Origin of the sequence: Roseovarius sp. MS2, from assembly GCF_051447875.1 — a bacterium.
GTDB lineage: Bacteria > Pseudomonadota > Alphaproteobacteria > Rhodobacterales > Rhodobacteraceae > Roseovarius > Roseovarius mucosus_A.
In genome coordinates, this window is the sequence record NZ_JBKHVF010000001.1 from 332,194 (window position 1) to 388,507 (window position 56,314).

The following is a 56,314-nucleotide window of genomic DNA, read 5'->3' on the forward strand; positions in this document are numbered from 1 at the left end:
AGGACCCGCCCAGCATCGTCGTGATACCTGACGACAGCGCATGCTCTACCAGTTGGGCACTGTCGAAATGCACGTGCACGTCAATTGCACCCGCCGTCGCGATCATGCCTTCGGCGTCACGCACGGTGGTGCCAGCCCCCACAATCAGGCGCGGATCGACCCCGTCCATCGTCGCCGGATTGCCTGCCTTGCCAATGGCGACGATCTTGCCGTTCTTGATGCCGATATCGCCTTTGACGATCCCGACGACCGCGTCGATCACCACGACATTGCAAATCAGCATATCGAGCGATCCGCCCGCACTTGTCACGCCCACGGCCATGCCAAGCCCGTCGCGCAGGGTCTTGCCGCCCCCATGCAGGCATTCGTCACCGTAGACCGTGAAATCATGCTCGATCTCGGCCCATAGCTCGGTATCGCCAAGGCGGATCATGTCGCCCGTGGTGGGGCCGAACATCGCCGCATAGTCCGCTCGCGTCATCTTTACCATGATCAGGCCCCCTTGAATCCCGCAGCGCGTGCGCGTTCTAGCGCCGCGATCTTGTTGGCCTCGTTGACCTCGCCATTTGTCAGATTGTTCAGCCCGGTCAGCCGCTTCTCACCGCCAAAGGTGCAAAGGCTGACCTCTTTTTCCTGCCCCGGTTCGAACCGCACGGCTGTGCCCGCCGGAATATTCAGCCGAAAGCCGAAGGCGGCGGCGCGGTCCATGTCCAGCGCCTTGTTGGCTTCGAAGAAATGATAGTGACTGCCAACCTGCACCGGGCGATCCCCGGTGTTGCGCACGGTCAGGGTGATCGTTTCACGCCCGGCATTGAGCTCAATCTCACCCTCCGCGACGCGGAATTCGCCGGGTCTGATCTCGGCATCCGCCACGGGGTTTGCACCGGGGCGGATCGGATCATGAACCGTGACCAGCTTGGTGCCATCTGGAAAGACACCCTCGACCTGTATCATGGGAACAAGATCGGCAACGCCGGGCATCACATCGTCCCGCGTCAGGATTGTCGATCCATAACTGATAAGCTCGGCCACGCTGCGCCCGTCGCGCGCGCCCTCTAGGATTTCGTCGCAAATGATGGCAATTGCCTCTGGCGCGTTCAGGGCCAGGCCACGGTCGCGACGCCGCCGCGCCAGTTGCGCAGCGGTGAAGATCGTCAAGCGTTCAAGTTCGGTCGGTGTCAAAAGCATTCCGTATCCTTGATCCTCATCATGGTCTTTCAGGTCGCAAAAAGGCTGGCATGCGCAGTGGGGCGGCGGACGGCGGCAATCTCGGAGAGGGGTGAAAAACTCCCCGGTTTCTCGGGGCATGGCGTGCTCAGGTCTTTGGCCATCGTTGGCGCGATCTGAGCCAGCAGCGACTGCGCCTCAATGGCTCCTAGCGAGCCAAGGCGCACCGCAGCCGAGGTGAACGCCGTGACCACCCCGTTCAGCGCACCAGCCTGGGCCTGCAAGGGCGACAGCCCCAAGCCGGCGGCCACGACACCTTGCACCACCGGCTCATAGCCCCCCGCATGGCCCCGCATGGCCTGAGCGATGGCCGCGTTGAAGCTGGCAACGAATGGTGTGCCGATACGGCTATGAACGGACAACAAAGAGCGTCCAATCCTGCGCGAGGCGTCCGCCAACCGGTCCGAGGTGTTCTGAACGTGGCACCGCGCATCAATGTCCAAAAGCTGCTGCGGATCATGGGCCGCGTCCATCGCGCAGAGCAGGAAGGGGCGATCAAAGCTGAACCACCGAGGGATGATCTGATGCGTGAGTATCCCGTGAACACCTGTGGCATCGCGCACCTTGCCCTCGTTCGTGAGGGTCTCAAGCCCGGACGAAAACGCGAAGGCCCCCGAAGGAAAGGCGCTATCGGTCGTCTGCAACATCCTGAGCAGAGACAAGGCATCCGTCATGGCACAGCGACCTCAGCGGTGCGCAGGGGGCGGATTTCACCCGACTGAATCATCGGCTCCAGCCGGTCGAGATAGACCCGCCGCTCAGTCTCGACAGCGATCAAAAGCACATCGCCCTCAAAACGCACCCGCCAATGCAGGTTGCCCGCGAAATACCCCAATCTGAGCGCTGTGGCCGCATCCCGCGCCACAAACCGCAGCCAGTCCTCGGTCTCGACGCGCACCACGAGTGCCGCAGAGGCCTTCAATTCCAGAATTGCACCATCAAACAGCTGTTGGCTCCGGGGCAGCGCAATCGCAACCTCGCGCCCCGCATCCGTTAGGCCCCGAAATCGGCGACGCGCCAGATCGGACCGGGACAGGCGCAGGTGGTCAACCGCATGGGCGTGGTCCAACCGGTGCAGATCCTCGCGGAAACCGGGTTGATCGGCCGCACCGATGATGTCGGAGAATATGTTCATAGCATGCGCCCACGACTAGAGACGCACCTGCAATGCAAGCGGTGAAGCATAGCCTTACTCCTGGAAGGTCGGCGTGTTGAAACTCCGTCAAAACCGAGCACGCCGATGCGAAAAGTGAATTTGCCGGTGAAAGCCAGAACAGGATTGTAATGCTCACGCGCAGGCGTTCAGCACATCACGTTGAGGCTCAGATCAGACATAAGACGGCGACCCTGCATTTCATGATGCAGCCTTTTGGAGGTCAGATCCCCTAAGGGGCGGTCAGGCTTGGATACGACACTGCATCCACCGTCATCAACGCGCAGGGTCATAGTAAGATTGCGCGTTCAGCCTTCTTCCGTGTTGGCAAGCACCTATGGTTGCCAACGGTTTAACTATACATCGCTTCGCTTCATTGACAATAGCTCACTCGCGCTGATGATCGCTTGGGCCATGTCATCTATGGAAATACGCTTGGACATTGCCTGTTCTCTAAGCACTCGATGCGCATCACACTCGCTAAGATTGTGCATTTCCATCAAAATCAGCTTGGCCTTGGCCAAAGCCTTCTGACCTCTGATCTTTTGTTCCAGCCGCTCGATCTGTTCTTGATAGGCAAGCTGCTGCTGCCAAATCGCACGCGCGAGGGCAAGATTGGTCAGCACGCCAAAGCTCTTGACGGGCTTTGAGGTGGCAGCCGTCGCATTCAAATCCAGCAACAGTTGCAGCATGGCCGGGTTTTCGTAATTCACCAAACCGATGATGGTCGGCCCCGGCTTCCCGGTTCGCTTCAACATCGCTTTGATTTCTTCATGGTGGTCACAAAACAGACCGATGAACGCCACGTCGATCTGCTCGGCCAGCGTGTTGGGTGGCGGCCATGCCAGGGATTTGCGGCAACCGATCCGGCCAAGTTGGTCAAGAATCATCATGCCATCCTCATCGGGGGGATGCACAACGACAACTTCAATCTCACGAAGGTTTTTTAATCGAAAGATGCTCATGATAGGCTGCTCTTGGCAAAAGCGGCATGTGAAAGGGCAACTGGATCTTCCAGCTGGATAAGATAAGGCGAGGGGATCACCGGCGAAGACGCTTCCCGCACGATCCGGAACTTGCCATCCGCATCGACAATGGCGACCCTAGGCCACAACACCGTGTGATTTGTTGCCGCGTCAACGCGCACCAAGCCCTGCGGGGCCTCTAGTGAGAAGGTCGGCAGAACACGCAACAGATCGTCGCGATCGGTTCCCCCGGCCTGCCGTACGGCCTCTGCGAATAGCTTGACCTGAAAATATGCAGCCTCCGCCTCGGCGCAAAGCGATGCCTCTTCTCCGAAACGCTCCCTGAAGCGCGTGACGAAGCGGCGGTTCACGTCACTGTCGATCACGCTGAAATACGGAGCTGCCTTGATATTGCCCTCTGCCGCACTTCGGCCCATCGCGGCCATCTCAGGTTCGCCCGCAGTAACCGAACAAATGGGCATGATCGTCCTGTCAAAGCCCGCGTTGTCATAAGCCCTGTAGAAATCAACGGCATCCGTTCCGACCAACGTGGAAAACACGATGACAGGCTGGCTTTGCTTGATCCGGTTGATGACGCAGTCGATCTCGTCGCCGGTCGAACCCAATGGGATGTAAACTTCATCCACGACATCCGCGCCGCGATTAGAAAGAAGATCACGCATCAGGCGGTTGATTTCGTATGGAAAAATGTAATTCGAGCCAACAAAGAAAAAGCGGCCGCCATAGGTCTGCGTCATGAAATCGGCGAGCCATTTGGCGCTCTGATTGGGGGTTGCACCAGAATAGATGCATCCCTTCGCGTATTCGAATCCCTCGTAATGTGTCGGGTAGAACAAGGTCGACTTGTGATCGTTCACGGTCTGCAGCACGGCCTTGCGACAAGAGGACATGTAGCAACCAAATAGGGCATCTACCCGCTCCTCGGACAGCAATCGGGCACCTTCTGCCCGGAACGCGGCAGGATTGGATCGCGTGTCACAGCCGGAAAACAAAAGCTCTTCGCCCAGAAGCCCACCATCCTGATTTATCTCTTCAACAGCCAATATGGCCGCTTCTCGCTGCTGGCTTTCAACCACGGACGTCACGCCGGTTCTGGAATAGAGAAAACCGATCTTGACCGGCGTTTTGTCGAGATTCATTGTCTTTCCCCGTGCAGGGGTAACACATCAGCCATCACTGACCGCGTGCCCCATCGCGAAAGTCCTTGTCCGAACCTGATGCTCTTACCCGACGAGCTAAGCACAGCGATTTTGCAAATGACGCAAGCATTTGCGCTTTAAACGGGGCCGAACATGCAATGACTTGTCCGCCGCGCCGAAAAATTAAGCAGCCCCAACAGGATTTGCCTGTTTTTCTGATAGATCGCAGCCTGAGGACATAAACGGCGCGGATACCCTGACGTCAGAGCCGCGTGGCGCAGAACTGAGTGTTCCAGAGGCGGCGGTGCTCGGGGCACCCAGCCGGGCTTCGGGGCCACCTCTCACGTTTTCAACCAAATGCGATGTCTTGAGATCACAGCTACACCTGCGGGCATTGGCGGCGTCAGAACGGCCCAGACCAAAGCCCGCGTGGGAATCACCTGAGGCGCAAGATCAAACGCTCAAGGCGCTCGCCACTACGAGTTCCAAGGGTTGATGTCGAGACCATTCCGTTGGTCTCGAGGGACATTCCCCAAAGATCCCAACATCTAGGCGGCGTACCTGTATAAATTCGTAGATTTTTTGATGGTACCGCCTCCCTGGCTTGAACAGGGGACCTCTGGATCCACAATCCAGCGCTCTAACCAACTGAGCTAAGGCGGCACTGGGGGGCGATTTAGCTTTACCGTCTTCGGAATGCAAGTCTAATGAAAGGCGATGTCCCAGGTTTGTTCCAGTAAATCACAGCCATAGGCCCGCACCGGGCGCGCTTGGGCAATCCGCCACCCATTGCGCGCGTAAAGGGCACAGGCGGCGCGGTGGCTCTCATGGGTGGCCAGCGTCATGCCCGCATAGCCCTTGGCCCGCGCAAAATCCATGCAATGCCCCAGCATCCGCTGACCAAGCCCCCGACCCCGCGCCTCTGGCTCCAAGAGAAAGAGCCGCAGCTTGGCCACATCGGCACTCTGCGCCACGCAGAAGATCGAGCCAAGCCGCCGCCCCCCCGCCTCGGCAATCCAGCCTGCTTCCCGTTCAGGATCGTGCCGCGCCAGATAATCCGTGATGATCTTGGCCACCAGCGGCGCGAATGTGCCGTCAAACCCCGCCTCACGCGCATAAAGCGTCCCATGACGCTCTATCAGCCAAGGGGCATCCTCTGATTGGAACAGGCGCAGCGTGATCGTATCCATACCCCCAGCAAAGCGCCAAGACGCTTGTCAATCAAGGGGGAAAGGGATAGCACGCCCGTTGTTGCAAGGAGAGCGCCATGGGTATCAATTCAGAGAGCGACATCGAGGCCAACCTCCAGATCGGGCCGACCGATCAAGGCATGGTCCGCCTCTATATCGAGGCGCAGGGCATTGACCTTCCGATGGATTTCACGCCCGAAGAGGCCGAGGAAATCGCCCAGGAAATCATCGCCTCCGCTCAGGCCGCGCGCGCCAAGGGCTCATAAGCGCGGATCAAGCAGCGATTGCAGCCGCCGTGCCGCGTGCCGCGCGAATTTCCGCGTAAGCGCGGCGCGACGCGCGCCCGCAAGCCGGGTTTCGGGCCCCATGCGTATGATCTCGGCGCTATAGGCATCAGCCAGAATCAGGCCGGTGCCCTCTGGCAGCAAATCCACCGGAAATTCGGCATCCACCGCCCAGAAATAGCGGTCACACCATTGCAGATAGCCCTGCCATTTGGCATCCGCCATGAAATCGGCACGGCTTGATTTGCACTCGATCACCCAGATCTCACCCTTGGGGCCCAGCGCCATCACATCGACGCGCCGCCCCCGCTCGGGCACAAATTCTACCATCGAATCAAAATCATGGCTGCGCAGGTGGCGGCACACGCCCCGCGCCAGAACCTGCCCCGGTTGCAGCATCTGATCGGTTCCAAAATCCATGACGGGATTATGAACAAACCACGAACGCGCGCAACCCCTTGTCGAAGGGCAAACAAAGGCTTACCTCTGGGGCGTGACGGGTGCTGTTCTTCTCGATAACGGTTGCATTCCAGTGGCCTTAAGCAATTCCGAGGGAATTGGCTCTGTCTGGACCCTGGTCCAGTTACCCGATGCCCACCTGTACATACAGGTCCTCGGGAATCATACCACCGAACGGTTGCTACGGGCCCGTCACACCCCTGATGCAGATCGGAATTGCGCGGCGCTCAGCGCCGCGGTGCCGGGCGACACCGGTCATCCACGCGCACCGGAATCGCCATATATTCCCGCGCCATGACACCCTGACGATGGCCACCGCGCGGCTCGTCGTCATCGTCATCCTTCATCCGCATGATTGCGATGGCGAATTGCACGCCAGCAAAGACGATCCCATTGGCGAACCACAGGACGACAACCGCCAAAAGCCCTTTGTCGGAATGTGTCACCAGATGCCACAGGTTCGCGATATTGAACCACAGCAACATGGCGACAAAGGCTCCCGCGATGCCAAAACCGATGGCGACCTGCGTGATATAAAGGCGGACAAGCTTGGGCATTTGACGACTCCTTTGCTTACAGGCTGAGTCTACGCCTTTGGCACGGGATTACAAGTCAGCGCCCCGCGACCCTTTCACCCTATGGCTTCATTTGGCCGAAAAACTTTTGTGGCGCGCCGGTATTGTGCCAATTCTGCGAGAGCAAAAGCAACGGGCCGGCCTCAATGCGCGCAGCCCGAGGATCAAAACGCCTCGGGCCGTGCCTCGCGCGCCATATGATCCAGAACGGCATTGACGAATTTCGATTCCTTGCCGTCCGGATAGAACGCCTTGGCGACATCGACATATTCCATGATCACCACCTTGGGCGGTGTGTCGGATTGCACCAATTCCGCCCCTGCCGCGCGAAAGAGCGCGCGCAGCGTCGGATCAATCCGGGCGATCGGCCACTTCGCCACTAGGGCGCGGTCGGTCATCTGGTCAATCTTGGCCTGCCAGCTGACCGCATCGTCAAGCAGCTTGCGAAAGAGGTCAACATCGCCCTCGGCCATGTCCACGCCTTCATCCACCTCGGCACCAAAGCGGAAATCGAGAAATTCCTCGCTCACCGTGTCCGAGCTCTGGCCGGAGTGTTCCATCTGAAACAGCGCCTGCACCGCATAAAGCCGGGCGGCGGATTTCATCTGGCGCTTGCGGTTGCCAGAGAGAGCGGGATCGGTGGTCATGCGACGGGTTTGCCTTTTGCTGCGCCTGCGATCTGGATGTCATCGGTCGCGGGCTTGAATCCCACGCCCTTGCGCGGGCCGCCCCATTTACGGGCCAAAGCCACCAGATGCAAGGCCGCCGCTGCCGCCCCCGCGCCCTTGTTCATGGCCTTTGGATCGGCGCGCACCTCAGCTTGGGCACGGTTTTCCACCGTGAGGATCCCATTGCCGATGCACAGGCCCTGCAAGCCCAACAGCGTGATACCGCGCGAGCTGTCGTTGCACACCGTGTCGTAATGCGTGGTCTCGCCCCGGATCACACAGCCCAATGCAACATAGCCGTCAAAATTGGCCATACGCTCGGCAATGCCGATGGTGGTGGGGATTTCCAGCGCGCCGGGCACTTCGGCAATCTCAAAGGTGCCGCCTGTCGCCTCGATTTCCGCCGTGGCCCCGGCAATCAGATTGTCGGCGATGTCGCGATAAAACGGTGCCACAACGATCAGGATCTTGACCGGCTTGTCGAATTCCGCGCGCGGCAGGGTGTATTCGTGTTCCGCCATCTTTTTCACTCCTCCGTCAGGGGCCGGGTGCCGGTGATCGAAATCCCATAGGCATCAAGACCCAGATAGCGGGTTTTCGGGCTATCCGTCAGCAGGATCAATTCCCGAATACCCATTGTCGACATGATCTGCGCGCCAAGGCCCGTGTGTTTGATCGTGCGCGGCGCATCCTCATCCTCCATCTCGCCAGCCAGCTTGGGACGGGGTTGACGGAACAGGAACACCGCACCGCGCCCCTCGCGGGCGATGATCTCCATCGCGCGCGGCAGCTTGCCTGTGGGTCCGTGGGCGCGTTTGCTCAGGCCGATGCCCAGCACATCCTCAAGCGCATTAAGCGCATGGGTACGCGCCAGCACGGGCCGCCCATCTGTGATATCGCCCTTGCTCAGGACCACATGCTCGGTTTGGGTGATCTGGTCGGCAAAAATCCGCATGTCCCACGCGCCCCCATGGCTCGAGGTTACAGATTCCCGGCGCATTTCGATGATCAGATTGTCATGCTTGTGGCGATAGGCGATCAGGTCGGAAATGGTGCCGATTTTCAGATCATGCTTGGCGGCAAACTCGATCAGGTCGGGCAGCCGCGCCATAGAGCCGTCTTCCTTCATAATCTCGCAGATCACCCCCGACGGGTTCAGCCCCGCGAGCCGCGCGATATCCACCGCCGCCTCGGTATGGCCCGCGCGCACCAGCACGCCGCCGCGCCGCGCCCGCAAAGGAAAGACATGCCCCGGCGTCGCAATTGCCGCCATGGTGTTTTGCTCGTTGATCGCCGTGGCGATGGTCAGCGCCCGGTCGGCTGCGGAAATGCCGGTGCTTACCCCTTCGCGCGCCTCGATAGAGACGGTAAAGGCTGTCTCGTGGCGCGAAGAATTATTGACCGCCATCAGCGGCAATCCCAGCCGGTCAATCCGCTCGGCCGTCATCGGCAGACAGATCAGGCCACGCCCATGCATCGCCATGAAATTCACCGCCTCAGGCGTGGCAAATTCGGCGGCGATCACCAGATCGCCCTCGTTCTCGCGGTCCTCATGGTCCACGAGAATAAACATGCGGCCCGCGCGCGCCTCTGCGATGATCTCTTCGGTGGGCGCGATGGCATGGCGCAAATCGGCCTCGACGGGGCCGGGTTTCTCGAATGGAACGGTGTCGGACATGGGCGCGCCCTCCGGGGTGTTGCAACCCGGCCCGGATACCGCAGCCGCGCGGCAATGGCCAGAGGGGATCAACCCGTGACCTGCCCACCAAGCAACGCCAACACCCGCGCCAGATCGGCGCGGGGCGGATCAAAGGCCGGATGTTCCAGCACCAGCGCCTTGCCCGTCGGCACAGCCAGATCAAAGGGCGCGACAAGGCTGCCGTCGTCCAAGGCGCTCTGCACAAGGCTTTGATGCCCCATCAACACCCCCGCCCCATGCCGCGCCTCCTCTAACGCGATGGCATAAAGCGAATAGCGCGGCCCGGTGGTGGGCAGGCTGATGCCCGGCAGCCTCGCCCGCGCCCAAAGCGCCCAATCCTCGGACCAGAGCGCATCATGCAACAGCGTTTGCCCCATAAGATCGGCAGGGCTGCGCAAACCTGCGGCCATCTCGGGCGCGCAGACCGGCAGGATCATATCCTGCGCCAGCACCTGTTCGCCCCGCGCCCCCGTCGGGGGCCGGATGAAAAGGCTAAGATCAAAGAGATCCCGCGCCAGATTGGGCGGGTTCTCGATCGCCGAGACGGAAATATGCAACGACGGCAGCGCCGCACGCACCACAGGCAGGCGCGGCGAGAGCCAGAGTTGCGCCACCGATGGCAGCGCCGCGATATGTAACGCGCCATGGCGCGCGGCACTCCGCAGGCCAAACACCGCCGCCCCCATCGCATCAAAGGCCGTGGCAAACCCCGGCAGCGCCTCTGCCCCCAGCGCCGTCAGCCGCACCCCCTGCGAGCGACGCTCGAAAAGGTTCGCGCCAATCCAGGCCTCCAGCGCGCGGATATGCTGCGAAATCGCACCGGGGGTGACGCAAAGCTCTTCAGCGGCATTGGCAAAGCCGCCCAGACGCGCGGCCGCCTCAAAGGCGCGCAACGCATTGAGCGGCGGCCCCTTGGGGCGCGGAGGAGATACAGACATTTTCTCGCCTTAGTTTTTCTACGCTGATATTTACATATTCTCATTTGCGCCGTCCAGACCGCCACGCCATCCTGCCGGAAACCGATCCAGAGGAGACCGCCATGACCCTTGCCCGCCGCCCTTGGGTGCCCCCGCTATGCGAAGACCTGATCCAGACGCTTGCCACCCGCACCGCCACCCAAGACGCAGGCACCATCGCCGCGCGCCTCGAGGCGTTGGCGCAGGACAATCGCCGCATCCACAATGCTGAATGCTTCAACCTCAACCCCGCCACCAATGTGATGAACCCGCGCGCCGAGGCGCTTTTGGCCTCTGGCATCGGGTCGCGCCCGTCGCTGGGCTATCCCGGGGACAAATACGAAATGGGCCTCGAGGCGATCGAGGAAATCGAGGTTATCGCGGCGGAACTCGCCGCCGAGGTGTTTGATGCCCGCTATGCCGAAATCCGCGTGCCGTCGGGGGCCATCGCCAATCTCTACGGTTTCATGGCCACCTGCAAACCCGGCGACACGATCATTGCGCCGCCCGCCAGCGTCGGCGGTCATGTCACCCATCACGGGGCGGGCTGTGCCGGGCTCTACGGGCTGCGTATCCTTGAGGCCCCAGTTCACGCCGATGGCTATACGGTCGATGTCGACGGGCTGCGCGCCTTGGCCAAGGCCGAACACCCCCGGCTCATCACACTCGGCGCGAGCCTCAACCTACAGGAGCACCCCGTGCGCGAGGTGCGCGCGATAGCCGATGACGTCGGCGCGCATCTGCTTTTTGACGCGGCGCATCAATGCGGCATCATCGCAGGTGGCGCATGGAAAAACCCGCTCGATGAGGGCGCGCATCTGATGACGATGAGCACCTACAAAAGCCTCGGGGGGCCTGCCGGGGGCCTCATCGTCACCAACGACACCGCTCTGGCGCAAGCGCTGGATGCCATCGCCTTTCCGGGCATGACCGCCAATTTTGACGCGGCGAAATCGGCGGCTCTGGCGGTGACGCTGCTGGATTGGCGCAGCCATGGCCACGCCTATGCCGCCCAGATGATCGCCGTGGCGCAGGCGCTTGCCACAGCCCTCGAGGCCGAGGGCCTGCCCGTCTTCAAGGCCGGGGGTATCGCCACGGCCTCGCACCAATTCGCCATCGCGGCGGCGGGGTTCGGCGGCGGTCAGGCGGCATCCAAGACGCTGCGCCGCGCGGGCTTTCTTGCCTGTGGAATCGGCCTGCCGATGACACCTGTGGCGGGCGACATGAACGGCCTGCGCATCGGCACGCCGGAACTGGTCCGCTGGGGGGTAACGCCAGAGCATGCGCCGCGCATGGCCGCACTGATCGCGCGGGCGCTGCGCGGCAATGACCCCGATGCGCTGCGCCCAGAGGTCTCAGACTGGCGCCAGAGCTTTGACCGGCTGCATTACATCACCTGAACCGCGTTAGAGCGGGCTGCATCTGATCGGGTTCACATCGCCCCGGCCCCCGAGCCGGGGCCTCTACCCTGCCTCGGCGAGGTCCCGGATCAAGCGCGGAACGGGTGTGGTTTCGATGGGGCGCACCGCGCTCTAATGCAGCTTTTTGCGAATCCGCTGCACCATCCACCACACAAGGGCAATAACCGGCAGGGTGACGGCGGCGGTGACGCTGCCCTTGCTCATGCCCAGCGCCTCAGCCAGCGGATACAGAAGGTAAGAGGCGAGCGACACCGCGTAATAGCTGATCGCCACCACAGACAGGCCTTCAACAGTCTTTTGCAGCCGCAGTTGCAGATCGGCGCGCTTGTCCATGCTCTCCAAAAGCGCCTGATTCTGCGCGCTGCGCTCTACATCCACCCGCGTGCGCAGCAATTCGCCCGCCCGCATCGCCCTATCGGCCATGGCGTCCAGCCGGTCCTTGGTGGCGCGCACGGTGCGCATCGCCGGATCATAGCGGCGCATCATGAATTCCGCGAATGTCTGCCGCCCCTCAAAGCGTTCCTCGCGCAAGACCGCAATCCGTTGGTTCACGATCTGCTCATAGGCCGCCGTCGCGCCAAAGCGGAAGGACGAGCGCGCGACCAGCGCCTCCAACTCGGCTGAAACGCGCAACAGGCTTTGCAACGTTTCCTCCGCTGGCTGGCTGCCACCGGTCATATCGTTGATCAGGCGGCTCAACTGGCTATCGGTGTCGCCCATCTGGCGGCCCATCTCGCTCACGCGGGCAAAGCCCAGCATCGACATCGCCTTGTAGGTCTCGATCTCGCAGAGGCGCTGCACCACGCGGCCAATCCGGCGCGCGCCCGTCGTGGGGGCCACATGCAGCGAAAACCGCAAATGCCCCGCCGGATCAATCCGGAAATCCCCCGCCATCACGGCGGCATCATCCAGCACCCGCGCCACAGCCACGCTCTCGGACACGAACCACTGGTCGATCTCGTCGCGCATCGCCTCGCGGCTCTTCCACGGGGTCACCCGGATCATCGCCGAGGTCACGCGCAGCCCCGGCGCATCCGACAGCCAATCGCTTGGAAAGACCTCGAAATCCGCCGGATCAAACGGCCGCGCACTGACCCCATCGGTAAAGACGGTATAGGTCACCATCTCGGTATGGCTTTCCCATTTCAGACTGTGCCGCCCGATCTGGCCGGAATAATGCGTGGCCCCCGGCTGCGGATGCTTGGCCCCATAGCGATCCAAAAGTGCCACCAGATGCGCCAGATCCGCCGCCCGGTCGCGCTTGGCCGCATCATGCGGTTGCTTGACGGCCAAATAAACGGCGGTGCAAGGGGCCTCAAGCGACGGGAATGGCCGCGCATGCAGCTCATTGGCCATCTCATAGCGCAGCGGGTGGTCCTGAATGGGGGGCATGCGCCGTTCTCCTGATCCTCAGCGCTGCATACCCCGTGCCGCGCCTGCAAAAAAGAGGTTTTTCGTTCAACCCCAATGATTTAGCGGAACACAAGTGTATACTGCCCGCGTTTCGCGCTTCCTCCTTCCCAAATTACTCAAATTCCGACAGTTGCCAAAGGGGAATGCGTCATGCCCCGCAGCCCACGACCGCTGCCTTGACTTGTACAGAATTCTGCGCATATTTACAGCGCAGACAGGGGGGCCAGACATGGATGTGATCACCTATACCGATGCCCGCGCCTCGCTCAAAGAGGTGATGGACCGCGTCATTCACGACCGCACAGAGGTGGTCGTCACCCGCAAGAACCGCGAGGCGGTGGTGATGATCTCGCTCGACGAATACAACGCCATTCAGGAAACCCTCCACCTCCTCAAAAGCCCGGAAAACGCCCGCCGTCTGCACCGCTCGATTGCGCAACTGACCGCCGGGGATGGCATAGCGCGTGACATCGACGGGTGAGGTTGGTCTTTTCCGACGACGCTTGGGAAGATTTTCTCTGGTGGCAATCCACCGGGCGCGACAAGGGGCTGAACCGGGTTATTGATCTGATCAACGCCACCAAGCGCCTGCCGTTCAAGGGCATCGGCAAGCCTGAACCGCTCAAAGGCGATCTCACCGGCTGGTGGTCACGCCGGATCACCGACGAACATCGCTTTGTCTACCGCGTGAGCGGCAAGGGCGAGAGCCAACAGCTCGACATTGCGCAGCTCAGATATCACTACTGACAAACGCAAAAGGGCGCCCCGCAAGGCGCCCTTTTTCTTTTCCACCCAAACGATCAGTCGATCTTGGGCAAGAGGCTCGACAGGCTTGCCTTGGCATCGCCATAGAACATCCGCGTGTTGTCCTTGTAGAAGAGCGGGTTCTCGATCCCCGAATAGCCGGTGCCCTGCCCGCGCTTCGAGACGAACACCTGCTTGGCCTTCCAGCATTCCAGCACCGGCATCCCGGCGATGGGGCTGTTGGGATCGTCTTGCGCCGCCGGGTTCACGATGTCGTTCGAACCGATGACGATGGCCACATCCGTATCCGGGAAATCCTCGTTGATCTCGTCCATTTCCAGCACGATATCATAAGGCACCTTGGCCTCGGCCAAGAGCACATTCATATGCCCCGGCAGACGGCCTGCGACCGGGTGGATGGCAAAGCGCACGTTCTTGCCCTTGGCCCGCAGCTTCGAGGTCAGTTCGGAAACCGCCCCCTGCGCCTGTGCCACCGCCATGCCGTAACCCGGAATGATGATGATGCTGTCGGCCTCGTTAAGAGCCGCCGCGACACCATCGACGTCAATCGCGATCTGCTCGCCCTCAACCGCCATCTGCTCGCCTGCCGGGCCGCCAAAGCCGCCCAGAATGACAGAGATGAACGAGCGGTTCATCGCCTTACACATGATGTAGCTCAGGATCGCCCCCGAAGAACCGACAAGCGCACCGACCACGATCAAAAGGTCATTGCCAAGGCTGAAACCGATCGCCGCCGCCGCCCAGCCCGAGTAGCTGTTGAGCATCGAGACCACCACGGGCATGTCGGCCCCGCCGATCCCCATGATCAGATGATAGCCGATGAAGAACGCCAGAAGCGTCATCACCACCAGCGTCCAGATGCCAGCATCGTTGAAATACATGACCCCCAGAACTACCGACAGGAACGCAGCCCCCGCATTAAGAACATGCCCACCCGGCAGTTTCTTGGCCGCGGTATCGACCTTGCCCGCCAGTTTGCCAAAGGCGATGATCGAGCCGGTAAAGGTCACGGCCCCGATAAAGACGCCCAAGAACACCTCGACCCGCAGGATTGCCACCTCGACGCTGGTTTTCTTGGCCAGCACAGCGGCAAAGCCTTCAAGCCCCTTGCGCGCGGTCTCGTCCATCGCCAGCACGCGGCCCAGTTCGATATCGGCGTTAAAGCCAACAAAGACCGCTGCCAGACCCACAAGGCTGTGCATCGCCGCCACAAGCTGCGGCATCTCGGTCATTTGCACGCGCGTGGCCACCACATAGCCAATCGCACCACCCGCCGCGATCAGCACCAGCGACAAAAGCCAGAGCCCGGCACCGGGGCCGATCAGCGTGGCGACAATCGCCAGCGCCATACCGGCCATGCCATACCACACCGCGCGCTTGGCGCTTTCCTGCCCCGAGAGCCCACCCAGAGAAAGAATGAAGAGGATGGCCGCCACCACATAGGCGGCCGTCGTGAAACCGTAATCCATGATCCTCTACTCCTTATGACTTCTGGAACATGGCGAGCATGCGCCGGGTGACGAGGAAGCCACCGAAAATATTGATCCCGGCCATGAACACCGACAGCGCCGCCAGCAGAATGACAAGGAAAGACCCCGATCCGATCTGCATGAGCGCGCCCAGGATGATGATCGACGAGATCGCGTTGGTGATCGCCATCAGCGGCGTGTGCAGGCTGTGCGACACGTTCCAGATCACCTGGAAGCCCACGAAAACGGCCAGCACAAAGACGATGAAATGCTGCATAAAGCTGGCCGGGGCCACCAGACCCACGGCCAGAAGCAGGGCCGCACCCACCACCAAAAGCGTGACTTGGCTCTTGGTCTGCGCCTTGAACGCCGCCATCTCTGCCGCACGCTTTTGCTCTGCGGTCAGCTCTTTTGGCTTTTCCTTGGGCTTGGCGGCAGCAATCGCCGCAACCTTGGGCGGCGGCGGCGGGAAGGTGACAGCGCCCGCATGAGCGACCGTGGCCCCCCGGATCACGTCATCCTCCATGTTGTGATTGACCTTGCCATCCTTCTCGGGGGTCAGGTCCGTCATCATGTGGCGGATGTTCGTGGCATAGAGCGTCGAGGATTGCGCCGCCATACGGCTGGGGAAATCGGTATAGCCGATGATGGTCACGCCATTCTCGGTGACGATCTTCTCATCCATCACCGTCATCTTGCAGTTGCCGCCCTTTTCAGCGGCAAGGTCCACGATCACAGAACCGGGCTTCATCGCCTTGACCATATCCTCGGTCCAAAGCTCGGGCGCTTCGCGGTTGGGAATGAGGGCGGTGGTGATGACGATATCCATCTCCGGGGCCAGTTCACGGAACTTGGCCAGCTGCGCCTCGCGGAATTCCGGACTGGACACCGAGGCATATCCGCCGGTGGCGGCCCCGTCCTGCTGCTCTTCCTTGAAATCAAGATAGACAAACTGCGCGCCCATGGATTCGACCTGCTCGGCCACTTCGGGCCGCACGTCAAACGCATAGGTAATGGCCCCGAGGCTGGTCGAGGTGCCAATCGCCGCCAGACCGGCAACGCCAGCCCCGACGATCAACACCTTGGCCGGGGGCACCTTGCCCGCCGCCGTGATCTGCCCGGTAAAGAAGCGGCCAAAGTTGTTGCCTGCCTCGATCACCGCGCGGTAACCCGCGATATTGGCCATTGAGGACAGAGCGTCCATCTTCTGCGCGCGGCTGATACGCGGCACCATGTCCATGGCGATGACCGACGCGCCTTTTTCGGCGAGCAGTTTCATCTGCGCCTCATTCTGCGCCGGCCAGAAGAAGGAGATCAGAAGCTGGCCTTCGGTCAGGCGCTTGGCCTCCGTCTCGCTGGGCGGGCGCACCTTGGCTACGATATCGACGGCCTTGTAAAGCGCGGCGGCGGTCTTGATCACCTCGACCCCGGCCGCCTCATAGGCCGCGTCCGAGAACCCGGCCGCGGTGCCAGCACCACTCTCGATGGCGCAGTCATACCCAAGCTTTTGCAGTTGCAGGGCCGAATCGGGCGTCATGGCAACCCGATTCTCACCCTCATGCACTTCCTTTGGCGTTCCGATCTTCAATGCTGTCTCCCCCTTTGGCAGATGACGTGTATTCTTGGCCCCGCAGCGCGGCGTGCCGGTTTCTTTGTCCCGAACGTCGTTATTTCACACTATTTCATGAGTGACGAGATCAAGATTGTCGCGGTTTCTACAACCAACGTCTGGTTTTTTCGCAATAACGGGCAAAATCCATGCGGAACTTGCGTCGCATCCGGTCCTCTTCCGGAATAATAAAGCGTTTTTCTATGACCCAGACGAATATGGGAATCAGTGGCAGCGCCAGAACCGCATCCCAGCGCAGAATAAGCCCTCCGAGAATCAGCGTATCGCCCAGATAGATGGGATTGCGCGAGCGCCGAAAAATTCCCGACTGGATCAGGCGCTCTGGCGTTTCATGCGGCACGATGCTGGTTTTATGGCGGCGAAATTCCAGCGCGGCCATCACCACCAGCAAAATTCCCCCGCCCACCAGCAGCCCGCCCAAAAGACCGGCCCATGTTTCGCCAAGGCTCAGGCCCATGGTGTAATGGCTGGATTGCATCCATGCCACAGCCAGAAACCCGGCAAGCCAGACGGGCGGCATGTCAATCCATTTCAACATGGGTCTCACCCGCCCCTCTCACGGTTGTCTCTTGCTCAAGAGCAGCTACAGTAGCGCGCATGAGGGCGGAGGCAAGATGACAATCGCGGGCAAACATGCATTGGTGACGGGCGGCGGCAGCGGCATCGGCCTTGCTATTGCCCGCGCTCTGGCCGAGGCGGGCGCAGAGGTGACCATCACCGGACGCCGCGCCGGGGTGCTCGAGGCGGTCAGCGGCGCAGGTCTGCATCCCATCGTGATGGACGTCACCCAAGAGGCACAGGTCATCGCGGGCGTGGCAGAGGCGGTCGCCGCGCGCGGCCCGGTGCAGATCTGCATCGCCAATGCCGGCATCGCCGAGGGGCGCGCCCTGCACAAGACCGATGCGGATTTCTGGCGGCAGATCATGGCCACCAATCTTGACGGTGCGTTTTACACCCTGCGCGAATGCCTGACTGGCATGCGCCAGACCGATTGGGGACGGGTCATAGCCATGTCGTCGATTGCAGGCCTCAAAGGGCTTAAGGGCGCGGCGGCTTATACGGCCTCAAAACACGGGATGATCGGCCTCATTCGTGGCTTGAGCGAGGATTACCTGGGCACCGGCCTGACCTTCAACGCAATTTGTCCCGGGTATGTGGACACTGAAATTGTCCACCGCAACGCCACCGCTATTTCTCAGCGCGCAGGCGTCTCAGAAGAGGCGGCGCGCACCCTCATGGTCGAGGCCAACCGCCACAAACGCCTGATTGCGCCCGAGGAAGTGGCACAGGCGGCTCTGTGGCTTTGTGGTCCGGGCTCGTCCAGCATCAATGGCCAGACCATCGAAATTGCGGGCGGTCAGGTCTGATCCGGCCCCCGTTTCTTCTTGGCGAAAGTACTCGAAAACGGCAGCAGCCCCGCCTAATCACTGCCATGATTGATCCGGCTTTAGACACAATCGTCTAAAATTCTCCCGAATGCGCGCCCAATGCCGCCGCACAGGCTGTGTACCCAGTTTGGAAACAACAGGGTGCCAGTATCATGCCAACGACCTTTAATTGGATCTTTTTAGGGACCGAGACGGATTTTCTTGATCCGACCGAAGGCAACAGCAATGCCGAGAACGCAGCCCTTTTCGAAAACCGCACCTACGGCAGCGCATTAAACCCGCTGTATCAACGCATTTCCAGCGTCACAACCATCAACAACGGTGGCGCAGTCGGTGCGCTCGACATGAACAACACCGTCACCAATGACGCCTTTACCACCGACATCGGGGCCGGAACCCAGACCTTTACATTCGATGGGTTGAGCGTTTTCAACGCCACCCTCACCTATGCCAATGGCACAACAGCCGTGGTGACGGCCGTTATTGCACAATCCACCACCGGCGAATTGTTTCTCGCACCCGAAATCAGCTTCAACGCCGATGTCACCGCCTTCGAGGCCGGGCCGATTGTTTCCATCACGCTCGACAGCGTCAACGCAAGCACCAATACCAACCTTGGCGCGGACCGTCTTGCGCAGGCCTGGGATAACGGCGTCGTGGATGGCACCGGCGGCAATGACCTCATCAACGGAAGCTATATCGAACCCATCGCCAACGGCTCTGACCGGGTAGACAATGGCGACGGCGTAAGCGGTCCGGGGTTTAACGACGATGTCATCAATGCAGGCGCGGGCAATGACACCGTGCTCGCGGGCCTTGGCAACGATTCCGTCCTAGGTGGCACCGGCGCCGATAGCCTGAGCGGCGAAAGCGGCAATGACACGCTGCTGGGCCAAGGCGGCAACGACACGCTGATCGGCGGCAATGGCGATGACAGTCTTGAGGGCGGCGCGGGCAATGATGTGCTCTACGGCGATGGTGGCACCGCCACACGCTGGAGCTATGATGTCTACACCCGCGATTTCACCTCGGCCAACGGTCAGGCTTTCACCATCGAAAGCGGCACCTTGGCGGGGTCCGGCACCTCTGCGGGGTTTGATGTCACCGGGCACGGCCAACAGGCCACAGGCCAGGCCGATCCCAATGATTACGGCATCATCTATACCTCCAATCTCATCGCCTCTGCCGATGGGGTCTACCGCTTTGCCACCACGTCAGACGATGGTTCAACCATCCGTATCCTCGACAGCAACGGCGACCCGCTGACCTTTACCAACCAGATCGGCACCACCGGATCATTTCTCGACAACGATTTCCATCAGGCCGCGACAACCCGCTTTGGCGATGTCACGCTAGAGGCGGGCCAAAGCTATACCATCGAGGTGCGCTATTGGGAAAACCTTGGCGGCAACGTGCTGTCGGGCACGGTCACCCTGCCCGGCGGCGCGGTGCAGGACCTGGCCACCAGTGCGCTCATCGTCGGCAGCGACGCGATTGAGGGCAATGATTTTCTCGACGGCGGCGCGGGTGCCGACCTTCTGTTTGGCGAGGGCGGCAATGACACGCTGATCGCGGGCGAGAATGACACGCTGATCGGCGGCGATGGCGATGATCTCTTTGTGATCGAAACCCCGGCCGAGACCGGCACCGGCACGATCACCATCATCGGCGGCGAAGGGGCCGAGACAAACGGCGATACGCTCTTCCTGTCACCCGAGGCGCGCAAGGCCGACATCACGTTTACCAATACCGATGATGCGGCGGGCGGTCTCTCGGGCAGCTTTACCCTCAGCGATGGCACGGTGGTCAATTTCTCGGAAATCGAGAACATCATCTGCTTCACCCCCGGCATCCGCTTGTTGACCCCCCATGGCGAGCGCGCGGTTGAATCCTTGCGCGCGGGCGATCTGGTGATCACCCGCGATCATGGCCCCCAAGCAATCCGTTGGATCGGTCGGCGCACCGTGCCGGGAACCGGTCGCTTTGCGCCCGTGCGCGTGGCAGCCCACGTGCTCGACGGGGGGCGCGCGCCGCTCTTGGTCTCGCCGCAACACCGCTTTCTCTTCACGGGCTACAAGGCCGAGCTGCTGTTTGGCTGTGACGAGGTCTTGATCGCGGCACGGCATATGGTCGATGGCCTGGCCGTCACCCAAGAGGATCAGGCAACCGTGACCTATATCCATGTCATGTTCGACCGACATGAAGTGATCTATGCCGAAGGCGCGGCCACCGAGAGCTTTCATGCAGGCGACATCGGCATATCGGCCATTACGGATCAGGCGCGCGAAGAGATGTTCGCGATCTTCCCAGAGTTGCGCAGCAATCCCAATGCCTATGGCGACACCGCGCGCCCCTGCCTCAAACGGCACGAGGCACGTCTTTTGCAACCCTGCGGATAAGGCCCCTAAATTGTCGCACTTGGGTGCCGTTAAAGTGTCTGAAAAGAGCCCAAGAAACACCAAGCCGCGACATTAACACTTTTCCAAAGGGTAGAGACTATGATCCTCGGGGATGTTGTTCTCAAAGTGTCAGTGCGTGGAGAGTGAGTATTTATGTTTAATTTCAATAGAATAACGCCTGCATTGCCTCTCGCCTCTCGCGGGATGGTCTTGGCATGGACGCGGTCAGGGGCGGCGGGGGTGATTACGCCCGGAAAATCCACCGGCTGAGGTCAGGCGCATCGCACCTCTCCGATTGATCCTTTCCAAACGCTCTTAGCAGCCGCGTACCGCCTTCAAAGACAGCGAGACAGCAGACCATGGCCACGACCTTCGACCTCTTTGTGCTTGGCATCGCCCCACAAATCGACACGATCGAAGGCAACCTCACATCCGAGAACCATGGGGCCCTCGAGGGGCTCGTGTTCGGCAGCACCGCCAATCCGCTGGCGGGGACTGTTGCGACGCTCTCACCCGATATCGACCTGCTGCTCTTTCCTGATTACACCGGCGGGGCCACGTCCAACGCCTATGATTCCAACAACTTCCTGAGCAACGAAGAATTCGTCATCGGCGGCGTGCGCTACACGCATGACGCCACGATGATCTACAACAACACGGTCATCACCTATACCGATGGCACAACGGCGACCGTCAACGCGATCGTCATGCAAGCCACCAACGGCACCCTTTACCTGCTGCCGCCACCCTCTGGCCCAACCGCCTATTCCGACGCACTCGAAGCCAAACCGATCCTCTCGATCACACTCGGCACCGCCGCCCCTACCAATGGCACCGATGTCTATGGCATGACAGCGGATCGCTACGACCTCACGTTCTCGGATTACGTGGTCGAGGGCACGGCCGGCAACGACCTGATCGACGCTGCCTATCTCGGCGACCCTGAAGGCGACCGGATCGACGACACGGACAATCTGGCCGGCACAAACGCTGATCTGGTCACGGCCGGTCTGGGCAATGACACCGTGCGCGCGGGCGCGGGCAACGATACCGTGTTTGGCAGTGACGGCAACGACCTGCTGGATGGTGGCACGGGCAACGATTCGCTCGATGGCGGCAATGGCAACGACACGCTGATCGGGGGGGCCGGGGCGGATACGTTTATCGGCGGCACCGGCCTCGACCTCTTGAGTTACGCCACCTCAGGGGCGGCGGTAAACGTCAACCTGCAAACCAATACCCTTACCGGCGGGGATGCGACCGGGGATGTCATCATCAGCGGTGTGGACGGTATCATCGGCTCGGCCTTTGACGACACGCTTGTGGGCTATGACGACATTTTCGACGGCGGCACCACCACCAACGTGATCGACGGCGGCGCGGGCAACGATTCCATCGACGGGCGCGACGGGGCCGACTCGCTGCTGGGCGGCAGCGGCGACGACACCATCCTCGGCGGCGGCGGAAACGACACGATCTATTACGGGTCCGGCAATGACTCGGTCGAGGGGGGCGCGGGCAACGATTTCATCGACGATGCCTTGGGCTTTGACTCGACCGCCGATGCCAGCACCGTTTCGGGCGGCGATGGCAACGATACGATCTTTGGCTCTTCGGCGGGCGATATTCTCAGCGGCGATGCGGGCAACGATTCCATCGGCGGCGAGAGCGGCAATGACCTGATCGACGGGGGCGCAGGGACCGACACCATCCAAGGTGGCGCGGGCAACGACACGATCCTCACTTCGGGCGGAAACGACAGCCTGCAGGGGGGCGACGGGGCGGATGTGATCCGCGCCACGGCCACTGATCCCTCTGGCGTCTACAGCTTCAACGTCGATGGTGGATTTGGCGGCGTGGACAATGACACGCTCGATCTTTCGGCCCTGATCGCGGATGGCTGGACCATCAGCAGCATGACGCAAAACTCCGAGAATAACGGCAGTCCGGGGTTCAGCGGTCAGATCTTCCTCTCCCGCGGGGCCCAGTCGGCGACAATCAACTATACGGACATCGAAAACATCCTTCTGTCCGACTTTATTGTCGAAGGCACGGCAGGCGGCGACCTGATTGACCTTAACTATACCGGCGACCCCAATGGCGACCGGGTGGACAATACCGACGCCGCCGACGGATCCAATGACGACGAAATCGTCGCGGGCGCGGGCGATGACACGATCCTTGCCGGGTCAGGCAATGACACGGTGCTGGGTGAGGATGGGGCCGACCTCATCCTCGGGGCCGCAGGCGACGATTCGCTTTTGGGCGGTGCCAACAATGACACCATCGCAGGCGGCACCGGGGCCGATACGCTGGATGGCGGCACCGGCAGCAACACGCTGGATTACTCGGGCTCTGCCGGTTCCGTTACCGTCAATCTCGAAACCAACACCGCCTTCGGGTCAGATGCCGATGGCGATGTCATCAGCAATTTCCAGAATGTCATCGGCTCGAACTTCGGCGACACGATCACCCTGTCGAACACCTCCGGGACGATCCTCGCGGGCTCCGGCAATGACGGGCTGGCGGGCGGCTCAGGCGACGATACGATCTTTGGTCAGGACGGGGCCGATACCATTCTCGCCGGCGCGGGCAATGACGTGATCGTTGCGGGCGCAGGCGATGACGAGATTGTTCTTGATGACACGCTGCAAAATGACACGATTTTCGGTGGGGACACCGATGAGGTCCTTGGCGACCTGATCAACTTGTCCTCCATCTCCGACGGATTGCTGGTCTACTACTTCGGCGAAGGAGTCGGCTCCATCGCCGATGACGTCTCGATGACCGAATTCTCTGGAATCGAACGCTTACTAATGGGCACCGGAGACGATACGGTGGTCGGCTCGGACGGGGTCGAGCAGATCATCGGCAATTCCGGCAATGACCTGATCTTTGCTGGCGGCGGCAACGACACGATCTTTTCCGGCTTTGACAATGACTTTGTCGATGGCGGCGCGGGCGACGATTCGATTCTTGCCGCCTCGGGCGCGGATACGATCGTGGGCGGCGCGGGCAACGACCAGATCGACCTCGGGCCGGATGACGGCGACCGCGACCTGCTTGTTCTGGCCGATGGCTCTGGCAATGATGTGGTCTCCAGCTTCGCCGCCCCCACCGACAATGGCGATGGCACCTATACCAGCGGCGATCTGCTGGATGTGACGGGGCTCACTTCGGATGGCACAACACCTGTTACCACCGCCGATGTGACCGTCACCGACACCAATGGCGATGGCACCGGCGATGCGATCCTCACCTTCCCCGGCGGTGAGAGCCTGACGCTCGTCGGCGTGCCGATGTCCAGTGTCGACAACACCCCCGCCCTCGTGGCCATGGGCATCCCCGACGGGCGCGACTTCATCGTCGAGGGCACGGATGCGGGCGACCTCATCACCGTCGATTACACCGGCGACCCCGGCGGCGACCGGGTGGACGCCAACGATGCCGCCGACGGCTCTCAGGATGATGAGATCATTGCAGGGGCAGGCAATGACACCATCGACGCCGGCGCGGGCAATGATACCGTCTATGGCGGCATTGGGGACGACTCGATTGCCGGGGGCAGCGGCAACGATACCCTCTTGGGCGAGGACGGCAATGACACCATCAATGGTGGCTTTGGCCAAGACGTCGTCTACGGGGGTGCGGGCGACGACGTGCTGTCCGTTGCGATTTCGGGGATTGGTGATCCTCAACACCTCAATGATACGCTCTATGGCGAAGACGGGAACGATCAGCTATTTGGCAGCAACAATAGCCAATATCTCGACGGCGGAGATGGGAACGACACCATCTCGGGCGACTCGGGCATAAATGGAGGCTGGGAATCCGCCTCCGGCAGTTCCGAAACGGATACGTTGATTGGCGGCGCTGGAAACGACCTGATTTATTCGGGCTTCACCGGCTCGGCCACACTCGAAACCGGCGACAGCTTGGTTGGCGGCGACGGTAATGACACCCTGATCGGGGGGACCGCCAATGACACGATCGAGGGCGGCAATGACAGCGACAGCATCCTCGCGGGGGCTGGCAACGACCGCATATTTGGCGATGCAGGCAACGACAGCCTTGATGGCGGCACCGATGCCGATACGCTTTTTGGTGGCACCGGCAATGACACGATCAATGTCAGCCAGGGCGACAGCGCCGAGGGCGGCGATGGCGACGATTTCTTCCGCCTGACCGACCTGGGCGAAGCCACGACCGATACGATCACCCTCATCGGCGGTGAGGGCGACGAGACGCTCGGCGATACGCTCTGGCTGGGTGAATTCGCAAGCAAGGCCGACATCAGCTTTACCAACACCGATGATGCGGCGGGCGGGCTTGCGGGCACGTTCACCATGACCGACGGCACCGTGGTCAACTTCTCCGAGATCGAGAATATCATCTGCTTCACCCCCGGCGCGCGCATTCTCACCCAATGGGGCGAACGCCCGGTCGAGAGCCTGCGCTTGGGCGATATGGTTGTCACGCGCGATCACGGGCTGCAACCGATCCGCTGGGTCGGCATACGCACCGTGGCAGGTCTGGGCGATTTCGCCCCGATTTCCATCGCCTCCAGCGTGATGGGCGGGCAAGAACCTCTGTTGGTCTCGCCACAACACCGGCTGCTCTTCACCGGCTATCAGGCCGAATTGCTCTTTGGCGAAAGCGAGGTCTTGGTCGCGGCCAAACATATGGTCAACGGTCGCGACGTAACCGTCAGCCCCCGTGACGCCGTGACCTATATCCACATCATGTTCGACCGGCACGAGATCATCTATGCCGACGGCATCGGCACCGAAAGCTTTTATGCTGGCGACATGGCGCTCGGCGCAATCGACGCGGCAGCGCGCGAGGAACTCTTCACGATCTTCCCGGAATTGCGCAGCGCGCCGGGCCACCACCGCGACACCGCGCGCAGTTGCTTGCGCCGCCACGAGGCGCAACTCCTGTGTTCCTTGGGAGAGAAAGACGTGGCCTGACCGAGGTCAGGCCGATTTGAGCAGCGGGGCCGCCTGCCCCGATGCCCACGCCCGCACCGCATCGCCAAAGGCGGAAAACAGCGGGCGGCTGACCGGATCATGCGCGGCATTATATTCCGGATGCCATTGCACCGATAAGGTAAAGCCCGGAGCCCCGTCGATATAGAGCGCCTCTGGCGTGCCATCGGGTGCCCAACCGTCGATCACCACACCGCGCCCCGCGCGCAAAATGCCCTGCCCATGCAGCGTGTTGGTCATCACCTCTTCGGCCCCCATCAGCCGGTGAAACACCCCGCCCGAGGTAAAGCGCACCTTGTGGCGCAGGGCGAACTGTTCCTCCATCGTGCCCTCAGGGGGCATTCGATGATTGTCGCGCCCCGGCAAATCGCGAATTTCAGGATGGAGCGTGCCACCCATGGCAACATTCACCTCCTGAAAACCGCGACAAATGCCCAGGATTGGCTGCCCACGCTCGATACAGGCACGCGCCAGCGGCAGGGTGATCGCATCGCGCGCACGGTCAAACGCGCCATGCGCTTCGGTCGCGGCCTCACCATATTCCTCGGGGTGCACATTGGGCCGCCCCCCCGTGAGCAGAAAGCCATCGCAGGTTTCCAGCAACTCTGCGACCGACACATACCGCGCATCTGCCGGGATGATCAGGGGCATACAGCCCGCAACATCGGCCACCGCGGAAGAGTTGATCGTTCCGCCCGCATGGGTCGGGTAACGGTTTTCGATCTGGTATTGGTTGGCAATCACACCAACAACCGGGCGTTTCATTCTTGTCTTTCCAGATTGCGCCACTCGCTCACTCATTTGCATAAAATATACCGCAGAATGGAATAACAAAACACCAATTCCCGCACATGTTTTCGTGCGATGATGCGAATTTGCCCGAATTTATTGCAGGAACCTTTACCTTTCGGCGCCACTCTGACGCTGTGGGCGGGGGCACCTCGTTACTGGTCAAACGCATCCCGACCGGTCGGGTCTTTCCCGTCCACACCAGCCCTCTTGCGGCTGCGCCGACAGCGTTCGCTGCAGTGGCGCACCTCGTCCCAGACACGCGCCCATTTGCGCCGCCATTCCATCGGCCGCCCGCAGGTGGCGCAGGTCTTGACCGGCAGGTCAGATTTGCGGGGTGCGCGCGGCATATCAGAGATCCAAACTCAGTTGCGCCGTCGCCGCCTTGGGCTTGGCCCGCCTCGGGCGCTTGCGGCTGGCATGGCGGGTCACGATCCGCGCCGTCACGGCATCCCCACGATGCGCCCGCCGACAGGCCCAGACCGCCTCGCGCGCCACGCGCGCCGCCTCAACCGGATCGACAATCGGTGCAGGGTATCCACGCTCCAACAGCCTCTCCGCCTCAGGCCAGTCCCACGGGCGTTGTAAATACGCATCCGGCACCTGCGCCAATTCCGGCAGCCACCGTCGCGTGAATTCCCCGGTCGGGTCCTGATCCAGCCCCTGTTTCACCGGGTTGTAAATCCGGATCGTATTCATCCCCGTAGTGCCCGATTGCATCTGCACCTGCGGCCAATGAATCCCCGGCTCGTAATCGGTAAACGCCCGCGCCAAAACCGGCCCGGTGCTGCGCCAATCCAGCCAGAGGTGATAGGATGCCACCGCCATCAACATCGAGCGCATGCGGAAATTGAGCCAGCCGGTCGCCAAGAGCGACCGCATGCAGGCATCAACAAAGGGCAGGCCGGTTTCCCCCGTCGACCATGCCGCCAACCGCAGGGCATCGGCCTGACGCGGGCGCAGCCCTTCATAGGCCGGGTGCAGACAGCGGCGCTCAATCTCGGGCTCATTCTCCAGCTTTTGCATGAAATGATCCCGCCACGCCAAACGCGCCTGAAACGACCGCATCGAGCGCGCCCAATCCGCGCCTCGCCCGCCGGGTGCCATGGCCCCCGTCTGCACCGCCTCGCGCAGCGACAGCGTGCCAAAGGCCAAATGTGGGCTGATCCGTGAACAGGCCCGTGCGCCGTGCAAAGGCGAGGACATGGCCCGCTGATAGCTCTCTCCGCGTGTGCTTAGAAAAGACTGAAGCGCCCGCATGCCTGCCCCACGCCCACCCTTTTGCCGAAGCGGACAGGCGTCCTTTAGCCCCAGCGTCGCAGGCGCAGGCAGATCATCACTGGCCACCGCCAGCCCCCGCACGCCCTGCACCGGCCCCAGCACCGGCGCGCGCATCACCCTGTCGCGCGCCCCCTGCCACGCATCCCGACTGCCAAGCCGCCGCACCACACCCGATTGGGGCATCTCCTCCCAACGCACCCCCTGCCCACGGGCCCATTCCGCCACGCGCCGGTCGCGCCCATAGCTCCAGAGATTGCCGGTCTCTTCATGACTGACCAGATGCACGACAGAATGCGCCGCCCGCAAATCCTCCAGCACCGTCACCGCATCGCCCACCCGCACCGCAAGCGTCAGGCCCAGCCCCGCCAGATCCTCGCGCAAGCTCTCCAGACACTCGCAGATAAACGCATAGTGCCGCCCCGACGCATCCGGCTCTGCCCACAAGTCAGGCTCGACAATATAAACCGGAATGATCGGCCCCAGCCGCGCCGCATGGGTCAACGCCGGGTGATCCTGCACCCGCAAATCGCGCTTGAACCAGAGAATGACGGGGCGTTCCATGGCAAGGCAAATAGCAGCAGGCAGCCCGAAGGAAAGCCCCATTGCAGCCCCTCGCGCCAGCACTTAGGGTCACGCCAAACCAGAGGAGAGCGCCATGAAAGATGCAGCCCCACAGCCCGTTTATCTCGAGGATTATACGCCCCCCGCCTATCTGGTGGATGCGGTGCATCTGACCTTTCGTCTTGCCCCCAACACCACGCGCGTCCTCAGCCGGATCGAGTTTCGCCCCAATCCGGACGCCACATCGCGCGATTTTTTCCTGCATGGCGAGGCGCTTACACTTATCAGCGCCCGCATCAACGGGGCCGAAATCACACCCGAGGTGACACCTCAGGGCCTCAGCGCCATCGTCCCCGACGCGCCGTTCACCTTCGAGGCCGAGGTCGAGATCAACCCAGAGGGCAACACCGCCCTTGAAGGGCTTTATATGTCGAACGGCATGTATTGCACCCAATGCGAGGCCGAGGGATTTCGCAAGATCACCTATTACCCCGACCGCCCCGATGTGATGAGCATCTTCACCGTGCGGATTGAGGGCGACACGCCGGTGATGCTTTCCAACGGCAACCCGACCGACAGCGGCGCAGGCTGGGCCGAATGGCACGATCCATGGCCGAAACCGGCCTATCTCTTTGCGCTCGTCGCGGGCGATCTGGTGGCACATCCTGATAGTTTCACCACCCGTTCGGGCAGGCATGTCGATCTCAACATCTGGGTGCGGCCGGGGGATGAGGGCAAATGTGCCTTTGGCATGGAGGCGCTCAAGAAATCCATGGCCTGGGATGAAGAGGTTTACGGGCGCGAATATGACCTCGATCTTTTCAACATTGTCGCCGTCGACGACTTCAACATGGGCGCGATGGAGAACAAGGGCTTGAACATCTTCAACTCCTCTTGCGTCTTATCCACAGCAGAGACCGCCACAGATGCCAATTTCGAACGTATCGAGGCGATTGTCGCGCATGAGTATTTCCACAACTGGACCGGCAACCGCATCACCTGCCGCGACTGGTTTCAGCTCTGCCTCAAAGAGGGGCTGACGGTCTACCGCGACAGTCAGTTCACCGCAGACCTGCGGTCCGCCCCGGTCAAGCGTATCTCGGATGTGATCGCGCTCCGCGCCCGCCAGTTCCGCGAGGATAACGGCCCGCTGGCGCATCCCGTCCGCCCCGAGAGCTTTATTGAAATCAACAACTTCTACACCGCAACGGTCTATGAAAAAGGCGCCGAACTGATCGGCATGCTCAAGCGATTGGTGGGCGATGCCGCCTATCGCGAGGCGCTCGATCTCTATTTCACCCGCCATGACGGGCAGGCCTGCACCATCGAGGATTGGCTTCAGGTGTTCGAGGATGTCACGGGCCGCGACCTCTCTCAATTCAAACGCTGGTATTCCGACGCCGGAACACCCCGTCTGCGCGTCAGCGAAGAATTCAACAATGGCCGCTACACGCTTCATTTCGAACAGAAAACCCCGCCCACACCGGGACAAGAGGATAAACAGCCGCGTGTGATCCCGATTGCCGTGGGCCTGCTCAGCCCCAATGGCGACGAGGTGCAGCCGACGCAGGTGCTGGAAATGACAGAGGCGCGCCAGAGCTTTAGCTTCGATGGATTAGCAACGCGCCCCATCCCCTCGATCCTGCGCGATTTTTCGGCCCCCGTAATCCTAGAGCGCGAGAGCAGCAATGCCGAGCGCGCCTTTCTTCTGGCGCATGATACCGACCCCTTCAACAAATGGGAGGCTGGGCGTGCTCTGGCCCGCGCGGGCCTTTTGGCAATGATGACCGAGGGCGCAGCCCCCGATGCCGCCTATCTCGATGCGATTGCCCGTGTCGCCCGTGACGACACGCTCGATCCCGCGTTTCGCGCGCTGGCGCTTGGCCTGCCGTCCGAGGATGATCTGGCACAAGCGCTCTTTGATGCGGGGCACATCCCCGATCCACAAGCAATCTGGGACGCGCTTGAGACCCTGCGCGACACCCGCGCCGAGGCGCTGGAGAGCATCGCACAGGATCTCTACAGCCGCTATCAGGTCACGGCCCCCTATCGCCCCGACCCCGATCAAACGGGCGCACGGGCGCTGGCCAACGCAGCACTGGCCATGCTCAGCCGCCGCGACGGGGGCACGCGCGCGCAGGCGCAATATGACGCGGCGGATAACATGACCCAGCAATTGGCGGCTTGGTCCTGCCTTTTGCAGGCCGGCGCAGGCGCGGCCGCGACCGAGGCCTTTTATACCCAGTGGAAACACGACCGGCTTGTGATCGACAAATGGTTCACCCTTCAAATCGTGCAGACAGCGCCCGACCGCGCCGCAGAGGTGGCCGAAACATTGACCCGCCATCCCGATTTCACCCTGCGCAATCCCAACCGGTTCCGCGCCACGCTGGGCGCGCTCACCATGTCGCCTGCGGGCTTTCACCACGCGTCCGGGCGTGGCTACAGGCTGCTGGCGGATATGCTCATTCGGCTCGATCCCCTCAACCCGCAGACCACGGCGCGGATGTGCTCGGCCTTCGAGACATGGCGCCGCTACGATCCGGTGCGTCAGGGCATGATCGCGGCAGAATTGGACCGCATCCTTGCGACACCAAATCTCAGCCGCGACACGACAGAGATGGTGGGGCGAATTCGGGGGAGTTGAGGCAAGGATTGGCACCGCGCGCCGTGCCGCGACGCGCCGGTGCCATTCTACGCCGCGATCATCCCTGTCATTCAGCCACGCGCGCCACCCGTGTCGGCCGCGCCCGTGGCCGAACCGCAGACAGAGGCTTGCAATAGCTCTGCGCGCGCGTCCAACGCTGCATATCTTCGCGTTTGGTCGCACTGTGCAACGGCCCCCAATCGGCGGCCACTCCGCGCCGCCCCTCTGACACCACACCGTCGCGCGGCACGGTGTGGGCCATGATCCGAATGGCACAGGACAGATTGTCCGGCCCATGGCGCAACGCCTCGCCACTGCCCGCCCGGCATTTATAGCCCCGCGCCGTGGCAGGCCCGATCTGCAACAGCCCATGCCACTGCCCACCACCACCCACAGCCTTGGGGTTATGGGTGCTTTCATGCTTGGCCAAGGCCGACAGGAACCCCACCCAGAACGCGCGCCGCCGCGCCTCGCCACCCGTGGCATAGGAAGGGCACCAGCTTGCAATATCACGCGGCACACTCCGCACCAGCGGCGCGCCATGCGCCTTGAGCGCCGACAGCGCACTGCGCGTCCAAAGCTCGGCCTCAGTGCGATGTTCCCACCGCGTGCGCGGAATATTGCCATCTCGCGCCGGGGGACTCAGGGTCAAATCAGCGGTTTTCCCGTCCTGCGCTGCGGCGGGAAGAGAGAAAAACATAATGAAAACAACAATCAAAAAACCCCTCATTCGGCAATTCTGACGCAAGGATAGGTTTATGGCAACGCCCTAGATGGCGTCCGGGATATTCCCTGCCTTCACCCAAGCATCGCCCTTTTTTGGTCGAAATCCGACGGCACTTTGGAGGGGCACCAAGATTGCCGGAGCCCCCATGCCGTTTGAACCGCTTGCCAATCCAGAACCGACCGCGCCCACCCCGCACAAGCGTCAGTCAAAGGCGACCAGCCGTTGGCCGGATCTGCTGGGTCTCTTGCGGCGCAAGCCCGAGACAGACCTCGATAGCCTGTCCAAACGCATCCTGCTGCCCTCACTGCCGGTCACGGATGAGGAAATGGCCCGCGCCATGCATCAGGACCGGGGGCAAAAGCTCGCGCGCCAGGATCTGTGGCCAGAACTGGCGCAGGTGATGGAATACACAGATGCCGCGCGGCTGCGCACACCGGGGGGCGAGAATGCGACCACGCTTTTGGCGGTCGGTGCGCGCGCCGATGTGGTGGCAGCCGCCGAAGACGCACTTCATGACGGCGTAGACCCGGACCCCTCTGGCATCGACGCCCTCGAAGAAATGCAGGCCGAGAACCCCGATAGCTACCCTTGCGCGCTGATCGTGGCGCTCGCGCATATCGACATTGGCTGGGCGTGGCGCACCACCGCCACGGATCGCACGCGCCCGGCGCATGAGTTGCGCTTTCTCGAACATTTCAAACGCGCCGAAGACATGCTCGCGCCCTTCGACGGGGTCGATCTCGATGCGCCTTCGTTGTCAGCGGCACAATGCGCCCTTCTGGCCGCGCGGCGACAGCCCGGGATGCGCGTGGCCGACGATTACGAACGCTTGATAGACCTTGATCCCGACAGCCCCCGCCACATGCGCGCTCTTGGCGAGGCGCTCTTGCCTGCACGCTATGGCAATTACGAAATGCTCGATCTCGAGGCGCGCCGCACCGCCGCGCGAACCGGCGAGATATGGGGCGCAGGCGCCTATGCTTGGGTCTATTTCGATGCTCTCGCGCTCGACCCCTGCGCAATCGCGCATCTTGATGCCGATTTCTTCGTGGACGGCCTGCGTGACATCGTGGCCCGTCGCCGCGACCAGCATGTGATCAATCAGCTTTCGGCCTTTTGCGGTATCGTGATGGCCCCGAAGGCTGGCAATCAGCGGCTGTCTGGCCCCGCAGAAGCATCGCGCCGCCGCATCCATGACTGTCTGGATTGGCTGTTGGAAAACCACTTGCAGGAATTGCATCCGCTCATCTGGTCGCAAACCCTGCTCAGCCCCGGTCTCACGCCCTCGCTGCCCTCGCGCCGGGCACTGGTCGCCAAGGGCCGTCAGACTGCGCTGCGCGTCATCGCCCAACGCTTTGCCGAGGATATATCAGACGGCAGTTCCATCGCCTTCTCCAGCTCTGGCATGTATCGTTTGCCCGCGCTGTGATCGCCCTCAGAAATGCGCCTTTGGCTCGTCCGGCTTGCCTGCGGCAATCGCCAGCACCCCGGCCAGCGCGGTAAAGCCCAGCGGGAACATGGTAAAGACGTTGAAGCCAAATGCGTAATACATGAGCCCCGCCGATACGAGCAGCAACAGCCCGCCCCAAAGCGCCCGCACCTTGGCCATCGACCCCCCGGCAATCGCCAAGAGCGGGGCCAGAAAGCTCGCGCTGCGGATCAACGCGGGGTCGCTGACCTGCGTGAGCAACCCGTCTACTTCACCGATGCGATTGACCACCTCGGTATAGCCATAGCTGAAAAACCCGACCAGCACCGCCAGACAGCCGCCAATCACCCCCAACACCATTGCCGCACTGCGCATTCACCCGCCTCCTGATCCATGACCCGATATGGGGTCCTGCCCCGCTTTACCCAAGCAGCGCCGCCTGCGTATCCTTGCCCCATCCCAGATAAAGCGTTCCGCTCGCGTCAATCAGGGGCCGTTTCATCAGCGTTGGATGGGCCGCCAAAAGGTCTAACGGATCGCGCGCCCGCTCATCCTCTGCCAAGGCCCGCCATGTGGTGGATTGCCGATTCACTATTGCGTCGCCAAATCGCGCCCAAGCCGCCTGTGCCACTTCCCTAGGCAATCCATCGGCCCGTACATCGTGAAACGTCACATTGCCCAACGCTTTCAATGCCTTGCGGCAGGTGTCACAGGTTTTGATACCGTAGAGGATCATGGCACACTCCTTTATTTTTGCGTGTTTATCGGGCAAAAACCCGCGCGTCACGGAGTTTCGCTTGATTTTTACAATGGCGGTGCAATCATGATCTTCGTCACGATGGGCATTCAGAATCCGCCTTTGCAACGCTTGGCCGGTCCCTGAGGGTCCGGCAAGACATGGCCCGGCATATTCCCGGGGAAGCGACGCAAAAGGAGAAGCGGCATGCCGACCGGCACCGTGAAATGGTTTAATACCACTAAAGGTTATGGATTCATCGCCCCGGACGGCGGCGGCAAAGATGTGTTCGTGCACATCTCTGCGGTCGAACGCTCAGGGCTCACAGGGCTCGCAGACAATCAAAAGGTCGGTTTCGAGCTTCAGGAAGGGCGCGACGGTCGACAAATGGCATCAGATCTGCGGCTGCTCTAAAACGTCAGCTTCGGGGGCAGGCCCATTTGCGAAAATGAGCACCCGCTACCCCTAGGTCACGCCGGATCACATTCAAACATCAAACAGGGCGGCGCAGAGCACGCCCTGTTTCCAGAATGTTTTTCTCTCCGCACGGGCTTTAGTAACAGCCCTTCGCACCCACCGGACAGTTGAGATGCGAGGTGGCCGAGTAGCTGCGATGCTTCACCTTGGCGACCGGATGGCGCATGACCTGCTGATAGGTCTGGGTCTGATTGGGCTGGCCACAACAAATGACCCCGCTGATGGTCACCGGCTGCAACCCTGCCGGGCAGTAATTCGCGTGGCTTTCATAGGCATAGACTTTGGCACTTTGCGCCATTGCGGGGGCAGCCAGAACCGCAATGGCAAGGGCCGAAATCAGGGTAGATGCGCGCAGCATGAGAAACCTCTTGGGAAAACGGGAATACACGTGAGCGATGGTATGGGATAACCGCGCTCTGTCAATTTCTTTCCCGGGACTGCCTCGGCAAATCTACCGCTTTTCGCGCTATTCTGTGGCTTTGGGCACGCCCGCACTCGGGCCCGTCTGCTGAAAAGTCACGACAAAATGCCCCAAATCCCCTTCAACATGCACCACCTGACGCGGCAGTCGGATCACCGGCTTGGTCTCGGCATAGCCTGCCTGCCAGACCTGACCGGTCAGAACGCACCCCGCCTCTTGACCCGCATAGTCCAACGCGGGCGGCACTTCGCGCATAAAGACCAAGCCCCGCGCCAGCGCCCGATCCCCAAGATAGACCGCGCCCGTGCCCATCACATCTCTCGCTTTGCCTTTGGTGAGCACCGATTGCTGATGGCTCTGCGCCCAAACGCCACAAAGCAGCACCCGGCCCTGCTGTTCACGAATATCCGCAGCCACGGTCAACCCGCCCCCGGAACTATAGCTTCCCCCCGAGAGCACCGGATCAGCGCCCAATCGCGCCACCATCTGCGGACCAGCTACCGTACACCCGGCAAGCGCCAGTGCCGCCAGCATCATTCCATTGCGTATCATCTCTGGCCCTCCGATTGCAGCCTCACAACGCCCAGCATAGCGCCCCGGTCCCGGATTGCCAGCTTGGCCCTCAGGCCTGCGCGGCAACAGCCCCCGTTTCCTTGAGCATCTCGGGATACCACCGCTCCAGCGTCGGCAAGAACGCCGCGCGCAGCTTGGCGACCTGCGCAGGCGTCAAATCCTCACGCCAAACCCCGGCCTGCCCCTTGGCAAAGAACGCCGTCATGCCTTGGGGCCGTTCGGCGAAACCCAGTGTTTCTTCCTGCCGCTTCATCGCCTCGAAACTCGTGGCCTTGATCGCACGCGCCAGCTTGGGGCCGTCCACCTTGACCTTGAGAAACTTTTCCAACAACCCGCGCATTGTGCGACCGGGATTGTGCAACAGGTCCTCATAGCGCACCACATGGATCGGCAGGCCGGGTGCACCGGTCCAGACCCGAATATGATCGTCCCAGCGCCCCAAGAGGTCCATGATCCCATTCGGCGTCCCAGTGATCGTATCAGGGTTACACATCCGCTCGATCGCCAGATCAAGATCACAATTTTGATGCCGGGCAAAAGATGGCGCCAGATCAAATGGATTGCGCAGGATATACACTGCGGCTGCGGTCAATTCCGGCGGGATCACATCCTGATCGAAAATCCGCACCGTCTGACAATGCGTCTTGACGAAATGATGGTCCGGTTTCGAGGCCGCAATCAGGCGCAGCGCCCGGCCTCGCACCCGCATCCAGTCCTCCACCCCCTGCCCCCGGAACGGGGCACCGTTGGCCGCGTCAAAAAAATCCTGTCGCGTGTCGCCCGTGGTGAACTGCCGCAAGTTGTTGATATCCGGTGCCTTTCCCAAAGGCATGAAGTAATGCGCCAAAAGGCTGCGCATCCATGTATTGCCCGATTTGGGATAGCTCGCCAGCCAGATGATCCGCCGCAGATCGCTCATTCCAGATACCCGTATCGTTTCATCGTCTCGCCCATCTTCTCGCGGATCATCTCTGCCAGCGCAGGGTCAAGATCGGTTTTCCATTGATCCTTCTGCCCCTTGCCAAAGAACTTCTCGCTCTGCTCGGGCCGCTCGATGAACCCTTGTTCCTCTTCTTGGCGCGACAATTCGTCAAAGCTGGAAAACCGGATCGCGCGCTCCAGCCGCTCGGCGTCGACCGGCACGCCGACCAGCTCAAGAATCTTGGCGAAATGCGTCTCGGGATCGTCCAGTAAATCCTCGTAGCGCACGATCAGCCGCTTCCAGGGCGCATAGGCCATCCAACTCTTGACATGCATATCCCAAGAACTGAGATATTGCGCCACTGTGGTTGGGGTCGGCAGATTGCCATTGTCACGATTGCAAATCTTCTGCGCCGCGTCTTCCTGCGTTACTCCGTAATGGCGCGCATAAGACAGGACCATATCTAGCGGATTTCGGATGATATAAATGGCAGAACGCGTATAGACGTCCGGGATAAGATTGATCCCGTCCGGGGCTACCCGCGCGTTATGCGTCTTGACGAAATTCACATCTGCATTGTTGCCGACAATGGCGCGCAGCACAGGATCACGCAGCTTCAGGCAAAGTGAAAGATTATGTTGATCAATATCTTTACCTGCAACACGGCTGTACATCTTGACCATGGCATCGCCCATTGCGAACCGATGGGCCTGATTGATCGGCACCGGCGTTTGCGCGTTCATCAGGTAATTGGCAAGGAAAAGCCGCGTCCACGTATTGCCAGACTTCGGATAAGAGGCCAGCCAGATGATACTTCGCTTCATGCCCTGTCAGCCTCCACAACGTTGTTACTTGGACGCAAGACATAAAAAAGGCGGGGGAAATGTCACCCCCCGCCCCTTGTCTTTTAACCGGTCAATTAGAACGACAGGTTGATCGAGGTGCCGATCACGGTACCTTCAACTTCGGTGTTTGCGTTACCGAAAGTGCCGCCGAGGTCCGCGTTCACAGAACCTTCAACATAGGCTGCGTACACGGCCCAGGTCACGCCAGCGCCGAGCGAACGGCTGCCGACCAGCTGGTAGGCTTCGTATTCGGCGGTGTCGCCGGATGCGGCGCCAATACCGCTGTACTCACCCTGGTAGGTGTCGAAACCAACCGACCACGGACCAGCGATGTCATAGGTCACGCCGAGGCTCCAGCCTTCGGAGTCCCATGCACGCAGACCGCCGTTGTCGTTCTCGCCATAGCCACCGCCGATGACGAAGCCGTTGAAGCCGACGTTCAGGCCGATGTTCCACACTTCGGGATCGCTGGTGCCAACGATGCCGGTGTTATTTTCGGCAGTGCCCCAACGAGCAGCGAAGTCAACGTCAACACCGTTGAACGACTGGCTGTAGGCCAGACCGATGTCGAACACGTCGGTGACGCCCGCATTGCGGTTCACACCGAAGTTGTTCACGGCATTACCAGCAGCGTTAGCTGCATAGGACACGCCGAGGGTCAGGCCGTTGAACGACGGGGTGTAGTAGGTGATGCGCTGCACGTCGTTGTTGCCGAGAACTTCAGCAAAGGACGAAACGCCGGAGTCACGGAATGCGAAGGGCAGGTTGCCGCCAGCACCGGTCGAGATCGGAACGAAGCCCGAAACCGACGGAGAGTTGATGCCGATACCGCCAGAAACTTGCGGTGCGCCAATGCTCATTTTGTAACCAGCCGAGTTTTCGGCGCCGAGGTCGATACGGCCCAGCGTGTCGCCGGAGATCGAGAGGAACGACTCGTCGATACCGTCTGCACCACCGCCAGCGTTCAGTGCTTCATACTGAACGTTGATACCGAAGGTCAGGCCGTTGTCCAGTGTCACCGACGGGGTGAAGTGGATTTCAGCGTTCGTGAATACGTCAACGCCGTCGAAATCTGCGCCGGCTTGGGCAGCAGTGTTCGAGTCGACAGTCACATAACCGACGTGCGAGTTATAGTACCCGCCCCAATCCAGATTCCATTCTTGGGCAGATGCCGGTGCGGCCATGGCGACGCCGAGTGCAATCGCGCTGGTGCTCAGAAGTTGCTTTTTCAAGGGTGTCCCTCCTCAGAAGCAGGTTAATCAGATCCGCCGCACCAGTCATTGGAAACGGCTTGCGCTATGAAATGCGCCATTCCCCCCAAACTGTCAACGCGACCTCCCCGCTCCGACCGCATCGCGCCGTGAATGTGACGCAGAAACCACACCCTTTTCGCAGAGGCCTTTTAAACAAGGCGCATCGCTCAGCCCTGTTGGTCCTCCAGCACTTTTCTTGCCGCCCGAAAACATTCAAGCGCTTGCGGCACACCACAATAAATTCCGACAACATGGATAATGGCGCGGATTTCCTCGGGGGTGACCCCGTTGTTAATGGCCCCCGGCAATGCAATTCCCACTCATGCATCTTGCCCAGCGCGCCCAGCATGGCCAAATTCATCATGCTACGGGTCTTGGGGGGAATCACCTCGTCGCCCCAGCCAAAACCCCAGCACCAAGCGGTCATCGCCTCTTGAAACGGGCGGGTAAAGTCATCGGCGGCCTCCAGACTGCGCCCGACATACTCCGCGCCCAGCGTCGCCTTGCGCTGCTCCAGCCCTTTCAGAAAGAGGTCCTCGTCAAATGCGCTCATCTCATGCTCCTTTTCCCGCCTGCCAATCTTCGACACGGTCCACCACCTGCCGATACCACAGATTCGCAGCCCGTAGGAAATGCGGGCGCTCCCCCGGATGCAGCCAGCTTCGGCTAAGCGGCGTGGCACTATAGGCCGTTGCCCCCCGCGCATCGCCAATCGCCTGATACGCGGCCTTTGATCCCAGCCACGGTGCCATCACCGTGCCCGACCCAGAGAACCCCATCGCGTAATGCACGCCCTCATCATGGCCCACATGCGGCATATGCGAGAAACTATAGCCGGTAAAACCCTGCCACGAATGGCTCAGCTTGACGCCCGCCAGATCGGGCCAAATCCCCACCATAACCTCATAGAGCTGCGCCGCCGCTGCCTCTGGCCCCATTTCGGCCATCGACGCGCGCCCACCGAACAGCACCCGGCGACCATCCGGCGAGATGCGGAAATAGCTGTGCCGCGCCCGCGTTTCGACCATCATCCGCCGCCCCGGCGCGATATGGCCGATCAGGTTCGACGGTAATTCCTCGGTCGCGATGATATAAGACGGCAGCGGAAACACACGCGCCATATGCCAGCGAAACGGTCGGCGGGTGTAGCCATTCGTGGTCAGCACAACCTTGCCCGCGCGGATCACCCCTTTGGCGGTCTGCACCCGGTAGCCCGCCCCTTCCGCCTCGCGCGCTGTCACCGCTGCATGGGGAACCACCGGCACCCCGCGCCTCCGCACGGCTTGCAACAGACCCTGATGAAACTTGGCCGGGTGGAGTGCGCCATGCTCCGGAAAGAGCAGCCCGCCGTGATATTTCTCGGTCGTGATCTCCTGCCCCAGATCGGCACGCTCTATAAGGCGCACCTGCACTTGGGATTTCTCGCCAACAACCTTGGCCATACGACGCTGATTGGCAAAATGCGCGGGCGTATAGGCCAGTTGCACCCGCCCCGTGTTCTGGAAATCGCAGTCAATCCCCTCGCGCACGATCAAGTCCTTGGCCCAGTCGAGCGCGGGCTTGGCCTCGGCAAAGAGTGCATCGGCAACCCCAGCCCCAAACTTCGCCTCCAACTCGCCCCAGCCCAGACGGGGATGTGCCCCGAACATGCCGCCATTGCGCGTCGAGGCCCCATGCCCCGGCTCTGCCGCGTCAACCACCACCACCCGCGCCCCGGCATCATGCGCCGCAATAGCCGCCGACAACCCGGCATAGCCCGCTCCGACCACCAGCACATCACAGGTGTCGGGCAGATCCTCGCCCGCCTCGGGCGCGTTCAGCGCCGACCACCAATACGGCGTGCCCAGATCGGCCTCTCGTGCCCATTCGATCCGCATTCCACTCTCCTGATCTCGCACCGTCATGGCGCAGCTGTGGACCTTACAAAATCCGCTTCATTTCGTAAGGAGTGTAAGATCAAAATCGCAGCGAAAGACAAGACATCCCGCCATCGAGCTTGGCACATTCGCTATTGTCGATCTCGACCACCTCATAGCCATGCGCCGTCAGCATCTCGGCCGTGCGCGGAAACCCGGCGGCCATGATCACCAGAGTGTTGAACCGAATACAGTTACTCGCCGCTTCCTCGCCATCAGGCACTTCGAGCACGTCATATCCGTCAAAACAGCCCGACACCGCCAGCCGGCGCGTGCTCAGGATCGTCTCGGGCCCGACCAAGCCGCAATCGGTCTTGAAATGCAAAACCCCGGCCGGGGTCTCGACCAATCGCAAAGCATATCCGTATTCGCGCACAATATCAGAGAGTTGCGCCACACCCTCGCGATTGGTCCGGGCCGACAACCCCACCAGAATCTCACGCCCCGTCACCAGAATATCGCCCCCCCTCAATGGTGCCGGGCGCGGTAATCTCGGCGATCTTGTCGCCATAAAATCCCGCAATCGCCGGGCGCATCTCGGCCACCTCGCCCATCCGCGTGGGCGCACCGGGGCGCATGGCGATGGCCAATTCGGGCAGGCAAAGCATTGTATCTTCTACGAAAACTGCGTCGGGATAATCCTCCAGCGGGGGCAGTTCGACCACCTCGGCCCCGGTGCTGCGCAGGGTTGCCACATAGGCGGCATGCGCCTCCAGCATCCGCGCCAGATCCGGCGTGCCAATATCTTCGGCCCGCAACCCACCCACAATGCTCCGGCCCGGTTTGCGGGTGATCGCCCGGCGGAATTCATAGCTGGAATTCATCATCTAACCCTCTGTTTAAATTTGATTTCAGGCGATCTTGACGCGCCGCGCATTGGCATGGGCCACGATCCGGTCAATTGCTTGGGCAAAGGGCGCATCCTCCACCGTCAGCGCCAACCGCACCCAAGTGTCCAGCGTCTTGCCAAAGGACGCACCGGGCATCACCGCCACGCCGGTTTTCTCTAATAGATCAAAGGCATAGCTTTCGCCATCCAGCCCCGTCGCGGCAATATCCACCATCGCGAACATCCCCGCCTCGGGGCGATGCACCCGCAATGCCGTTTCCCGCTCCAACCGCGCGGCCAACAATTCCGCCCGCGCTGCAAACCTCTGCCGCATGCCTGCTGCCACATCCGATCCCTCGCGCACCGCCTGTTCGGTCATATCCGCGATAAACGGTTGATTTCCAAAGAGCATCGTTTCGGACAGGGCCAACAGATTGGCGGTAAACTCCAGCGATCCAACACACCAACCACTGCGAAATCCCGGGGCGGCGTGGCTCTTGGAAATCGACGACACCGCAACCACCCGTTCCGCCAAATCCGGATCGGACAGCGGCGAGACAAATTCTGACCCCTCAAACACCAGATCCTCATAGACCTCATCCGAAATGATCCAGAGATCATGGTCGACCGCCAACCGCCCCAACGCCGCAATATCCTCACGGGTCAGAATCGCCCCTGTGGGATTATGCGGCGTGGTCAATAAAATCGCGCGTGTTCTAGGGGTTATGCGCGCGGCCACATCTGCCGCCGCCATCCGAAAGCCATTCTCAGGCCGCAGCGGCACCGGCACCATCGCAGCCCCCGTGGCGCGAATGACGCCCTCATAGGTGGCATACATCGGATCGCCCACCAGCACCTCGGCCCCCTCTTCGGCCACCGCCATCATCACCGCGTAGAGCGCGGTTTGCGTCCCCGGAAAGCACATCACCTGATCGGGGTGAAAGGATAGGCCACTGTTTTTGCTGTATTTTTCCGCCAGGGCCGCCCGCAACCCCGGCTCACCACGCCCGTCCGAATAGCCCGTGCGCCCCGCCTTCATCGCGGCATAAGCAGCGTCCTTCAGACGTTCAGGCGTTGGCACATCCGGCTCGCCAATCGTCAGGCGGATCACGTCGCGGCCCGCGCGCGCCATGTCTTTGGCCCGCGCATGCACTTCCCACTTGGCCCCGCCAAGACCGGCAAGCCGTTCATTTATCGAGGAAAACCTCATGTCTTCGCCGCCTCTTCCAAATCCAGTTGCAAAATCGCCCCCACCGCCGTCAGGGCAATTCCGATCAGTTCATCAGGCTCAAACGCCTCGGGCAATGCGCCCCCTTCCAGCCAGAGCCCGTCAATCACCGCGTTGCAGGCAATCGCCAAGCGCCGCGCCTGCCCTGCGTCCGGCACACGCCCCGCCTCTTCCAGTGCCGCCACGATCAACCGCTCCAGCCGGTCGCGAAAATCGTGATAGGTGCGCGCATGCACCGCGCGCATCCGCGCATCCTGCCGTACATGATTGAGAAACCCGGCCCAAAGCCCGACCGACGCCGCATCCACCACCGGCGGCGTGACCGAGGCCACCACCAGCGCCGCCAGCCGCGCGCCTGCCGTGTTGCACTCTGCAACCCCAGCAAAGGTCTGCTCGGTCAGCCCCGCCATATGCGCAAGATACGCCTCCTGCACCAACTCATCCTTGGTGGAAAAGTAATGCCGGATAAGGCCTTGGGTCACATCCGCGCGTTCCGCGATGGCCCGTACCGTGGCCCCACGCACGCCCTGTTCCGCGATCAGATCAAGTGTCGCCATGACCAGCGCCTGACGACGGCTGTCGGCCCCCTCGCGCCTGAATTTACGGCGTTCTCCAGTCATGGGCACCTCCATCCTCAGCGCGTTCAATTATACGCTTGCATAATTACGACTCTTCCGCCTTACTACAAGCCGAAAAGTGCCAATGCCGGAGACATGCCCGTGACAGCAGAGCCCCGACAATCCCCCGCGCCCGCGCCAGAAGGGACCGCGATCATTGTCGACGACCTGCACAAATCCTTTGGCGCGCTCGAAGTGCTAAAAGGCGTGTCAATGACCGCACAAAAGGGCGATGTGGTGGCAATTATCGGTGGGTCGGGATCGGGCAAATCGACCATGCTGCGCTGTATCAACTTTCTGGAAACCCCCACCTCGGGCCGGATCGTCGTCAATGGCGAGGAAATCGCCATGCGCGCGGATGGTAGCCCCGCCGACCGCCGCCAGATCGAGCGTATCCGCACAAGGCTTGGCATGGTGTTTCAGGCCTTCAACCTCTGGACGCATCGCACCCTCCTTGAAAACGTCATCGAAGTGCCGGTGCATGTACTAAAAACCCCGAAAAAACAGGCGATTGAACGCGCGCGCGCGCTGCTTGACCGGGTGGGGCTTGGCGACAAGGCCGATACCTTTCCCGCCTTCCTGTCCGGTGGCCAGCAGCAGCGCGCGGCCATCGCGCGCGCGCTTGCGGTCGATCCCGCCGTGATGCTGTTCGATGAACCCACCAGTGCGCTTGACCCCGAATTGGTGGGCGAAGTGCTCAGCGTGATCCGCGATCTCGCCGCCGAAGGGCGCACCATGCTGATCGTCACGCATGAAATGAAATTCGCCCGCGAGGTGGCCAGCCATGTGGTCTATCTCTACCAAGGCCGGATCGAGGAAGAAGGCCCCCCCGAGCGCGTCTTTGGCGCGCCGCAATCGGCCCGCCTCAAGCAATTCCTGCAAACCGTCGGATAAGACGGGGCAGATCAAACCAACCAAAAAGGGAGACTGACATGACACTCAAAACCATCCTCGCCGCCGCGACGCTCGCGGCCCTCGGCACCGGGCTTGCCGCGCAAGAGGTCAAGATCGGCATCGCCGCCGAACCCTATCCGCCCTTCGCCTCGCTCGACAGCTCGGGCACATGGGTCGGCTGGGAGGTCGATGTAATCGACGCGGTGTGCAAGGCCGCAGACCTCACCTGCGTGATCACCCCCGTGGCATGGGATGGGATCATCCCCTCGCTTACCGGCGGGCAAATCGACGCCATCATGGCCTCCATGTCGATCACCGAAGAGCGGATGAAAACCATCGACTTTTCCGACCCTTACTACAACACACCGACCGTGGTCGTGGCCGACAAATCGCTCGATCTAGAGGCCACCCCCGAAGGTCTGAAAGGCAAGATCCTCGGCGTGCAGGCCTCGACGATCCATCAGGCCTACGCGCAGGAATACTTCAAGGACGCCGCTGAAATCCGCATCTATCAGACACAGGACGAGGCCAATCAAGATCTGGTCGCAGGCCGGATCGACGCCACGCAGGCCGACAGCATCGCCATGGCGGATTTCGTCGCCACAGACGCCGGTGCCTGCTGCGAGATCAAGGGCAATGTCGCCGATGATCCCGCCATTCTGGGCCTGGGCGTGGGGGCCGGCGTGCGCAAAGGCGAGGACGCCCTGCGCGAGGCGCTCAACAAGGGCATCGCCGCCATTCTGGCCGATGGCACCCATGCGGAGATCACCGCGCGCTACTTCAATGCCAGCATCTACTAAGCACGTTGGAGGCGCTGCTTGACACATTGGGGCTGGCGGAAACCGCCAGCCTCCTCGCGCTTGAACCTCCGGGATGGGGGGCCAACCTCTTGCGCGGGCTGGCCAATTCGCTCCAAATCGCACTTGGCGCTTTTGGCTTTGGCCTTGTGATCGGGCTGGCCGGTGCCTATGGCAAGCTCTACGGCGGACCTCTCTTGCGTGATCTTCTGGCGATCTACACAACGGTCATTCGTGCCGTGCCGGAACTGGTGCTGATCCTCATTCTCTATTATGTGGGCTCTGACCTTATCAATCAGGCCGCCATCGCCATGGGCTATGGCCGGATTGAGATCAGCGGCGTCGTCGCGGGCATCTGGGTCTTGGGCGTGGTGCAAGGGGCCTATGCCACCGAGGTGTTGCGCGGCGCCATTCAGGCGATCCCACCGGGGCAACTAGAGGCCGCGCGCGCCTTTGGCATGCCGCCGCTGATGACGCTACGCCGCGTGACCATCCCCGCGATGATGAGCTTTGCCACACCGGGGCTGGCCAATCTCTGGCTCATCGCCACCAAGGACACGGCCCTCCTGGCCATCGTGGGCTTTAGCGAATTGACCCTAGAAACCCGGCAGGCAGCGGGCAGCACACGGGCCTATTTCACCTTTTTCCTCGCGGCAGGCGCGCTCTACCTGCTTGTCACGCTCTTTTCCGGTGCGATCTTTGCCCGGATCGAAAAATGGGCGCGGCGCGGTCAACCCTCCTTGCGCGAGGGTGGGCGATGAGCGATCTGCGCGCCCTTCTGATCCCGCGCCGCCTGTTCCTGATGGCGCTCTTCGCCGGGTTCGTGATCTGGTGCGCGCTCTCGCTGCGATGGGACTGGCTGCCGCAATACCTGCCTCTGGCGCTAGAGGGGCTGTGGCGCACGATCTGGATCTTGGTGGTGACGGTGGTGCTGGGCTTTGCGCTTGCCGTGCCGCTTGGTCTGGCACAGGCGGCGGGGCCTTGGTATCTGGCAGCCCCCGCGCGCCTCTTCTGCACCATCATTCGCGGCACACCCCTTCTCCTGCAAATCTGGCTGCTCTATTACGGCTTAGGCTCTCTCTTCCCGCAATACCCGTGGATCAGAGGGTCCGAGCTTTGGCCCTATCTGCGGCAGGCATGGCCCTATGCCGTTCTGGCCCTCACCCTATCCTACGCAGGCTATGAGGGCGAGGTCATGCGCGGCGGCTTTGCCAGCGTGCAAAAAGGACAGCTAGAGGCCGCGCGCGCCTTTGGCATGCCGCGCTTCACGATCTTTCGCCGCATTTGGCTGCCGCAGGCCATCCGCAATGTGCTGCCCACCTTGGGGGGCGAAACCATCCTGCAACTCAAGGCAACGCCGCTGGTGGCAACCATCACCGTGATCGAGATTTATTCGGTCTCCAGCCGCGTGCGCGCCGATACCTTTATCGTCTACGAGCCGCTTTTGCTGCTTGCCCTTGTCTATATGATCATTGCGGGCCTCATCGCGCTGATGTTCCGCTGGATCGAAAATCGCGTGCCCTCGCGTCCCCGCCACGGCTGATATCGTCTCATCCCCCATCGGGATGTGACGACAGGCGTAATCCATGCTATCTTGGTCTCACGGCAACGCCACGGCGCGACGCCCAAACTTCGGCATCCGCGCCCCGATAAGGGAGGCCAGAATGACCAAGACCATCGGCAATCCACTCACATGGCTGGCGGGCACCACCGCAAGCGCGGGGCGCGGTGCCTCAGACGCCACAGGTGCCCTGCGCAGCGAGGTTACCACCCCACCCGACGTGCGCACCCTCAGCCACGATGACCTGCGCGACGCCCTGCGCAAAGGGCTGGCCGATTTCGTGGCCCTGCGCAGTGACGTGTTCTTTCTGATCGCCATCTATCCGCTGATCGGAATCACGCTGGCGCTTACCGCCTTTCATTCGGCCAATCTGCACCTGCTTTTTCCGCTGGCAGCCGGGTTCACCCTGCTCGGTCCGGTGATCGGCACCGGGCTTTATGAAATGAGCCGACAGCGTGAAACCGGTCAGGCCACCGGCTGGGGCACAGCGCTGCGCGCCCTGCGCGCACATGTTCTGGGGCCTGTTCTGGTGCTGGGGGTCTACCTGATGGGGATTTTCATCGTCTGGATGTTCGCCGCGAAATATATCTACGACCTCACCCTCGGGCCACTGCCCCCGACCAGCCTCATGGGCTTTGCACAGGATTTGCTGACCACTGCTGCGGGCTGGCAGATGATCGTCTTGGGCATGGCCGCAGGCTTTGTCTTTGCCGCCGCGGTGCTGGTGCTCAGCCTGATTTCATTCCCGATGCTGATTGACCGGCGCGTGGGCCTGCCCGTGGCGGTCATGACCTCTGTCGCGGTGGCCCGGCGCAATCCGCGCATCGTCGCCACATGGGGGCTGATCGTGGCCGGCAGCATGACCCTTGGGATGCTGCCCGCCTTCCTGGGTCTGGTGATCGTGCTGCCGGTCTTGGGGCACGCAACGTGGCATCTCTACCGCGCCGCCGTGCCCAATGATGGCTAGCCCGCCTCGGCCAGCCGCGCCACGTACCGCGCCAGCGTATCAATCTCGAGGTTGACCATATCCCCCATGGCCACATCGCCCCAGGTGGTCACGGATTTGGTATGCGGGATGAAGTTGATCCCGAAATCGCAGCCCTCAACCTCATTGACGGTCAGCGAGGTGCCGTTGAGGGCAACCGACCCTTTGGGTGCGATGAACCGCGCCAAGGCTTGCGGCGCGCGCAGCGTGACGCGGGTGCTGTCGCCCTCATCGCGCAAACCCACCACTTCGGCCAACCCGTCGATATGGCCCGACACGATATGCCCGCCCAATTCGTCGCCCACCCGCAGCGCCCGCTCCAGATTGACCCGCCGCCCCTCAGCCCAACCCGACAGGTTGGTTTTTGATAGGGTTTCAGCGGAGATATCCACATCGAACCAACCGGCCCCTAGCGCCACGACCGTCAGGCACACGCCGTCGCAGGCAATAGACGCGCCGATGTCGATCCGGCCGGTATCATAGCCGGTGCCGATCCGCGCGCGCAGGTCGCCCCGATGCTCTACCGCCTCGATGCGCCCCACATCGGTAATGATGCCCGTGAACATTGACCGCCCTCCTTTTGCTCTGCCGTGACCCCTACCGCCCTCACCGCCGCCAGACAAGAGACCGCAGCGATAGGGGCTTATTTTCGCCCGATTTTTGCAGTAAAAAGCGTGACCGAGCGCAAAGGCAAGAGACACCGCCATGACGGGCCTGACCGGCAAGAACCGCGCGTTTCTGTTTCTTCAGGGACCGCACGGGCCTTTCTTCTACAAACTCGGGCAGATGCTGCGCCGGGCAGGGGCGGATGTCTGGCGCGTGGGTTTCAATGCCGGGGATCAGGCGTTCTGGCGCGAGCGCGCAAGTTTTCTGCCATTTCTCGGTCAGGCCGAGGATTGGCCCGCGACTTTGGCCACCATTCTCGACGACAAACGTATCACCGATCTTGTGCTCTATGGCGATACCCGGCCCATTCACGCCCAAGCCGTCGCCATGGCCCGCGCGCGCGGCCTCACGATCCATGTCTTCGAAGAAGGCTATATGCGCCCCTATTGGGTGACCTATGAACGCGGCGGCACCAACGGCAATTCCCGCCTGATGGAAATGAGCGTGCCCGAGATGCGGCAGGCGCTGGAAAACTCGGACATGGACACCGCCCTGCCCCCTGCCAGTTGGGGCGATATGCGCCAGCATGTGTTCTACGGCGCGCTCTATCACGGATTTGTTCTCTTTCTGAATCGCCGCTATCGCCATTTCCGCCCGCACCGTGCGCTGACCGTGGGGCAGGAATTCAAACTCTACCTCAAACGTCTGGTCCTGATGCCAATTCAGGCGATCGAGCGACGCCTGACCACATGGCGGGTGCGCACCGGCGGCTTCCCCTATCACATCGCCCTTCTGCAACTGGAACATGACGCCTCTTTTCAGGCGCATTCGCCGTTTTCCACAATGACCGAGTTTCTGGAAACCGTGATTGACGGCTTTGCACGTGGCGCGCCACCGCATCACCATCTGGTGATCAAGGCACATCCGCTAGAGGATGGCCGCGCCCCCATTCGCAGCGAATTGCGCCGCCTTGTGCGCGCCTATGGCCTGCACGGGCGGGTGCATTATCTGCGTGGCGGCAAGCTGGCAAAACTCTTGGACGAGGCGCGCTCTGCCGTGACCGTCAACTCCACAGCAGCACAACAGGTGCTCTGGCGGGGCATTCCACTGCGCACCTTTGGTCAGGCGGTCTATGCCAAACCGCAATTCGTCTCGACCAAACCCTTGGCCGATTTCTTTGCCGGAGCAGAGCGCCCAGACCGTCGCGCCTATGCCGATTACCGGCGATTTCTGCTGGAAACCAGCCAGATTGCGGGCGGCTTCTATTCCTCCTCGGGCCGTCGACAGTTGCTGCGTCAGGCGGTCGACATGATGCTTGCCCCCGAAGACCCCTATGATGCGCTGCGCTCAGGCACCGCGGCCCCTCGGCAACAGTTGCGCGTCATCACATAGGCGCAAGCAATGGAAACGCTGGATTTTCACAAGTTTGTTCGCTAGCGTAATCAAAAAAGACCCGAGGCAGAACAAAAACAGGTCGAGGAGACCGAGCAGTGACATCCCGACACACCCGATGGGCGCGCCCTATCGCGCTATTGCTTATGGCATCTCTTGTGGCCGGATGCGGCTTGCCGCGCGTGGGCCCAACCAAACGTGAAATCTACGCCGGATCGGTCCAGAAACAGGGCGACTCCTTTGTCGTGACGGTGAATGACAGGGTGACCCGCGCGACCGCCGTGCAACCGGCGCTTGGCTTTACCGAACAATTCCAAAACGCTGGCCTACTTGGGTCTGACCTCATCAGCCCCGGTGACACGCTGGGCCTCACGATCTGGGAAAACGTCGATGACGGGCTTTTGGCGGGCGAAGCAACCAACCAGACGACCCTTGGCGAAGTGCAGGTAGACGGCTCTGGCTTCATCTTTGTCCCCTACGCAGGCCGGATCAAGGCCGCAGGCAACACACCCGAAGGTGTCCGCCGGGTCATCACCGAGAAACTCGAACAGCAAACCCCCGATCCACAGGTCGAGGTGCGCCGTTTGGCTGGCAATGGCTCGACAGTGGCAATCAGCGGCGCAGTCAGCGGTCAGGGCGTCTATCCGATCGAGGCCCCCACGCGCACCCTCTCGGCCATGATCGCCTCGGCAGGTGGCATCGCGATCCCGCCAGAAGTGGCACAGATCACCGTGATCCGGGGCGATCAACGCTCCAAGGTTTGGTTTCAGGACCTGTTCAAATACCCGCAATTCGATATCGCCCTGCGCGGCGGTGACCGCATCTTGGTCGAGGCCGATACCCGCGCCTATACCGCCCTTGGGGCCACCGGTGCGCAATCGCGCGTGACGTTCGAAACCCAGACCCTCAGCGCGCTTGAGGCCATTGCACAGGTGGGTGGCCTTTCGACCGCTGCCGCCGATCCCACCGGCGTCTTTGTGCTGCGCAACGAACCGATGGAAATCGCCAATCAGGTTCTGGGCCGCAACGATCTTCAGGGCGCGCAACGTCTGGTCTATGTGCTTGACCTGACCAAGCCCAACGGCTTGTTCCTGGCGCGCGACTTTTCGATCCGTGACGACGACACAATCTATGTGACCGAGGCACCGTTCACGCAATGGTCGAAGGTCATCGGCGCCTTTACCGGCACGCTTGGCGCGGTTGGATCGGTATCAACGGCGTCCTCAACTCTCTCGGGCGACTTTTGAGCCAGCCCTCTGACGGGCAACCCGCTGGCGAGGCTCGGGCCTCCCGGCGGGTTTTCTATTTCAACGGCGGGTTTCTCTGGCAACGCCGCCTGCGCCGCATCCTGACATTGGCGGGCTATGACCTCAGCCTTGGGCAACCCGGCACCGAGGATTTGATTGCCGTCTGGGGCCGCAGCCCCTATGCCGCGCGCGGCGAGGGGATGGCGGCCCGCACTGGTGCCGGTCTGCTGCGGATCGAGGATGCCTTTCTACGCTCACTCCAGCCGGGGCGCAGCGGCGCGCCGCCCCTTGGTCTGGTGATCGACCGACGCGGCATCTATTTCGACAGCCGCCACCCTTCGGATCTCGAGCATCTACTGGCCACGCACCCGCTCGACGATACGGCTTTGCTGAACCGCGCCCGCAGCGGCATGGCGCGCCTGCAAGAGGCGCATCTAAGCAAATACAGTGCCTTCGACCCGCAAACGCCCTGCCCCGATCCGGGCTATGTGCTGGTGATCGACCAGACCCGCGGCGATGCCTCGGTCACGCATGGCGGGGCCGATGCCAACACCTTCCGCGAGATGCTCTATTGGGCACAAGAGGATCACCCCGGCGCGCGGATCGTGATCAAGACCCATCCCGAAACCGCCGCAGGCCACCGCCCCGGCTATTTCACCGCCAAGGACGAGAGCGCGCGCATCCGTCTTTTGTCCGATCCGGTCAGCCCATGGGCGCTGATGGAAGGGGCCATCGCGGTCTATTGCGTCACCTCGCAAATGGGGTTCGAGGCCATTCTGGCCGGACACCGCCCAAATGTCTTTGGCCAGCCGTTCTATGCGGGCTGGGGCCTTAGCGAGGATCGCCACCCCCTGCCCCTGACCCGCCGGGGCCGCAACCTCACGCGCGCGCAGCTCTTTGCCGGGGCGATGCTGCTCTATCCCACATGGTATGACCCCTACCGCGACCGGCTCTGCGATCTGGATCAGGCAATTTCGGCACAAGAGGCCGAAACACGGGCTTGGCGCGAGGATCACGCCGGATGGCAGGCCCATGGCATGCGCCTGTGGAAACGCGCGCCGCTCCAAGGCTTCTTTGGCACGCATCGGCGGGTGGTCTTTGGCGGCACGCCCCAGCCCGACCGCCGCGTCATGGTCTGGGCCTCACAGGCCGAAAGAGCCCCAGAAGGGGCCGTGCGCATCGAGGACGGCTTCTTGCGCTCGCGCGGGCTCGGTGCCGATCTTATCCCCCCCTGTCGCTCGTCTGTGACGATCTGGGCATCTACTATGATCCCACGCGCGAAAGCCGGTTAGAGCGCCTGATCGCCACCCGCACCCGCCTGCGCCCCGATCAAGAACGCCGCGCCGAGGCGCTGATCGCAGCACTGACCCGGCATGATCTCAGCAAATACAACCTTGGCCAATCGGTGCCCGACCTGCCCGAGGGGCGGCGTATCCTCGTGCCCGGTCAGGTCGAAGATGATGCCTCGATCCGCCTTGGGGCTGGGGCGATCACCAGCAATCTCGCCCTCTTGCACGCCGCACGCGCCGCCAACCCGGATGCCGTGATCCTGTACAAACCCCACCCCGATGTCGAAGCAGGGCTGCGCCCCGGCGCCGTGCCACCGGATGCCGCCCGCGACCTCGCCGATCTCATCCTCGATCACACCGATCCCGCCCGCGTGCTCAGCATGGTCAACGAGGTCTGGACCATGACCTCGCTCTTGGGGTTCGAGGCGCTCTTGCGCGGGGTGCGCGTTACCACAACCGGCGCGCCCTTTTATGCCGGATGGGGGCTGACCCGTGATCTGGGCGACATCCCGGCGCGACGCAGCGCACGGCCTTCGCTGCCCGGTCTTGTGCATGCGGCACTCATTGATTATCCGCGCTACCGCGATCCCGTGACCGGGCGACCATGCCCGGTCGAGGTGGTTGTCGAACGGCTGGCGCATGGCCCCCTACCCCGGCCCGGCCCGGCCAACCGCTTGCTCGCCAAGCTGCAAGGCGCGCTCGCCTCACATGCGGCTTGGTGGCGCTGAGCAGCGCGCTTACTACGGCTCCGCGTCCAATAGCACAACCTCAACCCGGCGATTGCGTTCACGCCCCTCTGGGCTGGTGTTTGAGGCAATCGGGGACAGATAGCCGATCCCATGCGCTTCAACCTGCGCCGGGGCCACGCCATGTTGCTCGACCAAAAGGTTCAAAACCGCCTCGGCGCGGGCGCGCGAAAGGGCGCTGTTCTGCTCCAGCCCCCCAATGCTATCGCTATGCCCGACTAGGGCCACCCGTGTCTCTGGCGACGCCGTCAAAAACTCCGCCAAGGTCACAAGACTGCGATAGGGACCAGCCCCAAGCGCATTATCCCCCAGGCCAAAATCCAAACCCTCCAGCACTGCATGCCCCTGCGTTTGCAACGCCTGCACAAGATCAACGCGCGGCAACGCTTCGCGCTCCTCCGCCGGAATGGGCTGGATGGTGTAGCCTTCGGCCAGCGTTGTCACCTCCAGAACTTGCACATAGCCTGTGCGCCCACTCTGACTGACGATAAGTGCGGCATGCTCCTGCGTCGCGCCCATGCCCCGTCGCAGCAACAGATAGCGATAGTCGAAGAGATCAAGAAACATGTCAGGCGCGGGCAGCGTTGGCAGGGCAAAGCGGAAATCAAAGCCGCCACAGTCCAGAGCTTCGCAAGCAAACACCGCCTCCCAGCCCGCGCCCTCCAACTGATCGCGCAATGGCGTCAAAAGTTGCAGCGTCGTGACCCCCTGCACCGGCATCCGCCAAGCCCGGCTGACAATACGCCCCTCAAGCTGCAAGTTTGGCACATCCGTCCCCGAATGCGGCCCCGTCGGCAGGCGCACCGTATCCGCCTCTCGGATCACCTCGCGCGTCTGGCTGGCCCCCGCAGGCAGGGTCAGATCAACCGCAACCGCCGGGCCGCCCGCCAGAAAACTCCATAGCAAAAAAGGGATAACGCGCCGCATCAGACCTTAGCGCGCCTGCGCGTGATACTCGGGGTTAGGCTGCATGCCCGTCGCCGAGGCCACGCGATTGGTCATGTTGAAGAACCCCGCAACATTGGCGATGTCCCAGATATCGCGCGCACTCAAACCCTGATCGCGCAGCGCCTGACGATCGGCTTCAGAAATCTCAGACGAGGCGCGCGTGATCTTTTCGGCAAAGCCCAGCATCGCACTCTGCCGCGCATCCAGCTTTGCCGCGCGCCAATTCATCACCATCGCCTCACCAAGCGCCGGATCACCAGAGAGTTGCCGCACCGCCGCGCCATGCGCCACCTGACAATACCAGCATCGGTTGATCGAACTGACCACGACCGCGATCATCTCGCGCTCCAGCTTGCTCAACCCGCTCTCGGCCAGCATCAGGTTGTTGTAGAGCGTGGTAAAGGCATTCAGCTTGTCGATGTCAAAGGCATAGGCCCGCAGCACATTGGGGATCATGCCCAGTTTCTCGGCGCAGATGTCGAAATACTTCTGTGTCGCCTCTGGCAACGGGTCAAGCATCGGCAAATCAAGCGCTGTGGGCTCGGATGGCTTGGTCATGTCTCACTCCTTTTGCCGGTAATGGTAGTCGCCAACATGGGCAAACCCCATCGCCGTATATAGCCCATTGGCCCCCTGATTGCTCTTGGTGCAGATCACCGACAGATACTGCGCACCCTCTGCCTGCGCCCAAAGCGCCGCCTGTAGCATCATCAGCCGCCCCATCCCGGCGCGGCGGTGACGGGCGTGAACCTCCAGCGCATGCACCATGGCCACGCCCGCGTGAATCGCGGCAAAGCCGGTGGCGGCGGGCTGATCCTTATGCCTGCCAAAAAGCCCGGTCTTGGGGCCGGTAACACGCTCCATCACCGCAATACGCGCCGGGCCAATACCCCCATCAGCCCAGATTTCGCGCATGATTTCAAGAGGCTCCCAAACCGCAAAGGTGCTGACACGCGGCGGCTTTTCGCCTGTCAACGCCGCAACCGGCACGACATAGAGGTTAACCGGGTCAACCACCTCATATCCCTCAGAGGCCAAAAGCGCATCCAGCGCGCCATCCCCCTCGCGCACCTGAAAGAGCGGGCCTTGCCCGAGCGCGCGCATTGCCATCTCGGCGGTGAGCAGTTCCGCGCCCGTGATCGGCCCCGTAACTGTTGCAGCAGACACGCGCTTGCCACCACCCTTGCCCTCGCGCAGGGTCACAGGACCAAGCTGTTCGCAGCGCGCAGGCGGCCACGTGGCCTCGGTCACCGCATAAAGCGTCTGCACATCAGGGCTCATGCCGGAAACATCTCCGCCAATTCAGAAATCGCAGCCTCAAGCCGCGCACCATCCTGCCCACGCATCACGATCTGCGCCCCGTAACACCCATCGCGGATAAACGGGTAAGAGCCGATGCTGAGGTCAGGATACCTCTCCGCCAGATCGGAAAGAGGCCCTGCAATATCGCCCTCGCCGCGCCGGATTTCCAGCGCCTGCGACAGGATCGGCGCACCGCCCGTCAGCTTGGGCAGCACAGAGGCCAGCATCGCCTGAAAGATCGACGGCACCCCGGCCATCACATGCACATTCTCGATGGTAAACCCCGGCGCGGCGCTGATCGGGTTATCAATGAGCGTGGCCCCGTCCGGAATACGCGCCATGCGCAAACGCGCCGCGTTCAATTCCTGCCCCCGCGCGTCGTAATGCGCGGCCAGAATGGCGCGCGCGTCGTCGCGCACCGAAATCGGTCGATCAAAGGCCGCAGCCACATTCTCGGCGGTGATATCGTCATGGGTCGGGCCAATGCCGCCCGAGGTGAACACATGGTCATACCCCGCGCTCAGCGCCTGCACCGCCGCAACAATAGCGCCGGGATCGTCGCTGACCACGCGCACTTCCCTAAGGTCGATGCCGACCTTCGTCACCTCGCCCGCCAGATAATGCATGTTGGCATCGCGCGTGCGCCCCGACAGGATTTCGTCTCCGATGACAAGCATGGCAGCGGTCGGGTTGGGCATGGCAGACTCCTTGATCCGGGGACAAACCCGGTATAGGCGCAGGTCATGCGCTTTCAAACCCCTCTTGTGCAGGCTGTGCTGCTGCGCCGCTACAAACGCTTTCTCGCCGATATCCGCCTGATGGATGGGCGAGAGGTTACGGCGCATTGCGCCAACCCTGGCAGCATGATGGGGCTGGCCGATCCGGGGGCAACCATCTGGGTCGAACCCAATGACGATCCGCGCAAGAAACTCAAATTCGGCTGGCGGTTGCTGGAGCGTTCGGGCGGGGATTTCGTCTGTGTCGATACGGGTCTTGCCAACCGGATCGTCAGGACCGCGCTTGAGGCGCGGAGAATCCCGGAACTGGCCGGCTATGACCGGGTGCGCCCCGAACAAGCCTACGGCACTGCCAGCCGAGTGGATTTCCTGCTTTCGGGCGCAGGCCTGCCCGATGCCTATGTCGAGGTAAAATCCGTGACCCTGTCACGCACGCCCGGTTTGGCCGAGTTCCCCGACAGCGTCACCGCACGCGGCGCGCGGCACTTGGGGGATCTGGCCGAAATGGCCCGCGCCGGGCATCGCGCCGTGCTCTTTTATCTGGTGCAACGCAGCGATGCACAGGCCGTGACCGTGGCCCAAGACATCGACCCCACCTATGCTAACGCCCTGCAGCACGCCCGCGCGGCAGGGGTCACAGTGCTGTCATATCGTGCCAATATCACCCCGCAAGAGATCACAATTGGTCATGGCCTGCCCCTTGCAAACGACCCCCCTCTGGTCCTTTCGCGCAAATAGCCCTAGATAAAC

Annotated in this window: 54 protein-coding genes, 1 tRNA gene and 3 pseudogenes (1 of these 58 cut by a window edge); 19 read left to right on the plus strand and 39 right to left on the minus strand. The window is 61.8% G+C overall.

What is annotated here, in order from left to right:
• The 8 genes from ureC to ACLGGT_RS01795 all read right to left on the minus strand — a co-directional run.
• Nucleotides 1-490: the 5' end (the start) of an urease subunit alpha gene (ureC, locus tag ACLGGT_RS01760; protein ID WP_437194906.1), read on the minus strand. It extends 1,223 nt beyond the left edge of the window; 490 of the gene's 1,713 nt are visible here — the first part of the coding sequence; it begins with the start codon at nt 488-490; its stop codon lies off the left edge, out of view.
• A 2-nt stretch (nt 491-492) separates the two neighbouring features.
• Complete coding sequence (locus tag ACLGGT_RS01765) at nt 493-1,188, minus strand: urease subunit beta (RefSeq protein ID WP_008280655.1); 696 nt, start codon at nt 1,186-1,188, stop codon at nt 493-495.
• Nucleotides 1,189-1,217: 29 nt separating this feature from the next.
• Nucleotides 1,218-1,901, minus strand: a complete 684-nt coding sequence (locus ACLGGT_RS01770) for an urease accessory protein UreF (protein ID WP_008280656.1) — start codon at nt 1,899-1,901, stop codon at nt 1,218-1,220.
• Nucleotides 1,898-2,362, minus strand: coding sequence for an urease accessory protein UreE (ureE, locus tag ACLGGT_RS01775; protein WP_008280657.1), 465 nt, complete (start codon nt 2,360-2,362; stop codon nt 1,898-1,900). The genes ACLGGT_RS01770 and ureE overlap by 4 nt, the downstream gene beginning before the upstream one ends.
• Nucleotides 2,363-2,736: 374 nt before the next feature.
• Nucleotides 2,737-3,345, minus strand: a complete 609-nt coding sequence (locus ACLGGT_RS01780; protein WP_008280659.1) for an ANTAR domain-containing response regulator — start codon at nt 3,343-3,345, stop codon at nt 2,737-2,739.
• Nucleotides 3,342-4,505: a transporter substrate-binding domain-containing protein gene (locus tag ACLGGT_RS01785; RefSeq protein WP_008280660.1), complete on the minus strand. Its 1,164-nt coding sequence runs from the start codon at nt 4,503-4,505 to the stop codon at nt 3,342-3,344. The genes ACLGGT_RS01780 and ACLGGT_RS01785 overlap by 4 nt, the downstream gene beginning before the upstream one ends.
• A 586-nt stretch (nt 4,506-5,091) precedes the next feature.
• Nucleotides 5,092-5,168: transfer RNA gene (locus ACLGGT_RS01790), tRNA-His, on the minus strand.
• Between the two features lie 41 nt (nt 5,169-5,209).
• Nucleotides 5,210-5,695: a GNAT family N-acetyltransferase gene (locus ACLGGT_RS01795; RefSeq protein ID WP_375553099.1), complete on the minus strand. Its 486-nt coding sequence runs from the start codon at nt 5,693-5,695 to the stop codon at nt 5,210-5,212.
• Nucleotides 5,696-5,772: 77 nt separating this feature from the next.
• Here ACLGGT_RS01795 and ACLGGT_RS01800 point away from each other — a divergent pair, with 77 nt between their 5' ends.
• Nucleotides 5,773-5,961, plus strand: a complete 189-nt coding sequence (locus tag ACLGGT_RS01800; RefSeq protein ID WP_008280662.1) for a DUF6324 family protein — start codon at nt 5,773-5,775, stop codon at nt 5,959-5,961.
• Here the strand turns inward: ACLGGT_RS01800 and ACLGGT_RS01805 are convergent.
• From ACLGGT_RS01805 to ACLGGT_RS01830, 6 genes are all read right to left on the minus strand, one after another.
• Nucleotides 5,956-6,399 (minus strand): MmcB family DNA repair protein, encoded by a 444-nt coding sequence (locus ACLGGT_RS01805; protein WP_151976142.1) that lies wholly within the window; start codon nt 6,397-6,399, stop codon nt 5,956-5,958. The genes ACLGGT_RS01800 and ACLGGT_RS01805 overlap by 6 nt on opposite strands.
• Nucleotides 6,400-6,665: 266 nt before the next feature.
• Nucleotides 6,666-6,995, minus strand: coding sequence for a hypothetical protein (locus tag ACLGGT_RS01810; RefSeq protein WP_437194907.1), 330 nt, complete (start codon nt 6,993-6,995; stop codon nt 6,666-6,668).
• Between the two features lie 182 nt (nt 6,996-7,177).
• The gene (gene nusB / locus ACLGGT_RS01815) at nt 7,178-7,660 is read right to left on the minus strand and encodes a transcription antitermination factor NusB (protein WP_008280665.1); all 483 of its coding nucleotides are present in this window, start codon (nt 7,658-7,660) and stop codon (nt 7,178-7,180) included.
• Nucleotides 7,657-8,202, minus strand: coding sequence for a 6,7-dimethyl-8-ribityllumazine synthase (locus ACLGGT_RS01820; protein ID WP_219435129.1), 546 nt, complete (start codon nt 8,200-8,202; stop codon nt 7,657-7,659). The genes nusB and ACLGGT_RS01820 overlap by 4 nt, the downstream gene beginning before the upstream one ends.
• Before the next feature lie 5 nt (nt 8,203-8,207).
• Nucleotides 8,208-9,359: a 3,4-dihydroxy-2-butanone-4-phosphate synthase gene (gene ribB, locus ACLGGT_RS01825; RefSeq protein WP_008280667.1), complete on the minus strand. Its 1,152-nt coding sequence runs from the start codon at nt 9,357-9,359 to the stop codon at nt 8,208-8,210.
• Between the two features lie 68 nt (nt 9,360-9,427).
• Complete coding sequence (locus tag ACLGGT_RS01830) at nt 9,428-10,318, minus strand: LysR family transcriptional regulator (protein ID WP_437194908.1); 891 nt, start codon at nt 10,316-10,318, stop codon at nt 9,428-9,430.
• A 101-nt stretch (nt 10,319-10,419) separates the two neighbouring features.
• Between ACLGGT_RS01830 and glyA the strand changes: the two genes are divergently transcribed.
• Nucleotides 10,420-11,736 carry a serine hydroxymethyltransferase gene (glyA, locus tag ACLGGT_RS01835; RefSeq protein ID WP_437194909.1) on the plus strand — a complete coding sequence of 439 codons (1,317 nt, stop codon included), beginning with the start codon at nt 10,420-10,422 and terminating at the stop codon, nt 11,734-11,736.
• Between the two features lie 132 nt (nt 11,737-11,868).
• On the opposite strand, the gene ACLGGT_RS01840 is transcribed toward glyA, so the two are convergent.
• On the minus strand, nt 11,869-13,149 hold the full coding sequence (locus tag ACLGGT_RS01840; protein WP_437194910.1) for a DUF3422 family protein: 1,281 nt from the start codon (nt 13,147-13,149) through the stop codon (nt 11,869-11,871).
• A gap of 250 nt (nt 13,150-13,399) precedes the next feature.
• On the opposite strand from ACLGGT_RS01840, the gene ACLGGT_RS01845 reads away from it, so the two are divergent.
• Both ACLGGT_RS01845 and ACLGGT_RS01850 read left to right on the plus strand, forming a co-directional pair.
• Complete coding sequence (locus tag ACLGGT_RS01845; protein ID WP_437194911.1) at nt 13,400-13,651, plus strand: type II toxin-antitoxin system Phd/YefM family antitoxin; 252 nt, start codon at nt 13,400-13,402, stop codon at nt 13,649-13,651.
• Nucleotides 13,648-13,917 carry a Txe/YoeB family addiction module toxin gene (locus tag ACLGGT_RS01850; protein ID WP_008280672.1) on the plus strand — a complete coding sequence of 90 codons (270 nt, stop codon included), beginning with the start codon at nt 13,648-13,650 and terminating at the stop codon, nt 13,915-13,917. Before ACLGGT_RS01845 ends, ACLGGT_RS01850 begins: the two co-directional genes overlap by 4 nt.
• Before the next feature lie 53 nt (nt 13,918-13,970).
• Here ACLGGT_RS01850 and ACLGGT_RS01855 read toward each other — a convergent pair whose 3' ends face one another.
• The 3 genes from ACLGGT_RS01855 to ACLGGT_RS01865 all read right to left on the minus strand — a co-directional run bounded on the left by ACLGGT_RS01855 (nt 13,971) and on the right by ACLGGT_RS01865 (nt 17,572).
• Nucleotides 13,971-15,404, minus strand: coding sequence for an NAD(P)(+) transhydrogenase (Re/Si-specific) subunit beta (locus ACLGGT_RS01855; RefSeq protein WP_081506725.1), 1,434 nt, complete (start codon nt 15,402-15,404; stop codon nt 13,971-13,973).
• 13 nt (nt 15,405-15,417) lie between these two features.
• Entirely contained in the window at nt 15,418-16,992 is a 1,575-nt protein-coding gene (locus ACLGGT_RS01860; protein ID WP_081506726.1) for a Re/Si-specific NAD(P)(+) transhydrogenase subunit alpha, read from the minus strand.
• A gap of 127 nt (nt 16,993-17,119) precedes the next feature.
• Nucleotides 17,120-17,572: a methyltransferase family protein gene (locus ACLGGT_RS01865; protein ID WP_199861157.1), complete on the minus strand. Its 453-nt coding sequence runs from the start codon at nt 17,570-17,572 to the stop codon at nt 17,120-17,122.
• A gap of 76 nt (nt 17,573-17,648) precedes the next feature.
• Between ACLGGT_RS01865 and ACLGGT_RS01870 the strand changes: the two genes are divergently transcribed.
• The 3 genes from ACLGGT_RS01870 (at nt 17,649) to ACLGGT_RS01880 (ending at nt 25,791) form a co-directional block, all read left to right on the plus strand.
• On the plus strand, nt 17,649-18,401 hold the full coding sequence (locus tag ACLGGT_RS01870; RefSeq protein ID WP_219435124.1) for an SDR family NAD(P)-dependent oxidoreductase: 753 nt from the start codon (nt 17,649-17,651) through the stop codon (nt 18,399-18,401).
• Between the two features lie 173 nt (nt 18,402-18,574).
• Complete coding sequence (locus ACLGGT_RS01875; RefSeq protein ID WP_437194912.1) at nt 18,575-20,821, plus strand: Hint domain-containing protein; 2,247 nt, start codon at nt 18,575-18,577, stop codon at nt 20,819-20,821.
• Nucleotides 20,822-21,180: 359 nt separating this feature from the next.
• Nucleotides 21,181-25,791, plus strand: a complete 4,611-nt coding sequence (locus ACLGGT_RS01880) for a Hint domain-containing protein (RefSeq protein ID WP_437194913.1) — start codon at nt 21,181-21,183, stop codon at nt 25,789-25,791.
• A gap of 6 nt (nt 25,792-25,797) precedes the next feature.
• Here the strand turns inward: ACLGGT_RS01880 and ACLGGT_RS01885 are convergent, their stop codons facing one another.
• The 3 genes from ACLGGT_RS01885 to ACLGGT_RS01895 all read right to left on the minus strand — a co-directional run bounded on the left by ACLGGT_RS01885 (nt 25,798) and on the right by ACLGGT_RS01895 (nt 28,482).
• Nucleotides 25,798-26,574: a gamma-glutamyl-gamma-aminobutyrate hydrolase family protein gene (locus ACLGGT_RS01885; RefSeq protein WP_008280679.1), complete on the minus strand. Its 777-nt coding sequence runs from the start codon at nt 26,572-26,574 to the stop codon at nt 25,798-25,800.
• Nucleotides 26,575-26,753: 179 nt separating this feature from the next.
• Nucleotides 26,754-26,948 carry a DUF2256 domain-containing protein gene (locus ACLGGT_RS01890; RefSeq protein ID WP_151976153.1) on the minus strand — a complete coding sequence of 65 codons (195 nt, stop codon included), beginning with the start codon at nt 26,946-26,948 and terminating at the stop codon, nt 26,754-26,756.
• Nucleotide 26,949: 1 nt separating this feature from the next.
• Nucleotides 26,950-28,482: an FAD-binding domain-containing protein gene (locus ACLGGT_RS01895; RefSeq protein WP_437194914.1), complete on the minus strand. Its 1,533-nt coding sequence runs from the start codon at nt 28,480-28,482 to the stop codon at nt 26,950-26,952.
• 52 nt (nt 28,483-28,534) lie between these two features.
• Between ACLGGT_RS01895 and pepN the strand changes: the two genes are divergently transcribed.
• Complete coding sequence (pepN, locus tag ACLGGT_RS01900; RefSeq protein WP_437194915.1) at nt 28,535-31,087, plus strand: aminopeptidase N; 2,553 nt, start codon at nt 28,535-28,537, stop codon at nt 31,085-31,087.
• Nucleotides 31,088-31,154: 67 nt separating this feature from the next.
• Here the strand turns inward: pepN and ACLGGT_RS01905 are convergent, their stop codons facing one another.
• The gene (locus ACLGGT_RS01905; protein WP_308341291.1) at nt 31,155-31,739 is read right to left on the minus strand and encodes a transglycosylase SLT domain-containing protein; all 585 of its coding nucleotides are present in this window, start codon (nt 31,737-31,739) and stop codon (nt 31,155-31,157) included.
• Between the two features lie 220 nt (nt 31,740-31,959).
• Between ACLGGT_RS01905 and ACLGGT_RS01910 the strand changes: the two genes are divergently transcribed.
• On the plus strand, nt 31,960-33,243 hold the full coding sequence (locus tag ACLGGT_RS01910) for a hypothetical protein (RefSeq protein ID WP_437194916.1): 1,284 nt from the start codon (nt 31,960-31,962) through the stop codon (nt 33,241-33,243).
• Nucleotides 33,244-33,249: 6 nt separating this feature from the next.
• On the opposite strand, the gene ACLGGT_RS01915 is transcribed toward ACLGGT_RS01910, so the two are convergent.
• Entirely contained in the window at nt 33,250-33,618 is a 369-nt protein-coding gene (locus ACLGGT_RS01915) for a hypothetical protein (RefSeq protein ID WP_375553085.1), read from the minus strand.
• A gap of 46 nt (nt 33,619-33,664) precedes the next feature.
• Entirely contained in the window at nt 33,665-33,979 is a 315-nt protein-coding gene (locus tag ACLGGT_RS01920) for an arsenate reductase family protein (RefSeq protein ID WP_151976158.1), read from the minus strand.
• Between the two features lie 207 nt (nt 33,980-34,186).
• Between ACLGGT_RS01920 and ACLGGT_RS01925 the strand changes: the two genes are divergently transcribed.
• Nucleotides 34,187-34,393: a cold-shock protein gene (locus ACLGGT_RS01925; RefSeq protein WP_008280689.1), complete on the plus strand. Its 207-nt coding sequence runs from the start codon at nt 34,187-34,189 to the stop codon at nt 34,391-34,393.
• Nucleotides 34,394-34,532: 139 nt separating this feature from the next.
• On the opposite strand, the gene ACLGGT_RS01930 is transcribed toward ACLGGT_RS01925, so the two are convergent.
• The 10 genes and pseudogenes from ACLGGT_RS01930 to ACLGGT_RS01975 form a co-directional block, all read right to left on the minus strand.
• A complete protein-coding gene (locus ACLGGT_RS01930; protein WP_008280690.1) occupies nt 34,533-34,814 on the minus strand; it encodes a hypothetical protein in 282 nt (93 codons plus the stop codon).
• A 108-nt stretch (nt 34,815-34,922) separates the two neighbouring features.
• On the minus strand, nt 34,923-35,429 hold the full coding sequence (locus ACLGGT_RS01935; RefSeq protein ID WP_437194917.1) for a hypothetical protein: 507 nt from the start codon (nt 35,427-35,429) through the stop codon (nt 34,923-34,925).
• 70 nt (nt 35,430-35,499) lie between these two features.
• A complete protein-coding gene (locus ACLGGT_RS01940; protein WP_081506736.1) occupies nt 35,500-36,369 on the minus strand; it encodes a sulfotransferase domain-containing protein in 870 nt (289 codons plus the stop codon).
• On the minus strand, nt 36,366-37,196 hold the full coding sequence (locus tag ACLGGT_RS01945; RefSeq protein WP_437194918.1) for a sulfotransferase domain-containing protein: 831 nt from the start codon (nt 37,194-37,196) through the stop codon (nt 36,366-36,368). Before ACLGGT_RS01945 ends, ACLGGT_RS01940 begins: the two co-directional genes overlap by 4 nt.
• Before the next feature lie 95 nt (nt 37,197-37,291).
• Nucleotides 37,292-38,449, minus strand: coding sequence for a porin (locus ACLGGT_RS01950; protein WP_437194919.1), 1,158 nt, complete (start codon nt 38,447-38,449; stop codon nt 37,292-37,294).
• A 188-nt stretch (nt 38,450-38,637) separates the two neighbouring features.
• A pseudogene (locus ACLGGT_RS01955) lies at nt 38,638-39,023 on the minus strand (carboxymuconolactone decarboxylase family protein).
• 1 nt (nt 39,024) lies between these two features.
• A complete protein-coding gene (locus tag ACLGGT_RS01960; RefSeq protein ID WP_437194920.1) occupies nt 39,025-40,347 on the minus strand; it encodes an NAD(P)/FAD-dependent oxidoreductase in 1,323 nt (440 codons plus the stop codon).
• Nucleotides 40,348-40,426: 79 nt separating this feature from the next.
• Nucleotides 40,427-41,213: pseudogene (locus ACLGGT_RS01965) on the minus strand (dimethylarginine dimethylaminohydrolase family protein).
• Nucleotides 41,214-41,237: 24 nt separating this feature from the next.
• A complete protein-coding gene (locus ACLGGT_RS01970; RefSeq protein WP_437194921.1) occupies nt 41,238-42,425 on the minus strand; it encodes a pyridoxal phosphate-dependent aminotransferase in 1,188 nt (395 codons plus the stop codon).
• Nucleotides 42,422-43,063: a TetR/AcrR family transcriptional regulator gene (locus ACLGGT_RS01975; RefSeq protein ID WP_437194922.1), complete on the minus strand. Its 642-nt coding sequence runs from the start codon at nt 43,061-43,063 to the stop codon at nt 42,422-42,424. Before ACLGGT_RS01975 ends, ACLGGT_RS01970 begins: the two co-directional genes overlap by 4 nt.
• Nucleotides 43,064-43,156: 93 nt before the next feature.
• Between ACLGGT_RS01975 and ACLGGT_RS01980 the strand changes: the two genes are divergently transcribed.
• The 5 genes from ACLGGT_RS01980 (at nt 43,157) to ACLGGT_RS02000 (ending at nt 47,279) form a co-directional block, all read left to right on the plus strand.
• Complete coding sequence (locus ACLGGT_RS01980; protein WP_081506743.1) at nt 43,157-43,954, plus strand: ABC transporter ATP-binding protein; 798 nt, start codon at nt 43,157-43,159, stop codon at nt 43,952-43,954.
• 38 nt (nt 43,955-43,992) lie between these two features.
• On the plus strand, nt 43,993-44,754 hold the full coding sequence (locus ACLGGT_RS01985; protein WP_008280701.1) for a transporter substrate-binding domain-containing protein: 762 nt from the start codon (nt 43,993-43,995) through the stop codon (nt 44,752-44,754).
• 5 nt (nt 44,755-44,759) lie between these two features.
• Nucleotides 44,760-45,512: an ABC transporter permease gene (locus ACLGGT_RS01990; RefSeq protein ID WP_008280702.1), complete on the plus strand. Its 753-nt coding sequence runs from the start codon at nt 44,760-44,762 to the stop codon at nt 45,510-45,512.
• The gene (locus tag ACLGGT_RS01995; RefSeq protein ID WP_037297564.1) at nt 45,509-46,294 is read left to right on the plus strand and encodes an ABC transporter permease; all 786 of its coding nucleotides are present in this window, start codon (nt 45,509-45,511) and stop codon (nt 46,292-46,294) included. The genes ACLGGT_RS01990 and ACLGGT_RS01995 overlap by 4 nt, the downstream gene beginning before the upstream one ends.
• Before the next feature lie 121 nt (nt 46,295-46,415).
• The gene (locus ACLGGT_RS02000) at nt 46,416-47,279 is read left to right on the plus strand and encodes a DUF2189 domain-containing protein (RefSeq protein WP_437194923.1); all 864 of its coding nucleotides are present in this window, start codon (nt 46,416-46,418) and stop codon (nt 47,277-47,279) included.
• Here the strand turns inward: ACLGGT_RS02000 and ACLGGT_RS02005 are convergent.
• Nucleotides 47,276-47,863, minus strand: coding sequence for a riboflavin synthase (locus ACLGGT_RS02005; protein ID WP_008280706.1), 588 nt, complete (start codon nt 47,861-47,863; stop codon nt 47,276-47,278). The genes ACLGGT_RS02000 and ACLGGT_RS02005 overlap by 4 nt on opposite strands.
• A gap of 139 nt (nt 47,864-48,002) precedes the next feature.
• Between ACLGGT_RS02005 and ACLGGT_RS02010 the strand changes: the two genes are divergently transcribed.
• The 3 genes and pseudogenes from ACLGGT_RS02010 (at nt 48,003) to ACLGGT_RS02020 (ending at nt 52,559) form a co-directional block, all read left to right on the plus strand.
• Nucleotides 48,003-49,295 (plus strand): capsule biosynthesis protein, encoded by a 1,293-nt coding sequence (locus ACLGGT_RS02010; protein ID WP_437194924.1) that lies wholly within the window; start codon nt 48,003-48,005, stop codon nt 49,293-49,295.
• Nucleotides 49,296-49,441: 146 nt separating this feature from the next.
• On the plus strand, nt 49,442-50,542 hold the full coding sequence (locus ACLGGT_RS02015) for a polysaccharide biosynthesis/export family protein (RefSeq protein WP_008280708.1): 1,101 nt from the start codon (nt 49,442-49,444) through the stop codon (nt 50,540-50,542).
• Nucleotides 50,539-52,559, plus strand: a pseudogene (locus ACLGGT_RS02020) (capsular polysaccharide biosynthesis protein). The gene ACLGGT_RS02015 and the pseudogene ACLGGT_RS02020 overlap by 4 nt, the downstream one beginning before the upstream one ends.
• 12 nt (nt 52,560-52,571) lie before the next feature.
• Here ACLGGT_RS02020 and ACLGGT_RS02025 read toward each other — a convergent pair.
• The 4 genes from ACLGGT_RS02025 to ACLGGT_RS02040 are packed head-to-tail and all read right to left on the minus strand — an operon-like array spanning nt 52,572 to nt 55,525.
• Entirely contained in the window at nt 52,572-53,504 is a 933-nt protein-coding gene (locus tag ACLGGT_RS02025; protein WP_437194925.1) for an OmpA family protein, read from the minus strand.
• A gap of 6 nt (nt 53,505-53,510) precedes the next feature.
• Entirely contained in the window at nt 53,511-54,083 is a 573-nt protein-coding gene (locus tag ACLGGT_RS02030; protein ID WP_375553077.1) for a peroxidase-related enzyme, read from the minus strand.
• A gap of 3 nt (nt 54,084-54,086) precedes the next feature.
• A complete protein-coding gene (locus ACLGGT_RS02035; RefSeq protein ID WP_437194926.1) occupies nt 54,087-54,806 on the minus strand; it encodes a GNAT family N-acetyltransferase in 720 nt (239 codons plus the stop codon).
• Nucleotides 54,803-55,525 carry a competence/damage-inducible protein A gene (locus ACLGGT_RS02040; protein WP_437194927.1) on the minus strand — a complete coding sequence of 241 codons (723 nt, stop codon included), beginning with the start codon at nt 55,523-55,525 and terminating at the stop codon, nt 54,803-54,805. The genes ACLGGT_RS02035 and ACLGGT_RS02040 overlap by 4 nt, the downstream gene beginning before the upstream one ends.
• Before the next feature lie 45 nt (nt 55,526-55,570).
• Between ACLGGT_RS02040 and sfsA the strand changes: the two genes are divergently transcribed.
• Complete coding sequence (sfsA, locus tag ACLGGT_RS02045) at nt 55,571-56,302, plus strand: DNA/RNA nuclease SfsA (protein WP_437194928.1); 732 nt, start codon at nt 55,571-55,573, stop codon at nt 56,300-56,302.
• Nucleotides 56,303-56,314 lie beyond the last annotated feature (12 nt).

Excerpts from the sequence above, each read along its gene's own strand:
- ACLGGT_RS01765 (WP_008280655.1), bottom strand. The coding sequence starts at position 1,188 with ATGCTTTTGACACCGACCGAACTTGAACGCTTGACGATCTTCACCGCT.
- ACLGGT_RS01770 (WP_008280656.1), bottom strand. The coding sequence starts at position 1,901 with ATGACGGATGCCTTGTCTCTGCTCAGGATGTTGCAGACGACCGATAGC.
- ureE (WP_008280657.1), bottom strand. The coding sequence starts at position 2,362 with ATGAACATATTCTCCGACATCATCGGTGCGGCCGATCAACCCGGTTTC.
- ACLGGT_RS01780 (WP_008280659.1), bottom strand. The coding sequence starts at position 3,345 with ATGAGCATCTTTCGATTAAAAAACCTTCGTGAGATTGAAGTTGTCGTT.
- ACLGGT_RS01785 (WP_008280660.1), bottom strand. The coding sequence starts at position 4,505 with ATGAATCTCGACAAAACGCCGGTCAAGATCGGTTTTCTCTATTCCAGA.
- ACLGGT_RS01795 (WP_375553099.1), bottom strand. The coding sequence starts at position 5,695 with ATGGATACGATCACGCTGCGCCTGTTCCAATCAGAGGATGCCCCTTGG.
- ACLGGT_RS01800 (WP_008280662.1), top strand. The coding sequence starts at position 5,773 with ATGGGTATCAATTCAGAGAGCGACATCGAGGCCAACCTCCAGATCGGG.
- ACLGGT_RS01805 (WP_151976142.1), bottom strand. The coding sequence starts at position 6,399 with ATGGATTTTGGAACCGATCAGATGCTGCAACCGGGGCAGGTTCTGGCG.
- ACLGGT_RS01810 (WP_437194907.1), bottom strand. The coding sequence starts at position 6,995 with ATGCCCAAGCTTGTCCGCCTTTATATCACGCAGGTCGCCATCGGTTTT.
- nusB (WP_008280665.1), bottom strand. The coding sequence starts at position 7,660 with ATGACCACCGATCCCGCTCTCTCTGGCAACCGCAAGCGCCAGATGAAA.
- ACLGGT_RS01820 (WP_219435129.1), bottom strand. The coding sequence starts at position 8,202 with ATGGCGGAACACGAATACACCCTGCCGCGCGCGGAATTCGACAAGCCG.
- ribB (WP_008280667.1), bottom strand. The coding sequence starts at position 9,359 with ATGTCCGACACCGTTCCATTCGAGAAACCCGGCCCCGTCGAGGCCGAT.
- ACLGGT_RS01830 (WP_437194908.1), bottom strand. The coding sequence starts at position 10,318 with ATGTCTGTATCTCCTCCGCGCCCCAAGGGGCCGCCGCTCAATGCGTTG.
- glyA (WP_437194909.1), top strand. The coding sequence starts at position 10,420 with ATGACCCTTGCCCGCCGCCCTTGGGTGCCCCCGCTATGCGAAGACCTG.
- ACLGGT_RS01840 (WP_437194910.1), bottom strand. The coding sequence starts at position 13,149 with ATGCCCCCCATTCAGGACCACCCGCTGCGCTATGAGATGGCCAATGAG.
- ACLGGT_RS01845 (WP_437194911.1), top strand. The coding sequence starts at position 13,400 with ATGGATGTGATCACCTATACCGATGCCCGCGCCTCGCTCAAAGAGGTG.
- ACLGGT_RS01855 (WP_081506725.1), bottom strand. The coding sequence starts at position 15,404 with ATGGATTACGGTTTCACGACGGCCGCCTATGTGGTGGCGGCCATCCTC.
- ACLGGT_RS01865 (WP_199861157.1), bottom strand. The coding sequence starts at position 17,572 with ATGTTGAAATGGATTGACATGCCGCCCGTCTGGCTTGCCGGGTTTCTG.
- ACLGGT_RS01870 (WP_219435124.1), top strand. The coding sequence starts at position 17,649 with ATGACAATCGCGGGCAAACATGCATTGGTGACGGGCGGCGGCAGCGGC.
- ACLGGT_RS01875 (WP_437194912.1), top strand. The coding sequence starts at position 18,575 with ATGCCAACGACCTTTAATTGGATCTTTTTAGGGACCGAGACGGATTTT.
- ACLGGT_RS01880 (WP_437194913.1), top strand. The coding sequence starts at position 21,181 with ATGGCCACGACCTTCGACCTCTTTGTGCTTGGCATCGCCCCACAAATC.
- ACLGGT_RS01885 (WP_008280679.1), bottom strand. The coding sequence starts at position 26,574 with ATGAAACGCCCGGTTGTTGGTGTGATTGCCAACCAATACCAGATCGAA.
- ACLGGT_RS01890 (WP_151976153.1), bottom strand. The coding sequence starts at position 26,948 with ATGCCGCGCGCACCCCGCAAATCTGACCTGCCGGTCAAGACCTGCGCC.
- ACLGGT_RS01895 (WP_437194914.1), bottom strand. The coding sequence starts at position 28,482 with ATGGGGCTTTCCTTCGGGCTGCCTGCTGCTATTTGCCTTGCCATGGAA.
- pepN (WP_437194915.1), top strand. The coding sequence starts at position 28,535 with ATGAAAGATGCAGCCCCACAGCCCGTTTATCTCGAGGATTATACGCCC.
- ACLGGT_RS01910 (WP_437194916.1), top strand. The coding sequence starts at position 31,960 with ATGCCGTTTGAACCGCTTGCCAATCCAGAACCGACCGCGCCCACCCCG.
- ACLGGT_RS01915 (WP_375553085.1), bottom strand. The coding sequence starts at position 33,618 with ATGCGCAGTGCGGCAATGGTGTTGGGGGTGATTGGCGGCTGTCTGGCG.
- ACLGGT_RS01920 (WP_151976158.1), bottom strand. The coding sequence starts at position 33,979 with ATGATCCTCTACGGTATCAAAACCTGTGACACCTGCCGCAAGGCATTG.
- ACLGGT_RS01925 (WP_008280689.1), top strand. The coding sequence starts at position 34,187 with ATGCCGACCGGCACCGTGAAATGGTTTAATACCACTAAAGGTTATGGA.
- ACLGGT_RS01930 (WP_008280690.1), bottom strand. The coding sequence starts at position 34,814 with ATGCTGCGCGCATCTACCCTGATTTCGGCCCTTGCCATTGCGGTTCTG.
- ACLGGT_RS01935 (WP_437194917.1), bottom strand. The coding sequence starts at position 35,429 with ATGATACGCAATGGAATGATGCTGGCGGCACTGGCGCTTGCCGGGTGT.
- ACLGGT_RS01940 (WP_081506736.1), bottom strand. The coding sequence starts at position 36,369 with ATGAGCGATCTGCGGCGGATCATCTGGCTGGCGAGCTATCCCAAATCG.
- ACLGGT_RS01945 (WP_437194918.1), bottom strand. The coding sequence starts at position 37,196 with ATGAAGCGAAGTATCATCTGGCTGGCCTCTTATCCGAAGTCTGGCAAT.
- ACLGGT_RS01960 (WP_437194920.1), bottom strand. The coding sequence starts at position 40,347 with ATGCGGATCGAATGGGCACGAGAGGCCGATCTGGGCACGCCGTATTGG.
- ACLGGT_RS01970 (WP_437194921.1), bottom strand. The coding sequence starts at position 42,425 with ATGAGGTTTTCCTCGATAAATGAACGGCTTGCCGGTCTTGGCGGGGCC.
- ACLGGT_RS01975 (WP_437194922.1), bottom strand. The coding sequence starts at position 43,063 with ATGACTGGAGAACGCCGTAAATTCAGGCGCGAGGGGGCCGACAGCCGT.
- ACLGGT_RS01980 (WP_081506743.1), top strand. The coding sequence starts at position 43,157 with ATGCCCGTGACAGCAGAGCCCCGACAATCCCCCGCGCCCGCGCCAGAA.
- ACLGGT_RS01985 (WP_008280701.1), top strand. The coding sequence starts at position 43,993 with ATGACACTCAAAACCATCCTCGCCGCCGCGACGCTCGCGGCCCTCGGC.
- ACLGGT_RS01995 (WP_037297564.1), top strand. The coding sequence starts at position 45,509 with ATGAGCGATCTGCGCGCCCTTCTGATCCCGCGCCGCCTGTTCCTGATG.
- ACLGGT_RS02000 (WP_437194923.1), top strand. The coding sequence starts at position 46,416 with ATGACCAAGACCATCGGCAATCCACTCACATGGCTGGCGGGCACCACC.
- ACLGGT_RS02005 (WP_008280706.1), bottom strand. The coding sequence starts at position 47,863 with ATGTTCACGGGCATCATTACCGATGTGGGGCGCATCGAGGCGGTAGAG.
- ACLGGT_RS02010 (WP_437194924.1), top strand. The coding sequence starts at position 48,003 with ATGACGGGCCTGACCGGCAAGAACCGCGCGTTTCTGTTTCTTCAGGGA.
- ACLGGT_RS02015 (WP_008280708.1), top strand. The coding sequence starts at position 49,442 with ATGGCATCTCTTGTGGCCGGATGCGGCTTGCCGCGCGTGGGCCCAACC.
- ACLGGT_RS02025 (WP_437194925.1), bottom strand. The coding sequence starts at position 53,504 with ATGCGGCGCGTTATCCCTTTTTTGCTATGGAGTTTTCTGGCGGGCGGC.
- ACLGGT_RS02030 (WP_375553077.1), bottom strand. The coding sequence starts at position 54,083 with ATGACCAAGCCATCCGAGCCCACAGCGCTTGATTTGCCGATGCTTGAC.
- ACLGGT_RS02035 (WP_437194926.1), bottom strand. The coding sequence starts at position 54,806 with ATGAGCCCTGATGTGCAGACGCTTTATGCGGTGACCGAGGCCACGTGG.
- ACLGGT_RS02040 (WP_437194927.1), bottom strand. The coding sequence starts at position 55,525 with ATGCCCAACCCGACCGCTGCCATGCTTGTCATCGGAGACGAAATCCTG.
- sfsA (WP_437194928.1), top strand. The coding sequence starts at position 55,571 with ATGCGCTTTCAAACCCCTCTTGTGCAGGCTGTGCTGCTGCGCCGCTAC.